The sequence below is a fragment of the Actinoplanes sp. L3-i22 genome (assembly GCF_019704555.1).
GTDB lineage: Bacteria > Actinomycetota > Actinomycetes > Mycobacteriales > Micromonosporaceae > Actinoplanes.
Window position 1 is genome coordinate 4,298,773 of record NZ_AP024745.1, and the last position, 54,181, is coordinate 4,352,953.

Genomic DNA, 54,181 nt, shown 5'->3' on the forward strand with positions numbered 1-54,181 from the left:
ACGATGACCGACGCGGCAGCCGATTCCGCATTCATGGGCGCCCGGGAGATTGCCGTCCGGATGGGCCTTTCGCGCCAGCGCGTCCAGCAACTTGCCGAACGCGCCGACTTTCCGGCCCCCGTGGTGTCGCTGTGCATGGGACGGGTCTGGCGAGCCGCCGAGATTGAATTCTGGTTACACACCTATCGAGACTCGGATGAGGGGAAGTGAGCGCTGATGCCGATCGACCAACCGCTGTGGCGGGCCGCCAGCAACGTCGCCGACCTACTGCTCGCCGACGACTACGCCTCGATCGAGGAACGCGAGGTCGAACCACTCGCCAGGACCATCTGGCAGTTCCTGATCGACCACGGCATACCGGTCCCCGGCGACTCGGAAGCAAACCCGTACACCGACACCTGCGACCCCGTTGAAATCGGCCGATCCAGCTGATCCTGATGGGCCGGAACGCCCCCGTTTCCGCTCCGAAAGCCAACTCGGTGGCTATCGCAGAATCGGGGACCATTCTCGCTGCCGCACTATCGTCACGCCCGGCGTCGCGTAATACGGGTCCGCGCCGACGAGCGCATCGAGCTCGGCGGTGTCAGCCACGTCGAAGACCAGAAGGGCGCCGGAGTCGTCGGCGAACGGCCCGGCCATCACGATTTTACCGGCCGCATGCAGGACCTTCAGGCGCTCCCGGTGGGCGGGCCGAGCCGCGAGCCGATCGGGGGTGTCCTGGAAAGCGAGTTCCACCAGATACATCGGAATCCTCGTCTCGTTCGTCAATGGACGCAGTCTAGAACCAGTTGTGCCAGGCGACGACGATGCCCGACAAAGCAAATTCAAAAACAGAAAGACGATTTGCGTACGCCGTGACAGCCCGTCACCGAGCCCACAGCGAACCATCCGGGCGCCCCCGGTCAGCGCGAAGCGGCTCGGCGATACAGCTGTCGCTGTGGGGATCCCCGGAACAGAAGTTCCATCCGGTCGGGTGTGAAACGTACGCGCATTCCGTCGTTGCCGTCCGCACCGTAGAGACCGTCGGTGGTGAGCGGAACCAGCCGAAAGTCTCGCCGACTCGGCCGGCTGAGCCACAACTCGCCGGCGCGGACGGCGACCTCGGCGGGGTCATACGATCCGGCATACGCCGCGACGGCGGCGGGATCCGGCGACGGTGGTTGCCGGCGCGCATCGACTGCCACCAGCGCCCATTCGTACTCGGCGCGCAGCTCGTCGGTTGTCGCCGCGGCGATCATCCGCTGCAGGGCTGCCGCGTGCGCGACGTCGAGCGCCTGTGCCGGCGCCGCCGCGATGGTGGGCGGGACACCCACGCCCTCCCAGTTCGTGCCGGTGACCGGATGCACCGGGCGACCGTGGGAGATGCTCACCACGAAGTCGGATCCGACAGGCAACAGCTCGTTCAGGTTCGCGGCTCCGGCCGTGTCCGCGCCGACAAGCTCGCCCAAGCCGAAATGCCGTACGTGATAGGCGAACGCCTCGCCGGCGGAGTAGGTGTTGCCGTCGATGAGGACGGACAGGGGAATGCCGGAGAGCCGGCCGGCGGGCAGATGGGCCAGCGCCCGGGACTGCACCGCGGCGGTGCTTCCTTCGCGGAAGGTCATCAGTAGCTTGTCCGGTTCGAGGAAGTGGCTCACCAGGTACTGCACGGCCGGGGGTTCGCCGCCTCGGTTGCCGCGCACGTCGATGAGAATCGCGTCGGCACCACTGAGGAAGCGGGCCGCGGCATCGTAGCTGGCGGCCGTCGCGTCCGGAACCCAGTCGAAATCGGTGATCCGCAGGTAGCGGACGTTGCCTTCCAGGATTCGCTGCTCGACGAGCCCGTAATGGATACGCGCCGCCGCGCGGGCGGCGGATTCCTGGAGACCGTTGTCGCGGTCGTGAGATTTCCGCAGTGCGGCGTTCGCGTCGGGATCAACCCGCAGGCCGAGGTGCTTGTCGGCCGCGGCCTCGCGCATATCCGCGCCGATCAGCTCAGCGAGAACGCTCCGGCTGTCGGTCCGGTAGCGGCCTGCTCGCTCGGACGACTCGAGGCGATCAACGATCGCCGGCACGATGTCGGGGAAGACGTAGTGATCGTGCAGCAGATCACCGACCGCTTTGCGGATTTCTTCGCGCTGGGCGGCATCAACTTGATCAGCTGGCATCGAGCGATCATAGATGTGCATCGCAGCCTGCCGGGCCCTCGCGGCTCAGATAGCGAACCGGCTTGCCGAGCGACTCCGCGTAGGCGATCTCCCGTCGGGTCGACTCACCCAGGTAGCCGCCCGGATCCACGATATACACCTCGTCAGCCATGCGAATCTTCTGGAAGTGCACGCCGCCGAGCCGCCCCTTCAGATTCGAACTGTCGATCGTCCAGTCGTAGCCCGGCAGCTCGGGCAGGCGGAACATGCCGAGGCTGATCACGACGCAGCCTTCCATCGTGAGCCGCTGGTTGACCTGCGCGAACTCCGCCTCGAACCTGGTCGAGCCGCAGAGCGTGACAACCTTCGCCTCGGCCGACCGCTGGTTCTCCATGAGGTTCATGATCGGTGAACGGGCCGGACAAGTCGATCGCTCAGGTCAGCATCCCGGCGATCAGCCGTGCCGCGACCGACGCCGCCGCGGCAACGGTTGAGATGATCACCGCCACGGTCGCGGCGCGCCGGGCCCGGCTACCCAGCCACGCGGCGGCAGCCAGCCCACCGCCACACGGCAACCCGATGGAGAGAAGTCCCTCTCCGGCGCCGGTCAGCATCTCCCCAGGGTTGCCGGCCAGCAGACCCGGTGTGATCGACGCGATCATGAACACCACACCGATGACCAGCAGCCGGGCCCGCCGCGGGCGCCAGGCTTCCCATCCACGCTGCGGTTCCCGCCACAGCAGGGCGACCGCTACGCACGCCGCGACCGTGCCCACCAGCGCAACTACCCCCGCGAACGTGACCCGGCTGGCCATCTCGTACGGCGCCAGCCCGAACAGCCAGGCGCCCTGAGCGTTGAACAGGTCCCGGATGGCGACCGTGCCGTACCCGGCGACCTGAGCGGCGAACACCATGCCGGCCGCGGCGGCCGGCCGGCGCAACTGAGGCCACCATCCCACCGCCACGCCCGCACCGGCCATCCCGGCGATGTACAACCACAACGCTGCGGACCAGTACGGCTCCTCGGTCAGGAGCACCGCGACGGTGGCCGGCACCGCGCAGAGTACGAGCACGAGCCCTGCCACGGTCGTTGTGACGCTTCTCTGCATGTCCTCTCAACGGTCCATGCCATCGTCAGGTATCGCCTGATAGCACGGCCGTCGTAACAGTCGCCCCGTACCTTGGAATGGATCTTAAAACGCTTTCTCTCCTCGGCTGGGATGTGAGACATGAGCACGCCGGACATTCCGCTCTTCGACATCAGCGCTTGGCGGGACGCCGGCATCCAGGAGCGCGCCGCACTCGCCGCCCGCCTCGACCGTGCCATGCAGGACTCCGGGTTCTTCATGGTCAGCGGGCACGGCATCGCCGATTTACTCAAAGAGAACATCCGGGAGTCGTCCCGCGCGTTCTTCGCGCTGCCCGACACCGTCAAGCAGGCGTACGCGACGGGTGTCGGTGGGCGGGGATGGATTGCTTCCGGCCGCGAGGCGAACGCGTTCTACGGGGAGGTCGCCGATGCGGACAAGGCCGACCTGAAGGAGACCTTCACGCTCGGGCGTGACGACCCGGCCGGTGACCCCGCCTGGTGCATGGCGAACATCTGGCCGGCCGAGGTGCCCGCCCTGCGCGAGCCGGTGACCGAGTACGCCGCGCAGATTCAGGACCTGTATCGGGAGTTGCTGGAGGTGCTGGCCACCGCGCTCGGGCTGGAACCCGGCTACTTCGTCGAGCGGACCAGGAACGCGCCGCACACGTTCAACATCAACCGCTATCCGGCGCTGTCGGTCACCGGGGCGCCGCTGGAGGGTCAATTCCGGGTCGCACCGCATACCGACTGGGGGATCCTCACCATTCTCGACCGGCAGCCGGGGTACGGCGGCCTGCAGGTGCAGACCCTCGACGGCGAGTGGGCGGACGCGCCGTACGTCCCGGGTGCCTTCACGGTCAACATCGCCGACCTGCTCGCCCGGTGGACCGGCGACCGGTGGCGGTCCACCCGGCACCGGGTGCTGCCGCCGTCGGAGGCCGACCCGGACGAGGAACTGATCAGCCTCATCGTCTTCTGCGAATCGGACATGGATCGGGTCGTGACGCCTCTCGCGCCGCCGGTCGGTGGCGGCAAGGACTATCCGCCGGTGATCGCCGGCGACTACTACCGGGAGCGGGAGGCCGCGGCGTCGGTCGACTGACGCCAACCGGTCGGGCCTGCGCGGATCTGCTTGATCTCCGCGGCCGGTTCTCTGGCAAGGCCGTCCGCCGGATTTTTCTCCGGACCAGGATCAAGCGTTGCCGGCGGGCGACTCGACGCTGCCGATCCAGACTGTGCCGTAGTTCGGCGGTAGGGCCTGGACCGCGGCGGCGATTGCCGCATCGGGGTCGTCGGTGTCCAGAAGTGCCGGCGGCAGGGGTTCGGCGATATTCCCTTGGAGGCCGGCGGGATGCGGTGCGTAGGTGATGAAGCGGGGCCCGCGGTCGAACCAGATCCAGGGGCAGTCGTGCGTGAACGGATAGTGGGAGCAGCGGCTGAAGTGCAGGGTGTTGTGACTGGTGTAGGGAAACAGGTTTCGTAGCGGGGTGCTCTGCGCCGCCGAAGTCAGTTGACGAACCCGCATCGCGACCCACCCGTCGCCGGCCCGGCCGAGTGTGCCATTCCACGTTGCGTCGCGGACCTCATCGAGGGTGGGCATGAGCCCATTGTGGTTGTTGTTGGTGAAGGACGTCATCCGAGTGCGCGTTGTTCGTCCCCGACCCAACAAACCGCAGGCCAGGCGGGTCAGGGTGTCACCGTTACGCAGGTGCGCGAGAGCGAGCAGGGCTTGCCGGCCGGGGTCGAGACGCCGCCACCGGGACCGGCGCTGGTTGCGGTGGGCTCGGATGAGGTCGGCGAGGTGGTTCAGGCTGCGAGTGGACAACGGAATCGCGGCAGGGTAAGACAGCACAGCGAGGCCCCCGGTTGGGGCATCGGATCTTGGTCGACTGCTGTCTTACCGGGAGCCTCGTCCTATGTCGACTCCGGGGCTCTGCCCCTGCCGTGACCTGCACCGTCACGATGAAAAAGGCTCATATATCTAATCTTCCCCATTGCGTTTACCGACCTGTAGTTAATGTGACATCCTTTGATGCATGGGAACGGACGCATGGCGAAACTGGCGCGCTTTCGATGAAGCGGGTTACAGCCCCGAAGAGTACGATGATGAGCTGCATTCCGATGTTCCGTTTTATGGCGGTAAAGTCACTTTCGGGCCCTACTCTCTAGCGACAATTATCCGCGCATCTGAATTGGTTGGACCTGCAGTTATCGTGCATGGCAGCACGCACACTAATCTGATTCCGGAGGTTATTGTCGATGGCAAGCTCGCGAAGTCTGATTCGAGCGCCTACCACGGCGGCACAATAGCTGACGAGATTGCAGCGTTAGTATCTCTTGAATTAGGCGTACGCCTTCGTTTTGCTGGCACCCTTCGTGTCTCGGGGATTTATAAACATGGGGAGCCTAAAGAGCCGCCGCTTTATTTTGAGGTTCCGCGCTTGGCAAGTCCGGGCCGGCCGAATCGAGAGCTTGTACCGATGTCGAAGGTGCGGCGGGCTGACTTGGGGCAACTGTACCGCCTTGGCTCGTTCCCTAGGATCGAAGAGGTCGCACAGGCTGAGCTTGTTCGCGCAGCACGCTCCTACTCTTCGGCCTTATGGTGGGCAAACGAAGATCCAAATCAATCTTGGCTGCAGCTTGTTACTGCAGCCGAGACTGCGGCGACATGTCGGCAACTACTAACCGCCGAATCAACGGACCTGCTTCAGGAGATCTGGCCTGAAATGTGGTCCGCGATCCAATCAGCGGATTCTGAGGGTAGGGCAGATGTTGCTGAACTGCTGGCGGAGCAGATGAAGGCTACGCGCAAGTTCATCGACTTCTTGACCGACTGCGCCCCTGATGAACCTGAACATCGACCGCAGTTCGATAGACTTGACTGGACTAAAATTCGGAAGCATGCCTCGACCATCTATCGCTATCGCTCCAAGGCTCTGCATGAGGGAAAACCTTTCCCTTTACCAATGCTCGAAGCGCCGCGGATTGACCCTAATGGCGCCCCTCAAGAAGTGCCATCAGGGCTCAATTCTGGCGGCCAAGGTGGAGTATGGAAGGCATCCGAAACTCCGATGCTGCTGTCGACCTTCGAGTACATCGTGCGTGGTGCACTCCTGCGCTGGTGGGACGAGCTCGCGGCGACAGGGCAGAGTGGGCCAGCTGATACCGAATAGCCGAGTTGTTTTGTGACGACAAATGTTCGCTCGGGGCCAAGTAGTGTGCCTCACCTTGCCGGGGAGGTTCCGTCTGCTCCGCGGTGTGTAGACGAAGGTTGACGGGATGACAACGCCAATGCTGTTACGTTTGCGGCGGGGCGACGTTCCCTTACTTGGAGGGGTTCCACAGTCGCCGCCGTCGGATCAACGTGCGGGTTGCAAGGGGCTCGATGACGAGAAATACAAAAGCAATAGCGGTGGCGACGACCACCTTTGCTGCGCCCGAGATAGAGGATGACAATGGTATCGCGGCAATGGAGAAGCCGAGGATTAAAGGCATCCCGAACCACATGAAGCGATCGAATGCAAGCAATTCGCCTTCTGGGCCTGAGCCTGGCGGATATGGAAGGCTCGCTCGTCGCTTCGGAGTGACGTGCTCTATCCTGCCTTCAATCAAAACGGATGACGCGCGCCCTGCTGTCAGAAATTGCAGCTCCATCATGTCTCCAGGGTTCAACAACATGCCCGGGAGAGTGGCCTTGTCACCCTTGACCTGAATCGCTGGGGAGAGGTCACGCGGTTTGGTTGCGGTCGGCCACGCTTGAAGTATCTCGTTCACGTCACAAAGATGCACGGACAAATCAGTTTTGAACTGATCGGCCAAGATGGCTTCATAGCCGGTGTTCGCAATTCGGATCACGGTGATAGCTGCATTATCGACAAGCGCACTCCTGAATGTGACGGCGAGATCCGGATTTTCGGGATTCCGCATAACATGCGAACTGCTCATCACAATGTATTCAAGTCGATACTTCTTGCGTTGGCTCAGGAAAGCAACGACGCTTAATGCTGCGCCGACAAGCGAAACGGCAACTGCCACCCATGAAGACACTGTCCCCATCGCTTATTCCACCTTCTTTCGTAAGACACGATCAAACTTTGGGGGGCAGCGGATAAGCCGACCTGTACCGAAGCTTTTCACCTCGTTGGACTGCTGAATTGATCTCTTCTGGATCAAGGCGCCGCGCAAGCGCGGCGCGGGCTGACGGCGCTCGGCCTGCTGGCGGCGTTCGGCTGGCATCGACCGGCGCTGGAGAGGGAGGAGAGCCCACGCACATAATTGGCGTGCGGCATGGTTACATGCCAAGTCGGAAGTCTTCGATACGTTGCCGGACCAGGTCAGCAGGATCTCCGCCGGCTCGGTGTGTAAGCAACATCTGGCGATAGTCGTCATCGCTGAGCCCAACGATGAGCTTGTTGTAGAGCAACCACTGCTCCCGACTGGTCCAGCGTGCGCTGGATGCCATGCCTGTGCGGGTAAGTAGCAGGCCGACGAGACCAGTGCCGTGATGGCTGAGGTAGTTGGCGATCTGAAGGACCTCTGCCTTGCCGATCTGCGCGCGATAGTTTTTCGCGTCAGCAACGATGAAGTCGCCCCGATAGTGGATCCGCGCAAAGCCCCAGAAGCTATCTGCTGGCGCATAGTTTGGCAGGATGAAGTCACGGCGGTTCACACCGTTTTCGGTACTGCTCTGCGTGACAACCGGGTTCAGCGGTGGCACAAAGAGGAGGTTGAGCAGGTCCTCGATGAACTGCTCAAAGGCCTGCCAGTCCCGTTTTCCTCGTCGGATTCCCGTTAGCCGGGCCAGTAGCTCGTCCGCCGGCCGGCGTCGGATGGGCGGCTCCTCCCCTTCAGGAATAGCGAGGAACATAGGCGCAAACACGTTGTAAAGGCGAGCCATGCGCTGCAACTCGATGCCGTCCCATATCTGGACGTCGGCACCCTGGACCACCGCCCGGCGTTGCTCCGAGAGCACACCCGGAAATGCGATAACGAGTCGTGGCGGGCGATCGAGCTGCCGAGCCTGTTGGTACGCCACCGAGGCCTGCTTGAGCTTCTCGATGACTGCCAGCAGACGAGACGTCGTCTGCGGTGTCTGGAACTGGGCCTCAACCAGCAACGGTCTACCTTCGTACCAGGCCACGAAGTCGACACCGATGTCAGCGGACTCGTTGCCGTCGCGCTCTGCCTCAAGACCGCTGATGGCGGACGAAGCCTTGAGCAGGTCTCGTATGAAGTTGTCGAACAACCAACCGTTGCCCTCCGGCCCTCGCTCGTCCACAGGGCTGCTCCTCCTCGATCGGCCAACGTCCGCGATAATGCTGACAGCAGACGACCAGCGTCGAGTCGCAACTGGACGTCGCTGTAGAAGGCTGCTGGCACCATAGCGCCCCGGAATGATCTCTGGGCCTGCCCCGTTTTGACGGACATCCAAGATCAGGGGACCTGGGGTCTCCGGGAGGATGTCCAGCATCATGGAGAACGTGGAAAAGAAGCGATCGAGGCCGCGGCGGGCGTTCACGCCGGAGTTCAAGGCCGAGATCGTGGAGTTGTGTCAGCGTGGTGACCGTGCGGTCGGGCAGGTGGCCAGGGATTTCGATCTGACCGAGACCGCGGTGCGCGCGTGGGTCAAGCAGGCTGAGCTTGACGCCGCTACCCGCTCGGATGCCCTGACTTCGGATGAGCGCTCCGAGCTGGCCCGGCTGCGGGCGGAGAACCGGCGGCTGCAGCAGGACGTCGATATCCTCAAGCGGGCCACGGCTTTCTTCGCCCGGGAGACCCGCTGAACGTGTATCCGTTCATCGAGGCGGAGCAGGCCGGCAAGCACAACGTCAAGCGTGCGTGTGAGCTACTTCAGGTCTCCCGGTCCGCCTATTACCAGCACGCCGGCGGCGAGCAGTCCGCCCGTGATCGGGTCGACGCTCAGATGCGCGAGCGGGGCAGCAGTAGGCCAATTCGATGGGGGAGCGCAGCCATGGGCGCACTGATCCGATTCCGTCTTGCGTCGCCGTTCATCCTCATCTCAATGCTGTTCCTGCTCTTCACCGGCGCCGGGATCTGGATCAACTGGAACATGCTCAGCCCGATCCATCACGCGCTGTCGGCCGTCATGTGCCTGATGTTCGCCGTCGCGGTGGGGTACAGCATCTCCATCGGTTTCGATCGCAGCGGCCGTATCCCCTGGTGGAGGATGGGTGTCGTAGTGGTGGTCATCGCGATGGCGCTTGGCGTGGCCTGGGTCAGAGACATGGTCTGACTTGAGAAGCCCTGAACGTTCGAGGCTTTCACCAAGTCGGTCCGGGCTGGCTGCCGCGCTGGGAAGGGCAGGCGAGCTGCTGGTCAATCATCATCGGTCGATCTGCATCCGCCAGGGGCGAGGCCATCCGCGCGGCCGAAGACGCTGCCGGAGAAGTGGCCGTTCGCGATGATCGGCTCGGGGCGGTGCAGCAGGTCGGTGCGAACTCTGGACGCGAGCCGGCTGTCGTAGTCGGAGCGAAACCTCCAACCGAAGTTCTCCAACTGGGCCCGGGTATGGATCGCGTCGCCCAGGATGAGTACCTTCTCCTCGGTCGCCGGATCGGTGACGAGAAAACTGGTGTGCCCGGGCGTGTGGCCGGGTGTCGGCAGCGCGCGGATCCCGGGCACGGGCGGCCGGCCGTCGAAGAACTCGATCGCCGGGGCCAGCGGCGCGAGGACCGTCGCCGGATCCGGGCCGGTCGGGTCATCGTGTGCCTGCCAGTAGTTCCACTCCCGCTCGTCGACGATGTGACGGGCGTTGTGGAAGGCCCCGGCCCACCCGACATGGTCGCGATGCATGTGGGTGAACAGGACGACGTCGATGTCGGCGGGAGACAGATGTTCGGCGCTCAAGCTGGTCAGCAACTGCCCACTGTCGGCGGCGGCGGTTCTCCCCAGACCCAGGTCTATCAGGGTCAGACCGGCGTCGTTGCGGATCAGGAACGAACCGACGCTGACCACCAGCCGGCCGTCGCTGTCGAACAGATCCGGATAGGAGTCCCAGTCGGATTGTGTCGTGTCCGGAAATGCGGTGAGCGGATCGGCCCGCACCACGCCGTCCGGCAGGTAGATAACCGTGGTCCCGCCGAGCTGGACCTGGCTGATAGGTGCGGGCTCCACCATGACTTTCTCCGATGTCCGACGTTCACGGCCGTCTCTACCGTCGGCGAGCCCAGCCGCTGGATCAAGTACGTACTTGCAAGTGCGCGCGTTAATCTCACGCCATGTCGTCACAGCCGAGGACCCGGCCGCGGCCGGGCAGTCGCCGGTCGGCCGGTAGCCGCTCCGAGGCCGCGCCGCCCACCCTGAGCTGCCCGACCCGCCAGACGCTCGACCGACTGGCCGACCGCTGGACGGTAGTGCTGATCGGACAGTTGGAGAGCGGCCCGCGACGATTCGGGCAACTGCGCGACGCGGCCGCCGGCATCAGCGAGAAAATGCTCACGCAGACCTTGCGAAGTCTGGAACGAGACGGTTTCGTCACCCGCCGCTCGGACGCGGCAAAAGTGCCGCAGGACGCGGCGAAAGTGCCGCAGGTCTGGTACCTGCTCACCCCGCTGGGCCACTCCGTGCTGGAACCCTTGGCCGCGGTCCGTTCCTGGGCCCACCAGAACATCGAGGGCATCGAAAGATCCCGCCTGACCTTCGACGACCAACAACGCTGACAAAGCAGACGCAGAAGCGACGCACGCGACCTGCCAGCCAACCACGGGGCATAGCCCCTCGCGACCGGCACGGGGCTGAGGGCCGCCCAGCGCCCGCTCAGCCCCGCCGACCCCAGGTCAGACCGCGGTCCGCCCACCGTCAACCGGCACGACCGCGCCGTGCACGAACGACGCCTCGTCCCCGGCAAGGAACGCGATCGCCGCCGCGATCTCCTCCGGCCCGGCCGCCCGCCCGGCCGGAGCCGTCGCGGCAAGCTCCCCGAGACTCGACCCCATCGCGGCGGTCCCCTCGGTACGCGTCGGCCCAGGACTGACCGCGTTCACCCGCACCCCGCTGGGCCCGAACTCGGCCGCCCACGACTTGGTCAGCAACACCATCGCGGCCTTGCTCGACCCGTACAGTCCCATCCCGGCCATCCCGATCTCGGCCACCATCGTGGTCACGTTCACGATCGCCCCGTGCCCGCGCGCCGCCATCCCCGGCGCGAGCTCGGCGACCAGGAAGTACGGCACCTTCACGTTCAGCGCGTACACCTGCTCGAAGGTCTCCTCGTCGGTCTTCTCGGTCGGCCCGAACGGGAACACGCCGGCGCTGTTGACCAGGATGTCGACCGGCCCGGCCAGCTCCGCCGCCCGCACCGCCAGGGCCCGCGCGGACCGCTCGTCGCCCAGGTCCGCCGCGACGAAGAACGCCGTGCCGCCGGCCTGCTCGATCTGCCGCACCGCCTGCGCCCCGCGCTCGGCGTCGCGCCCGGCGATCACCACGGTCGCCCCGCGCGCGGCCAGCGCCGCCGCGGTGGCCCGGCCGATGCCCCCGGTGACCAGGCCGGTCCTGCCGGAAAGTGTTGTCGCCATGTCCGTTCACCTTCTCTGTCCGCGACCCCCGGGCGGGGCTCGCGGAAGGTGTAAGCCGCCGGCCCCGTCCCGGCCATCCCGGCCGCGATAAGCCCTGCTTATCGGCCGCCATCAGGGCGTATGTGGTGCGATACGCACGTGGATCTCCGGGAGTTCAGGGTCTTTCTGGCCATCGCCGAGCAGGGCAGTGTGTCCGGCGCGGCCCGCCGGCTGCGGGTGAGTCAGCCGGCGGTGTCGCAGACGGTCGCCGCGCTGGAGCAGCAGGTCGGCGCGGAGTTGCTGATCCGCACCAGCACCGGCGTGCAGCTGACCGAGGCGGGCGCGGTGCTGGCCGCCGAGGCCCGGGCGGTGCTGGCCCGCTACGAGCAGGCGCTGCTGGCGGTCGGCCGGTTCGCGGTCACCGGCGACGCGCGGTTGCGCATCGGCGTACCCCTGGAATTTCCGCCGGATCTGCTGCCGCCGGCCCTCAAAGCCCTCGCCGAGGCCTTTCCGCAGACCAGGGCGGAGGTCCGCCATCTGACCTCGGCCGCGCAGCTGGCCGCGCTGCGCGACGGCGACCTGGAGCTGGGCCTGCTGCGCGGGCGCCCCCGCGACGGCGATCTCGACGCCACCCTGGTGGTCGAGGAGCAGCTCGGCGTCCTGCTGGCCGCCGAAAACCAAGACCGGCCGGCCGCCGAAAACCAACACCGGCTGGCCGCCGAAAACCAAGATCAAGATCAAACCCGGCTTGGCGTACGGCTGGAAAAGCTCGCCGGCCTGGACTGGCTCGCGTTCGCCCGCGCCGACAGCCCGCAGTGGTTCGACGAGGTCACCGCGGTGCTGCGCAGTCACGGCCTGAGCCCGGGCCCGGCCGCGGTGCCCGGCCGCTTCCTGATCGCCGAGGTGAAGTTCGCGGCGGTCAGTTCCGGTCAGGCGTTCGCGTTCGCCCCGCGCGGCTGGTCCCAGCCCCTGCCGCCCGGCGTGGTGTGGCGCCCGCTGCTCGGCACCCCGCTGATCCGTCGTACCTGGGCGGTCTGGTCTTCTGATTCTCGCCGCCGCGACCTGGCCACTCTGATCGCGCACCTGGAGCCGGCCGATCAGTAGCGGGCAGCGCCGCGGCTCCGGTCAGCCGTCCTGATCGACCATGGCGACGTAGCGGGCCAGGTAGAGCGGCCATCCCTCGGCGTTGTCGACGCCGTCGCGCAGCGACTCCCAGCCGGGGCCGTGCCGGTCGAGGTGGCGGTGCTCGAGCTCGACGCGGGTGCGGTGCGGGGTCTCGGCGATGAACCGGACCTCGACCTCACTGGTGTTGGCCAGGTCGGTCTCGAGCTGCCACCGCGGACCGATGTCCCAGCTGAACACGACCCGGTCCGGCGGTTCGTAGGCCAGCACCCGGGCCCAGTGGCATTCGCTGCCGTCGGTGGCGCGGTCGTAGATGTGCCCGCCGACCTTGCGCTCGAACACGGTCTCGGCGAGCGGCGCGCCGAGCAGGTTGTGCTCCGGCGGCTTGATCTCGCCGAACCGCTCGGTGAACACGGCGAACGCGCGCTCGATCGGCGCCGCGATGATGACCTGCCGCTGCACCGTCAGGTTTGTCGCCTCGGTCATGATCTCTCCTCGCCCGGCGGGCCGCCGGTGTCGGTTTGCTCGACGATGTCCTGGTAGTTGCTCAGCGCGCGGTTCCAGAAGGTGTCCAGCTGGTCGCGCAGCGCGGCCACGGCGGCCGGATCGAGCCGGTAGACCCGGCGGGTGCCGACGGCTTCGTCGGTGACCAGACCGGCATCCTTGAGCACCTTCAGGTGCTGGGACACCGCGGGCCGGCTGATCGGCAACTCGTCGGCGAGATCACCGACGGCCCGCGGCCGCGCGGCCAGCAGCGTGACGATGGACCGCCGCGACGGGTCCGCCAGGACCTCCCAGCCGTCATCGTCTTGGTAAGTTGCCACGAACGGTAAGTTAGAACTTACCGAAGGCTCCGTCAACCCCTGTCACGGCGATGGCATTTTCACGCTTGGCGCACGAGTCCTGAAGCGACGATCCGGCGTTCGTAAGATGTGCCCGACAACGGGAGGCGTCGATGCGTGCTGTGGTGGTCACCGCCCCGGGCGGGCCGGAGGTTCTGCGACTGGTCGAGCTGCCCGATCCGGCGCCGGGCCCCGGCCAGGTGCTGGTCCGGGTCCGGGCCGCCGCCGTGCACCCGGCGGACCTGGCCGCGCGCACCGGGCACCTGCCGGGCGGTCCGGTCCCGCCGCCGTTCGTGCCCGGCTGGGACATCGCCGGCGACGTGCTGGCGGTCGGTGACCGCGTCTCCGGCCTGGCCGTCGGCGACCGCGTCGCCGGGATGATCCCGTGGTTCCTGACCCGCGGCACGCCCGGCGGCTACGCCGAGCTGGTCGCGGCGGACGCCGAGTGGCTGGCGCCGATCCCGGCCGGCCTCGACCCGGTCGTCGCCGCGACCGTGCCGCTCAACGCGCTGACCGCGCACCGCGCGCTGCAGATCATGGCGCTGCCCGGCCCGGCCACCGTGCTGGTGACCGGGGCCAGCGGCGGGGTCGGCGGGTTCGGCGCGCAGCTGGCGGTCCAGGCCGGGCACACCGTTCTCGCCTCGGCCACGCACGGCGACGAGGACTGGGTCGCCGGGCTCGGCGTGCACACCGTGCTGCCCCGGTCGGCCGCTTTCGACCTCGATCCCGTGCCGGCCGTGCTCGACGCCGTACCCCTGGGTGATCTTGCCGGTTTGCAGGCCGCCGCAGGCGGTGTGTCGGTGAGCACCCGGCCGGTGCCGGCACTCGATCCGGCCCGCAAGGTGCGCCAGGAGCTCGTGCTGGTGCGCACCGACCGACTCGCCCTCGGCGACCTGCTCGAAGCGGTCGCCGACGGCCGCCTGCGCACCCGCGTCGCAGCGACGTTACCGCTGGCCGGCGCCGCGGAAGCGCACCGGCGTGTCGAAGCCGGCGGCCTGCTCGGCAAGATCGTCCTGGTGCCGTAGCCCGGCGCGGAAAATCAAGATCAAACCCTTGCTTGGGTACGGCCGGAGCAAGCGCGCCGAAACTGTCGTACCCAAGAAGTAGGTTGTGGCCATGACGGACTCCGCCCTCACCGAAGCCGGTTTCGCTGCCGCTGTCGACCAGGTTCAGGCCGCCGCGAAGTCGTATTACGACACCGGCGACGTGTTGATCACCGACGGCGAGTACGACGTGCTGCTCGACCGCATCGCCGAGGCCAAGAAGCTGCATCCGGACTGGGACGACCGCGGGGTCACCACGCGGGTCGCCGCGGGCGTGTCCGGCGGCGGCGACGTGCGGCACCCGGTGCCGATGATGTCGCTGGACAAGGTCACCGGGGAGGACGAGGTCCGCGCGTTCGTCGCGAGCCTCGGCGGCGAGCCGTGCCTGGTCGAGGTCAAGCTCGACGGGCTGGCGATCCGGGTGGAGTATGCCTCGGGCCGGCTCACCCTGGCCGCGCTGCGCGGCGACGGCAGCACCGGTGAGGACGTCACCGCCCAGGTGCTGCGCGGGGTCGCCGGCCTGCCCGCCCAGCTCGGCGACGCGTGGACGGGGGAGGTGCGCGGCGAGGTGTACATGACCGTCGGTGACTTCGAGACGGCCAGCGCCAACCGGGTCGAGGCCGGTGGCAAGGCGTTCATCAACTCGCGGGGCGCGGTCGCCGGTTCGATCCGCAGCGTGGACCGCACCTATGACACCCCGATGACCTTCGCGGCCTACGACATCTCCGGTGAGTTCGCCGCCCACCAGCAGCGGATGGCGCGCGCCGTCGAGCTGGGCTTCCCGGTGGCCGGGCGGCTGGCCACCGGCGAGATCCAGGTCGCGCTCGACGCGGACGCCGCGCTGGCGGCGATCGCGCGCATCGGCGAGCTGCGCCGCGGGCTGGAGTTCCCGATCGACGGCGCGGTGATCACCGCCGACCTGGAGTCGACGCGCCGGCGGCTCGGCTCCGGCAGCCGCACCCCGCACTGGGCGGCCGCGTTCAAGTATCCGGCCGACACCGGCTCGACGGTGCTGCGCGACATCGAGGTCCGGGTCGGGCGCACCGGCCGGATCTCGCTGCGCGCGGTGCTCGACCCGGTCTTCGTCGACGGCACCACGATCACCTACGCGACGCTGCACAACCCGCGCTTCGTCGAGGAGCAGGGCCTGGCCATCGGGCAGACCGTCGCGGTCTGGCGCGCCGGCGACGTGATCCCGCGGGTCACCGCGCCGATCGGCGAGCAGCCGCACGGGCTGACCCCGTGGACACCGCCGGAGACCTGCCCGCAGTGCGGCGAGCCGTGGGACAAGTCGAGCCTGCTCTGGCGCTGCCACACCGCCTCGTGCAGCGCCACCAACGCCCTCGAATACTGGTGCAGCCGCGAGGCGATGGACGTCGAGGGCGCCGGCGAGGCGCTGTGTGTCGCCCTGGTCAACGCCGGTCTCGCCAACGACGTCGCCGACCTGTACGTGCTCACCGCGGACCAACTGGCCGAGCTGCCGGTGGGCACCACCAAGGCCGGCGGCGTGGTCCTGCTCGGCAAGCTCAACGCCGCCAAGGTGATCGCCTCGCTCGAGCACAGCAAGGCCCAGGCGTTCAACCGGGTCATCACCGGCCTGGGCATCCGGATGACCGGGCGCAGCGTCGGGCGCTGGCTGGCGGCCCGCTTCAAGAACATGGACGCGCTGCGCGCCGCCACGGTCGAGGAGATCGCCGAGATCGACAAGATGGGCCTGATCAAGGCCCAGCACGTGGTCGACGGCCTGACCGCGATGGCCGGGGTGATCGACCGGCTCGCCGCCGCCGGCGTCACCATGAGCGTGCCGGAGACCACCGGCGACAAGCCGCTGGACGGTAAGACGTACGTGGTCAGCGGCAGCGTCCCCGGCTACACCCGCACCACGGTCAGCGAGCGCATCGAGGAGCTCGGCGGCCGGGCCAGCGGCAGCGTCTCGGCGAACACCACCGCCCTGGTCACCGCCGAGACGACCACGGCCAAGGCGGTGAAAGCGGCCAAACTCGGCGTTCCGATCATCGACCCGGCTGAGTTCGCGCAGCTGCTCGCGGACTGACCGCAGGCCGGGTGTCGCTCCTCGTGCTCGCCGCCTAACCTATGGCCATGATGATCAACCTCCTGGAGTGGGTGTCTCGGCGGCGGCTGCCGGTGCTGATCCTGGCGCTGGTGACCGCCGTCGCGCTTCAGGTGCTTTTCCAGGCCACCGGGGATGATCACTCGCTGCTCGTCGACTTCGCGGTCAACGTCCTGCCGTGGTTTGCGCTGCTGGTGTACTCGAACGGCGCCGCCCGCGCCTTTCACCCGGTGCGGCTGGTGGCTCGGCCCGAGGTTCGCGCCCTCGAGACTGCGGCGGACCCGAGCGCCGTGCTCACCGCTGCGGCATTCACCTTCCTCGGCGCCTACCTGGTGGGCTCGTGGGTTCCCGGCATCGAGGCGAGGATGCACCGCGGGTTTGCGGCGACCTTGGCGGTGCTGCTCCTCGGTCAGCTGGTCCTCTACTGGTGGTCGGCGCTGGGCCGGTTCGGGGTGCGGCTGACCCCGGACGGGATCGTCTACCGACAGCTGTTCGGGTCTCTGCACGTGCCCTGGGAGGCTCTGGCGACACCGTATGCGGCCTACCCGCGCGACGCACGGCAGGTGAACCTCTACCTCGCGCGCCCCGAGCTGGTGCGCAAGCGTGTTTTTCGGACGCAACGCCCGCAGCCGCTGCCGGCCACGGGCGTCGACGCGGAGCTGCTGGCCCGCGCGATTCACGAGTACGCCAACCACCCCGATCTTCGTCCGGCGATCGGCTCGGAGCAGGAGCTGGCCCGTTTCATGGCGATCCCGGAGCTCGTCGCCCTCGCGAACCGGAGCTGACCCGCTCTCGTCAGGATTGGCGGACCGGGCCCTCCATGATGTGCAGGGTCTCCACCGGGCGGAAACCGAATCGCCGGTTGGTGGCGATCATCGCGTCGTTGTCGTCGGCGGTCCAGGAGTGCAGGTGCCGTACGCCGGGGAACCGCGCCGCGAGCTGGGCGAGGTTGGCCGACTTCAGCACGGCGCCGAGGCGGCGGCCGCGGTGCGCGCGCAGCACGAACGTGTCGTCCTGCTGGGCGTGCAGGCGGTCGGAGTTGACGAACAGCCGGGTGTAGCCGGCCGGCGTGCCGTCGGGCGCGCGCAGCAGCGTCGTGACCAGCCCCCAGCCCGCGGTGGCCAGCCGCTCGTCGCTGCGCAGCACCTGGGCGGCGGTGACGACGGCCGGCTCGTGGTCGCGTTCGCCGATCGGGACGTCCTGCTCCATCAGCGTGCACATCGCCGCGAAGTCGGCTGCCGACTCGGCCGCCACCGGCCCGATCCAGGCGTGCAGCTGATATCCGGTCGGCACGTCGGTGGCCACCGGCTCGGCGGGTAGCCCGAGCAGGTAGCGGCTCTCCGTCAGCTTGCTGTCGAAGCCGCGGGCCAGGGCGAAGCGGCCGCCGGTGTGCTCGGCCAGCGACTGGGTCAGCGGCACGTGGAGCTCGGTCGAGACGACTCGGCGCCCGTGCGCCCGGGCCAGCGTGAGACCTGCCTCGTACAGCGCGGTGCCGGCGCCGCGGCGGCGATGCTGCGGCGCCACGGCCAGTTCGAACTCGGTGGTGTGTGCGTTCGCGGTCCGGGGCAGGTTCACGATGACACCGCCGAGGCACTCGTCGCCGTCCCATGCGCCGTACGCCTGGCGGTTGAGGTTGGTGTTGCCGGCCGTGGTGCGCAGCGACGTCAGCGTCGACTCGGCACTGGCCACGGTCGGCTCCTCACGGCCGGCGACGCTACCGGCTCGAAAAGCCGCGTACCACCGGTCGGCTTCGGGGGCATGCGGATCGAGCGCGCGCAGCTGCATCCGGCCAGTCTGGACATGATCAAGCAGCCGGGCAACCCGTTCGCCGCGCGGGATCAGGCACCGGATTGGTTGCCGCCGGCCAGGCCGGGGTACCGCAGGCCCTATGACGGAGTACGGAATCCATGCGTCACACGAGCAGATCCCGCCCGCCGATCTTCTTGCCGCGGTGATCGCGGCCGAGCGGAACGGCTTTGAAGCCGCGATGTGTTCCGACCATTTCTCGCCGTGGAGCAGCCGGCAGGGCCAGTCCGCTTTCGCCTGGTCGTGGCTGGGCGCGGCGCTGCAGGCCACGAACCTGTCGTTCGGCGTGGTCAACGCGCCGGGCCAGCGTTATCACCCGGCGATCGTCGCGCAGGCGATCGGGACGCTCGGCGCCATGTTCCCGGGGCGGTTCTGGGCGGCGCTGGGCAGCGGGGAGTACAGCAACGAGCACATCACCGGCGGGCCGTGGCCCCGCAAGGAGGTACGCGAGGCGCGGCTGCTGGAGTCGGTGCAGGTCATGCGGGCCCTGCTGGCCGGCGACGAGGTCACCCGGGACGGACTGGTCACCGTGGACCGGGCCCGGTTGTGGACCCGGCCGGCCGAGGCGCCGCCGCTGATCGGGGCCGCGGTGAGCACGAAGACCGCCGCCTGGTGCGCGGGGTGGGCCGACGGGCTGGTCACCGTCAATGCGCCGACCGAGCACCTGCGCGCGATGATCGCGTCCTACCGGGACGCCGGTGGCCGCGGGCCGGTCTGCCTGCAGGTGCATCTGAGCTGGGCGCCGACCGAGGACGAGGCCGAGGCGATCGCCTACGACCAGTGGCGCAGCAACGTCTTCCGGCCGCCGGTCTGCTGGGATCTGGAGACGGTGGAACAGCTCGACGTGATCAGCGAGCACGTGACGATGGAGCAGGTCCGCCAGGTGGTCAACGTCTCGGCCGACCTCGAGGCGCACACCGCATGGCTGCGCGAGTACGCGTCACTCGGCTTCGACCGCATCTACCTGCATCACGTCGGGCAGGACCTGATGCCGTTCATCGAGACGTTCGGCGCCAAAGTGCTGCCGGCGCTGCGGTAGTCATTGGGCGTAGTAGGTCTCGCTGAGCGTGAGCAGTTTCTGCTGGGTGGCGAGGTCGTGGGAGATCGCCGGCGTGGCCGCGGCCGTGCCCTGGTTGAAGTAGCGGCCGGTGACGCCTTCGATCCGGGGATCGATGGCGATGCGCAACGCGGTTCCGGCACCGTCGGCGGGGGTGAGCATGGTGCGGCGGATGATGCCGCCGAACGGGCGTAGCGGTGCCGGGACGAGGTCGTCGATGATGTCGGTGGCGACGATGCCCGGGTGCACGGCGTTGAGGGTGACGCCGTCGGGGGCGAACGATCGCGCCAGGGCGTAGCCGGCGGTGACGGTCATGAGCTTGGCCCGCGCGTACGCCTCGAAGGCAACGAATCCGTCCCGCGGGTTGAGGTCGGCCAGGCTGTCGACGTGGGTCAGGTCGAGGGTTGCCGGTCGCGGTCTCCCGGCGAGTTTGACCCGGCGGGTGTCGTTGAGGGTGTCGCTGGCGACGTTGACGATGCGGGCCCGGCCGCGCCGCAGCGGGGTGTCCAGGCGGGTCATCAGGCCGTAGGCGGCGAGGTAGTCCAGGGCGATGTGCATCTCGATGCCCTCGGGTGAGACCCGGTGGTCGGGGAAGTGCGCGCCGGCGTTGTTGACCAGGATGTGGATCTGCTCGTAGCGGTCCTCGATGATCTGCGCCGCCGTGCGCAGGTCTTCGCGCCGGGACAGGTCACCGGCGATGATGTCGAGCCGGTGTCGGCGGTCCTGGCCGACACGGGCGCGCAGAGCATCGGCGCGGGCGGGGTTGCGGGCGATGGTCACGACGTGCGCGCCCGCGTCGAGGAGCGCGGCGGCGATGATCTGTCCCATGCCGCCGGTTGCCCCGGTGACGACCGCGGTGTGACGGGTGAGGTCGGTCATCGGGTGATCCTGGGGTAGGCCCGGACAAAGCGCGGGGTCTCGGCTTCGTCGATCAGGAAGGCGGCCAGGTCGGCGCGGCCGATCGAGCTCCACACGTGGATCGGCAGGTCGGTGCCGATCCGGCTGTTCGCGGTGGCCGGCCGGTCTGACAGCTTCGGCGGCCGCGCGATCGTCCAGTCGAGATCGGAGCGGGTGATCAGCGGTTCCATCGTCTCCTTGTCGCGCATCCGGTCGGCCACGCCGGCCCACACCGCGAGCGAGTAGAGCGACCTGTCGTGCGTCTCCAGGACCCCGTGTGCGCTGACGGCGATCAAGCGGGTCAGCCCGGTCGCCGTCATCGCCGCCAGCGTCGTGCGGATGCCGTCGGTGCACACCGTCGTGGGGCCACTGTCGGCGCCGCCCAGGGTGCTGATCACGACGTCCGCACCGATCAGGGCGCCGGTCAGGGCCGGGATGTCGTTGACGTCCGGCCAGATCGCCTCGGTCAGACGCTCGCGCTCGGCGAACGTGGCGTTGCGGCGCACGCAAGCCGTCACGGAGTGCCCGCGATCGAGCGCCGCGTGCACCACGTGCCGTCCGGTCGCACCGGAGGCGCCGAGCACGGCGACCCGCAACCTCTGTGATACATCCTGTCTCATAGTCGAAGTATGCGCGGCGGCTATCTATGAGTCAAGCTGTCTCGTAAGCTGGGCTGGTGAACACCGAGACGGATCCGCGCTACCAGCGCAGCCGGCAGGCCATCCTCACCGCCGCTCGCGAGCTGCTGCTCGAGAAGGGCCCGGTCGCGGTGACTCACGCGCAGGTCGCCGAGCGCTCCGGGGTGGGGCGGGCGACCGTCTACCGGCATTGGCCGCGGGCCGATCAGCTGCTCGCCGAGGCGATGGCCACCGTCCCGATGCCGTTGCTCGACAACCCGACCATCCCGACCCGGACGTGGCTGACCCGTGAGTTGACCGCGCTCGCCCGGCAGCTCGACCTGGTCGATGTGCGCGCCGTGGCAGCCACGCTGGCCAGCACCGCGCTCTGGGACGAGCAGATGGACGCTCGGCGCGCGCAGTTCGCCACGATCCTGGCCGAGCGCCTCGCCGGCGCGCTCGATGCGGCCCAGGCCCGCGGCGAGGTCAGTCTCGCCATGCCCAGCCGCGACGCCGCGGCGCTGGTCATCGGCCCGCTCTACTACCGCAGCACGATCGAACACCGTCCCGCCGAGTCAACGCTCATCGAAACCGCGATCACCGCCATCGGAACCTGGACCACGCCGGCAACCCCGCTCCTCGATCAGATCCACTGATCTCGGCTACCTGTCCGGACCTCAATGAGGCAACGTCCGGCGTTCACGCTGTGCCACCGGATGAGAGGCGCTGACGACGCGGATCGCGGCAGCTCAGTGCATTGTTCCGTTGGCAAGGCTGGATGTCGTCCAGCTGGAGTTGCGCTCCGGAGATCCCAGGACTTCGATGGTGAACGGCGCGAAGTTGGTCACCACCTCGATCATGGCCATGTTCATACCAGGTCACACCAGGCAAAATGCGTCATTCGTCAGCGTGGAGTCCGCGCCGCGTCATCCCTCGTTGCGGCCCAAATAGGCTGATCTCGTGGAACAGCCCGGCCCCAGATTCGTTGCTGCTTTCGTCCGTTGTGTCGCCGTGCTTGCCTTGGAGGCCGACGCGCAGATCGCATGGCTCCGAGAAAGGGGTCTCCCGCTGGTGGATGAGCTGGCGCTGGAGTTCGACGACGGTTTCCGGCTGGTACCGACCTTCATCGAGCGTGGCTGGTTGGACGCTGTGGCGCTACCCGTGCTGGCCGAGATCGATCAATACCTCAGTTCGATGAGCGGGGAGCACAACACCGACCTGTGGCAAGTCGAGGCCTTGGCCAGGAGAGCGGAATGGGGTCAGATCAGGACGTTGGCAAGGGCGGCATTGATGCTTTTGGCCTGACCGACGCACTGCTTTCGGTGCGATCGGTAGCCGATGTCGACTGGAGTGCCGATCAAGCGGGTGCGAAATTCCATTGGGCCGGCAGCGCGCTGTCGCACAGGGCGCAGGTGAAGTCCGCGTCACGGACGATGTTGCGCTCGCCGCAGGAAAGGCATCTACGGAAGACGATCTTGACGGCGAAGTCACCTGGGTGGTCCAGGCCGAGGCCGTCGAGGGCTTCACCCACTGCCGGCCAGCAGTCAGGGTCGGGGCAGTAGCCGGTCGATTGATTGGTCACCTCAAGTACGCCGCGAACACCGGCATTGTGCAAGAACGTCATCTCGCCCGCGGCGAGCACTTCCCGGCCGGCGGCGAGTGCGACGTGTTCGCTACGGCGCGGAGCGAGCCCGAGGCGACCATCGAGCGTCACGACGAAGGTGAACGGCTCGTCCAACTCGGCGGGTATACGCCCGGCGAGCCAGCGGTCGAGGGCCTCGCGGGATTGGACGATGATCGCATCCGGTGCCGGGAGCTCGTCGTGAAGTTCCGCCGGCCCGACGTAGCGGTACCGACGCAGGTGGTTCATCGCGCGACGATAACCAGCCGTAGCGTAACTTGTCGATCCGTTTCCGCTCGCCACCGCCGACGGCATCCATGTCCCGGTCAATCAAGGACGTCAGTTGGTGATGCGGCCTTCGGAGGTGTCGACCACGAAACAGGCGCACTGCAGAATTTCCAGGAGTGCGGCTCGAAGCAGGCGGATTGCATCGTCGCTCACGTCGAGCTGCAGGCGGCAGTCACGCGGGAAGTCGAGGGCCGCGGCGCTTCGTGGACCGAATTCAAGGGACAGTTCGTGGCCGATGAGGGTCCAGGCACCCGGACCGGGCGCGACCGATCCAGCACCGTTGATCACCTCATCCACCCACCCGTCGAAGCGCAACCGGATCAACATGATGTGAACGCCTGCGGCACCGAGGGCTACCGTGAGCTCGTCGTCGGTCTGCCAGACGTCGACCCGGTCGACGCGCAGTTGCGTGCTGTTCACGTGCGGACCGTACAGCGAGGCCGCCCACAACGCGCCGGTAAAACGCGGGAGCATGCACGCTCTCCGGCACGACCGCGGCCCGGAGGGCGTAACGATTTGCACGCAGTGTGACGACTGGTGCTACGACCGCGTGCGACCGGCGGCAAATTCAAATCGCCTCAGGTCCGGAGTCCGGACCGATATAGATCTCGCTTCCGTCGGACCGCCATGCGGAACCTCCGCTGGGCACGTGTACGACCATGTCACCAGCTTCCAGGCTGACTGCGCCATCATCCGCGCCATCGGTCCATTCCACGGCGATCTCTCCGCGCGCTCAGCGGATAGACCTCCGTGGTTGGCTCGAACGCTACTGCGATCGCGACATCCGATGTGCAGTCCGTTCGTACCGACGAAATTTGTTGTTGGATTCGTGCAACAGTTCGGGCCCGGCGAGCGTGTTGGTACGTCGGGGGAGGTGGGAGTGGTCGAGGACTTCGGGTCGTTCGTCCGTGACCGTACGTCTGCGCTGCTGCGTTATGGCTTCGTCCTGTCGGGCAATCCCCATGACGCCGCCGATCTGGCGCAGGAGGCGCTGGTCCGGTTGGGCGAGCGGTGGTTGAAGGTCAGCGCGCAGGGCGATCCGGAGGGCTACGTTCGCACGACGATGGCGCGGCTGCACATCAGTTGGTGGCGTCGTCGCCGGCGGGAGCATCCGGTGCTGGTCCTGCCGGAGCAGAGCTACGTCGACGCCGGCATCGCCGAGGCCGAGGGCGATCTCGGTCTGTGGCATGCGGTGACCGCCCTGCCGCCCCGCCAGCGGGCGGTTCTCATGCTGCGCTACCACGAGCAGCTCAGCGACGAGGAGATCGCCCGGTTGCTGGGGGTTTCCCGGGGAACGGTGCGCAGCCAGGCCGCTCGGGGCCTGGACAAGCTGCGCGAGGTTGCCGAGTCGCGGGTGGACGGGGCAGCGGTGCGCGGTCCGGCCGCTCGGGGCCGGGACCAGGTGCGCGAGGTCGCCGAGTCGCCGGTTGCCAGACAAGTCAGTGGGAGGTAGCCGCGCATGCGCGACTTGGAGGACGATCTGACCCGTACGTTCCGGGCGGCCGGCGTGGCCGCTCCGGACTCCGGGCCGGGTTTTTCGGCGGCGCTGAGCGCCCGCCGGCGCCGGCGTACCCGGACCAGGACGGCCACGATGGTCGGCGCCTTCGCGGCGGTGGTCGCGGTTGCGGCCGGGGTGGCGGTCTTCGCCGCACCCGTCGCCCGGCAGCCGGACCTGGCGCAGTCACTCGATCCGGCGCCGCTGCCGACCGGATCATTGCCCACCGTTGCCCTGTCCGCGGCCAAGCCGTTTCGCGACCTGTGGCCGGACGCGCTGGTCGAGCTGCCGCTGCGGTTGCCGGGCGGGCGGCGGTACTCCGTCGTGGCGCCATTGGACGGCGACGAGTACCTGGTAGCGCCGCGGGACGACCTGACGAGGCCCCTGCCGGTGGTGCTCAACGCCCGGACCGGTGCGGCACGGAAGCTGGGAACGGTTCCGAGTTCCGGCTACGCCGCCTACGACCAGGCCGGCACCTACCTGACCGAGCACTACATCGTGTGGGTGGTGGCGGCTCAGCAGAAGGGCGGCGCCATGTATCACGAGGTGTGGAGCGCGCCCAGGGACGGCGGCACGGCCGTGCGCCGGGCCAGGTTCGGCCCGGGCGACATGACGGTGTCGGTCGCCGAGGCCGGCGGGGTCTTCTACGCCAGTACCGAGCCCGCTGCGGGGGGCGGGGCGGTCTACCGGATTCCGGATGGCGGCGAGCCGCAGAAGGTGGCCGGTAGTGAGGGGTACGTTCTGCGATACGGGTCGTGGGCCGTGCGAAACCCGGTGCGGTCGACGGAAGATTCGGCACCGGCGGCGGTGGAGGCTCCCCGGTTCTGGAACGTGGCCACCGGTGAGCGCCGCACACCGCGCACCCTGACCGGGGTCACCCTGATCGACTGCAATCCGAGCATCTGCGTCGGGCGGGCCGCGGGGAGCCTGGTGAGCTATGGCATCGACGGCAGTCGACCGCTGCGGACGTCCGGCGACGCGGTGGACCCGACCGGCGCTGACACGTGCGGCTCGTGCCTGCCAGGAATCAATGTGTTCTACGACGACAGCTACGGCCGATTCCTCCAGCTCCGGCTCAAGTCCGGCGTCTACCTGTGGGACCGGAACACCAACACCCTCGGTACGCAGCAGGACGGGTCCTCCGGGGACGGAGATGTGATCGACGTGGGTCAGCCCGGCGGCAAGCAACACCTGCTCCTTCTCAGCAGGATCCGCTGAGCCCGGCACGCCGAGCGTGAGTACCGGATAGCTCCGCGACGCCGCCCGGCCTGACGCGACCCGGGCTCTACACCAACCTCACACCCCCGACGGGCTGGCCGCAGGCCATGCCCGTGACTGGCGCGTGCCCGAAGACAGGAGCAGATCTTGAGTGCCGCCGCTGCCCTCGCGCCGCGCGTCGACCACCGGATTCCCGGGCTGGACGGGCTGCGCGGTCTGGCCGCCGGCTACGTCGTGCTGCATCACTGCTGGCTGCTGGCCTTCCCCGGCTATCCGGCCAACACCGGCCCGGGCTGGCTCGGATGGCTGGTCCACGGCCGGCTCGCGGTCGTCGTGTTCATCACCCTGTCGGGCTTCTCCCTGGCGATCTCGCCGGCCCGCAACGCCTGGCGCCTCGGCGGCGCGCTGCAATACGCCCGGCGCCGCGCCCGCCGAATTTTGCCGGCCTATTGGGCGGCCCTCGCCGCCAGCGCGCTGATCGCGACCATCGTGCCGGCCCTGCCGCTCAGCGCCCCGCCGACGCTACGGTCGGCCATCGTCTACGGCCTGCTGCTGCAAGACGTCGTCGCCGCGCCCGCCCCCAACGGCGCCTTCTGGTCGATCGCGGTGGAAGCCGGCCTGTACCTGGCCTTCCCGCTCGTGTTGCTGACCCGCCGGCGGTTCGGGGCGACAGCCACGCTCGCCGCCGTCACGGTGCCGGTGGTGACCGCCGGACTGCTCGTGCCCGAGCTGTCCCTCGGGCCCCGAGCGACCGGTTACACGCTGGAACTGGCGCCGCTGTTCACCGTGGGTGTGCTGGCGGCCGGCATCGTCTCCGCCGGCGCCCGGATCCGACGCCTGCCCTGGCTCGCCCTGGCCACGATGGCCGGCGCACCGGTCCTGATGCTGATCGCGTTTCGCGGCTCAGCGTGGACGGCCGGTCACTACTACTGGCTGGACCTTGCCGTCGGGCCGGCCATCGGCCTGTTCCTCGCGGCCCTGGCCACCCACCGACCGGTCCGGCTGATAAGCCTGCTGAGCTGCGCGCCGTTGCAGAAGCTCGGCGGGTTCTCCTACAGCCTCTACCTGATCCACATGCCGATCGTCGCCCTGATCAGCACCCTGATCGTGAAGCCCCGCACCAGTTCACACCTGACAACCTTCGCAGTCACCGCAGTCCTGGTGATTCCCGTCTGCTTGGCAACGGCACGGTTGTTCGCAGCCGTCTTCGAAATCCCGTTCCAACGCCGCGACGCCCGTCTCCGGGGCAGCCCCATCACGGCAGCAACGCTGCGTGGTGTCTCCATGCGGGGACGAGACTCGCCACCCGTTCCAATTGCTGGTGTTGCGAGCGTAGGCCGAGCCCGCCGAGCCGGACGACGATGTGGCGGGCCCCGGCGTCGATGTACTGGTTGACGGCGGCGCGAACCCGATCGGGCGAGCCGGCGACGACGGCCTGGATCTTGTTGAGTTCGGTGAGCGGCATGCCGTAGGTAGTGGTGGCGTACTGCTCGATCTGCCTGCCGGCGCGGTCCTCGTCCTCGTCGATCAGCGCGGTCACGAACAGCGCGGGCGTGATCGCCCCGGTCGCGCGGCCGGCGTCGGTCGCCGCCTTGTGGATCTCGAGCAGGCCGGCGGCGTAGTCGGCCGGGTCGGGCGGATACGGCAACCATCCGTCGTAGCCTCGCCCGGTGCGCACCAGCGCGGCAGGTGTGGCACCACCGAGCCAGATCGGCGGTCCCCCGGCGCGGAACGGCTGGGTCGCCGGCGGGATGTCGTCGTACCGGAAGAACTCGCCGTGGAATTCGGTGGCCCCGGCCCACAGCGCGCGCCACAGCGCGACGGTCTCGTCCAGCCGGGCGAAGCGCCGCTGCCACGGAACCTCGGACAGGGTGTAGAACGGTCGCCCGAAGCGGCCGGGGAAACCGGCACCGACCGCCACGGCCAGCCGGCCACCGGAGAGAAGATCGATCGATGCCAGCGCCTGTGCGGCCTGTATCGGCCGGCGCAGGAACGGAAGTAGCGCACCGGTGCCCAGCGTCGCGGTGGCCGTGGTCGCGGCCAGCGCGGCCAGCATCGTCAGGGCCTCGATGCGCGGGCTGATCAGGGAGTCGTTGACGAACAGCGAGGAAAGTCCGAACCCCTCGGCCGTACGACCGAAGGCGATCAGCTCACGCGGGTCGTCGCCGGCGCCCGCTGCAATACCGGTCGGAAGTAGTACACCTATGTCCACGGCGATGATGCTCACCGGTGGCCGTACCACTCGGCAATTCCCTGCAGGGTATGGCCGGCAGGCCCCGGTTGCGACTAAATACAGGCCTATGGACTTTCCCCGGGTGCTGCGGGAACGGCGTACCGAGCGGCGCATCAGCCAGCTCGAGATGGCCTCCCGGGCCGGTACCACCCAGCGGCACCTGAGCTTCATCGAGTCGGGCCGGTCGGTTCCGGGCCGCGCCATGGTGGTGCGTCTCGCGGAAACGCTGAATCTGTCGCTGCGGGAGCGTAACGAGTTGTTGCTGGCCGCGGGCTACGCGCCGGCCTACCCGCAGACGCCGCTCGACGATGCCGCGCTGGCGCCGGTGCGGGCCGCGCTCGGGCACATCCTTGCCGGGCACCAGCCGTACCCGGCGCTGATCGTCGACCGTAGCGGGGCCATGGTCGCGGCGAACGACGCGTTCGGCCTGATCGTCGCGGGTGCCTCAGCCGATCTGGTCGGCCCGGGTCGCAACGTGTACCGCTTGGCGCTGCACCCGGACGGTATCGCGCCGCGCATCCGCAACCTCGCCGAATGGGGGCGCCACATTCTGGACCGCCTCGGGCATGCGACGGAGCTTCGCGACGAGCTGTCGAAGTATGTGCCCGAGCTGGAACCGTCCTCCGGGCAGCTGGGGTTCGCGGTACCGCTGCAACTGGACTCGCCCTACGGCCTGCTGCATCTGATCACCACCGTGATGACATTCGCGACGGCGACCGACATCACGCTCGCGGAACTCAAGATCGAAGCGTTCCTGCCGGCTGACGCCGCCACCGCGAAGGCGTTGCATGAGGCGTCGCTCGCCCTCGTCAAGGGTCACGAGGGGCGCGGTGACCCTTGACGGGGTGAACGAAGCCAGGGTGGATCAAGGGTCAGACCCGGGACAGGGCGCGGTCGCTGACCGCGCAGTGCATGCCGAACTGGCGGGCCCGGCGCACCGCCCAGTCCGTCAGCCCGGGACTGTCGGCGTAGTCGAGCGCGTACAGATCCACCTGCAACTGCAGCAGCTGCTCGGCGATCTGCGCGTGGAACTCCAGCACGTCCGGCGGCCACGGCGCGTACCCGTCGTCGGTCCAGCGCGCCGAGAACGACTCGAACAGCACCCCGTCGACCAGCTCGCCCAGCTGTGGCAGCATGCCGAAACCGCGGTTGGCCAGCAGGTACCCGGGTTTGGCCTCGTTGCGGATCGCGGCGATCAGGGTGAGCAGGTGCGGCACGTCCTCCGGGAAGGTCAGCTCGACGTTGAGCTGGTCCAGGAACAGCCCGTCGAAGCCGGCGTCGATCGCGGCCCGGGCCTTGCCGACCACCTGTTCGACCCACTGCGGGTGCCCGACGTGCACGTAGGCCCCACCCCAGTCCGGGTTGCGTTCCGCGCGGTGCCACGGCGCGGGCGGCCCGTGGTCCTCCGACAGCGACAGGTAGCCCAGGGTCCGCACGCCCTGCCCGGCCAGGTAGGCCAGCTCGGCCGGGTTGTAGAACTCCGGCTGTAGCACCACTTTCGAGTAGCCGGCCAGGTCGACCAGCCGGCCCTCGCCGTAGTAGAACCAGATCGGCGGCCGCTCGGTCATGACGGGGCCCCGTTCGCGCGGTACCAGGCGAACGTCGAGCGGACACCCTCCTCGAGGGTGACGGCCGGCTCGTAGCCGGTCAGCCGGCGCAGCTTGCTCAGGTCGGGGCAGCGCCGGTGCACCGAGCCGGGCGGCGCCGGGCTGGTCTCGATCGCCGGGCCGGCCTGGGCCACCCGCAGCACCAGTTTGGCCAGGTCGCCGATGTTGGTCTCCTCGCGGTCGTTGCCGATGTGCACGATCTGCCCGGCCGCCTCGGGGGTGGCCATCAGCCGCAGCATCGCCTCGACCGCGTCGTCGACGTGGCAGAACGCCCGGTACTGGTCGGCGCCGGGCACCCGGAACGGGTCCTCGCCGCCGGCCGCGCGCAGCGACATCTCCGGTACGACGTGGTCGGCGCCCATCCGTGGCCCGTACACGTTGTGGAAGCGCCCGACCACCGCGTCGAAGCCGCGGGCCCGGGCGGTGTGCAGGAACGCGGCTTCGCCGAGCAGCTTGCTGACCGCGTACGCGAATCGGGGCGCCGTGATGTCGGAGATCATCGCCGGGACGTCCTCGGCGGTGGGCACGCCGACCACGCCGGCGTCCACGCCACCGGCGTAGACCTCGCTGGTGGAGGCGAAGAAGACCCGTTCGCCGGGGGCCACCCAGTCGAGCAGGTGCATCGCCACCAGCGTGTTGACCCGGACCACCCGGGCCGGGTCCTGTTCCACGTTGCGGACCCCGACCACGGCCGCGAGCAGGTAGATCTGGTCCCAGCCGTGCGGCAGGGCGGCGTACGTGCCGGGGTCGGTCAGGTCCGCCGAGATCACCCGCAGGTTCGGGTGGGCGCGCGCCGCGTCCAGGTCGCTGTCGCGCCGGCCGCGGGAGAAGTCGTCGACGATGGTGACCTGGTGGCCGTCGGCGAGCAGCCGGCGGGCCAGGTGCAGGCCGATGAACCCGGCGCCGCCGAGCAGCAGGGCGCTCACGCGGCCGCCTCCTCGAACCGCGGCAGGTAGCCCAGGGCGGCGTAGCGGATGCCGGCCGCGCGGATCGCCGCGGCGTCGAGGATCCGCCACGAGTCGAAGATCAGCGCCGGGCGGGCGTCGCCGAGCATCCGGGTCACGTCGATGGCCCGGTAGTCGGGGTGGTCGTTGATCACCAGGATCGCGTCGCTGTCGGTGAACGCCTTGTCGAGGCTGACCGGCTCACCGCCGTACAGTCGAATGGTTTTGGGGTTGACCATGGGGTCATGGCCGGTGACCGTGATGCCGGCGGCGGTCAGGATCGGCATCATCGCGGCGATCGGGGTGCCGCGCATGTCGTCGGTGGGCGGCCAGCCCTTGTACGCCCAGCCGAGCACCGCCAGCCGCGTGCCGCGGGTGTCCCCGCGGGCCTCGCGCAGCAGCCGCACGACGGTGCCGGCCACGTGCACCGGCAGGAACTCGTTGAGCTCGCGCGCCCGGCCGATCAGGAACGGCTGGTAGTCGCCGGCGCTCTCCAGCATGATGTACGGATCCTTGGACAGGCAGCCGCCGCCGACGTATCCGGGTTTGGCCAGGTCGGGCCGCGGATAGTCGAGGTTGGTGGCGCGCAGCACCTCCAGCGGGTCCAGGCCGTGCTGTTCGGCGATCAGCGCGACCTCGTTGCCGTACGAATAGATCAGGTCGGTGTGGCAGTTGTTGCTGAGCTTGACCAGTTCGGCGGCCTCCAGGCTGGACACCTCGACGATGCTTTGGGCGAGCCCGGCGAAGAACTCGACGCCGGCCCGCAGCGACGCCGCGTCCAGCCCGCCGATCACCTGCGGCAGCTCGACCAGCTCCCGCAGCGCCTGGCCCTGGATGGTGCGCTCGGGCGCCATCACCAGCCTGACGTCCTCGCCCCAGGCGGCGCGCAGCTCGGGCAGCACGATCCGGCGGCTGGTGCCGACCGGCACGGTGCTGCGGACCACGACCAGGGTGCCGGGCCGGCAGCTGGCCGCGACGGCGCGCGCCGCGGCGGCCAGGTTGGTCAGGTCGGGGCGGCGGGTCGCGTCGTCGACGGGGGTGGACACGCTGATCACGGCGACGTCCACGACTCCGCGGGGAAGTTCCGCGGCGACGTGGATCCGACGGCCCACCTCGGAGGCGAAAATTTCCTCCACACCGGGTTCGAAGATGTGCGAGCGGCCCTGGGACAGGGTGTCGATCACCTGCGGTGACGCGTCCGCGCCGTACACGGTGAAATCTTTTGCCGCGAGAGCGGCGGTGAGCGTGAGGCCGACGTAGCCGAGGCCGACGACCCCGATCGTCATGGGCATGTGAGTTTCCTCCAGAGTGGCGTTTACGTGCACGGCGGGGCGGTGCGGTCGAGGTCGACGACGGTGACCGTCCCGGTGAAGTGCTCGGCCCGGTAGTGGGCGCAGGCGGCGCGCACGTCGGCGGGCCGGGTGGCGTAGTCGACGCTGAGCACGAACTTGCCGTCGTCGCGCAGGGCGCGGGTCTCGGCGAGGTTCTCGGCGCAGTAGTCCTCGGTGCAGCGTTCGTCGGTGGCTTCGAAGAAAAGTTCCTCCATGCCGATGCCGTCGACCGCCGCGGTGTATCCGGGCTGGTGGCGCAGCTCGGGGGAGTTCTGCGGGACGATCAGGAATCCGGGCCGAAGGTTTTTTGCGTACCGGCTGATGTGTTCCACCAGGTCGGCCATCGCCCGCGCCAGCTCGTCGCGATCACGCCCTTGCGCGGCGGAGAGCGCCAGCTGCTCGTAGGCCAGCGGAGTGTCCAGGTAGACCCCGTCGAAACCGGCCCGCAGCGCCCGGTCCACCCGCGGCCGCACCACCCGGTCCCACCAGCGCTGATCCCAGTAGCGGACGAAATATTCCCCCGGCCACTCGGCCCACTCGTTGGCGATCAGGTCGCCGGCCTGGCGCCGCAGCAGCGGATATTCCGGCCGGAAGTCCTCGATGCTGCCGATCTCGAAATACGCCAGGACCCGTTTGCCGGTGGCGCGCACCCGGGCGATCTCGGCGGCGCTGAACCAGTCGCTGCCCGCGTCCCGGGCCAGGTCGACCACGACGATCTGGAACGGCCCCGCGGCGAGCTGGTCGAGCCGGCCATCCGGGTAACCCTGCAGCTGATAGGCCCAGGAGCCCACCTTCAAAGGCAAAGAAAAAGACAAAGACGATTGCGACGGTACGGCCGTGGGAGCCCCGCCGCGCCCGGCCGCCCGCGGTGACGGCCGGACGGCGAGCGCCACCACGGCCACCACCAACGTGACGGCCGAGGCGATCAGCAGGGCGACCCGGGCCCGGCTCACCCCGGTGCCCCCGCGGCCCAGATGTCCTTGATCGTGGTGGCCAGGCCGACGGCCGGTGCCCAGCCCAGCTCGCCGGCGGCCCGGCTGATGTCGGCCTGGATCCAGTCCACCGCCGCCGAGCGCTGCGGCCCGCTGCCGTGCTCGCGGATCTCCCCGGTGAACCCGGCCTGCTCGGCCAGCAACTGCACGGCCGTGCGGACCTGGGCCGCCTCCCCGCTGCCGGCGTTGTAGACCCGGCTCGGCAGGCTCGGCGCCAGCACCACCGAGCACAGCAGGGCGGCCAGGTCGCGCACGTCGACGAAGTCGCGGTAGGCGCCCAGCGGCCCGAGCACGATCTCCGACGCGCCCAGCTGCGCCGCCTCGCGCAGCCGCAGCTGGGCGCGGCCCAGCACGTTCTCCGCGGACTGACCGGGACCGATCGGGTTGAACACGCGCACCGAGACCGCGTCGACCCGGCCGGTGCGCGCGGCCAGCTCGAACAGCCGGGTGCCGGCCAGGTGGCTGATCCCGTACGCGCCGATCGGCTCGGTGGGATCGTTCTCGGTCACCGCGTGGCCGTGCGCGACCACGCCGTACTCGCCGGCCGAGCCGAGCCGCACCAGCCGGGTGCCCGGCGCGGCGGCCTCGACCGCGTCCAGCAACTTCGCCGCGACCAGCGTGTTCGCGCGGGTCAACTCCTCGTTGGTGCCGCCGAGGCGGCCCACGCAGCAGATCACCGCGTCCGGCGCGGTCTCGCGCAGCAGCCCGGTCAACCCGTCGCGGTCGCCCTCGACCAGGTCGTAGCGGTCGCGGCCCGGGCTGATCAGCTCACCCACCCCGGGATCGGCGGCCAGCGCGGCGCGCACGTGCGCGCCGATGAAACCCGATGATCCGAACAGCAATACTCGCGACATCACACCGGCTCCTCCTGGCGCTGACGGAACAAGACTGGTCTGAGCTCGGCCAGGCGGCGATTGGCCTCGTCGTAGTCCTCGGGCCGGCCGATGTCGAGCCAGAACCCGGTGAACGGGTAGGTGTCCGGGTGCTCCCCGCGGGCCAGCAGGTCCAGCACCAGCTGGTCGAAGCCGAACGGGCGCCCGGGCGGATACGGCGCGAGGGTGCGCCGGGACATCCCGTACACGCCCATGCTGACCTGATAGCGCAGGTGCGGCTTCTCCCGGAAGCCGACGATCCGGGCCGACTCCACGTCCAGCACCCCGAAGTCGATCTTGTGGGTGCGCTCGGCGACCGCCACGGTCAGCCCGGTGCGGGCCAGCTCGTGCTGGTGCAGCAGATCCCCGTAGTCGAGATCGGTGAGCACGTCGCCGTTCATCACCAGGAAGTGCTCGGGCAGGCTGTCGCGGATGTTGAACAGCGGACCCACCGTGGACAGCGGGCGGTCCTCCTCGACGTAGTCGACGCGCAGCCCCCAGCGGGCGCCGTCGCCGACGTACGCCCGGATCAGCGGGCCGAGGTGGTTGATCGCCAGCGTGACCGAGCGGAACCCGCAGTCGGCCAGCTGGTTGAGCACGATCTCGAGGATCGCGTGGTGGTCGCCGATCGGCATCAGCGGCTTCGGCAGCGTGGTCGTGTACGGCCGCAGCCGTACCCCCTTGCCGCCCGCGAGAATGACCGCGTGCATCGCAGATCTACCTCCCAGTCGAAGAGCTAGCGGTAGTGCCGGGCCTGGCTCACCAGGGGCGCCAGGCCGATCAGGAACAGGGCCTGCAGCCCGAGGACGCTGCCCAGGAACAGCGCCGTGTCGACGGTGGCCGCGCCGGAACCCGGGCCGGCGCCGAGCAGCAGGCCGCCGCCCACGTGCACCGCGATCGCGGCCAGCAGGCTCAGGCACAGCCACAGGTGCCGCTCGAAGCCGGCCAGCAGGAACGCGGCCAGATAGGCGCCGCCGAGCACGACGTGCGCCGCGGTCATCAGCACGCCGGCGGTGGTGAGCCGGCCGATCGCGGCCAGCCAGGCGAGCAGCCCGGCCGCCGGGACCGTGGTCACCGCCAGGCAGGCGAGGGTGTCGGCGAGGATGCGCCGCCAGACCGCCGCCCGGAAGTGCGCCGGCCGCCCGATGCGGTGGGTCAGCCCGACGACCGTGCCGCGGAAGTGCTCGGCGCGCCATTCGACGAAGCCCATCACCAGGATCAGCGGCGCGGCCGCGGCCGCCACGTCGAAGCGGGTCAGCAGGTACGGCGCCTGCGCGTGCAGCAGCAGTGCCGCCGAGCACAGCCCGTAGCAGCTCACCCCGGCCAGGCCGGTCCGCCAGGCGCGCAGCACCGGGGCGCCGGGCAGCTCGTCGCGCGGTCCGCGGCCGCGGGTCGTCCACAGGGCCACCGCGAACGCCGCCAGCACCCCGGCGGTCGCCGTCGCGATCGCCGCCGGTCGCGCCGCCGGCCCGACGATCAGGTAGAGGCCACCGGCGGCGGCCGCGGGCAGCATGGTCGCGGCCAGCCGGCCCTCCCGGCGGTAGAAGACCAGCACGGTGCCGGCCATCTGGTAGGCGAGCTGACCGGCGGTGAGCAGGATCAGCTCGGCCCCGCCGCCGGTGACGGCGACGACCGTGGCGCCGGCGCCCGCGCCGATCAGCGGCCCGGCCAGGATGGTCAGCGCCAGCAGGACGGCCGCCGCGCGGGGCCGGTCCGCGCCCAGCAGCTTGTAGGCCGCGTACGCCGCGGTGCCCGAGTACATCCAGCCCAGCCCGCCGGCGAGCGCCAGCGCGAGCACCAGCGAGCGCTGCCCGAGCACCGCGAGCACCGCCGGGAACACCACGCTGGGCAGGGCGTAGAGCGGCCCGTGCGCGAGCACCCGCGGGGTCTGCCAGCGGGTGCGGGCCGCGACCGGCGGCACGGTGTCCTCGTGCGCCTGCGGGCCCAGACCCCGGAACACCGCGTCGGCCAGCACGAACACGTCGGTGAAGCCGTACTCGACCCGGGCGATCCGGTCGGTGCAGCCGTCGGCCTCCAGCGCGGCGGCCACCTGCAGCCCGTCGACGGCCCGGCGCAACCTGGGCCGCAGCCGGTCGACCAGCTCGTCGAGCGGGTCGGTGGAGATCTGTGGCAGCACCACCGGGTGCAGCACCGGCGCCGGGTGCTCGCCGGCGGCGAACCGGCGCCCGGCCGGATGCTGCTTCGGTGGCTTCTTCCCGGCCGTGACCTGTGGAGTCTTGATCTCTCCGGTGCTCATCGCGTCACCTCGGCTTCGCTCCGGCGTCGCGATGAGCTGAACACTGTGCCGATTGATTCGCTCGCAAGCTCGCTCATCGGGAAACCTCGCCGATGTCGCGCAGGTGCCGCGGCTCCGGCTTGGCGGTCAGCGGGGCGACCAGTCCCTCGTAGACGTTGCGGTACATCTGCAGCGACTGGCTGAGCGTGAAGTGGTCGAGGACCCGCTGGCGGGCCGCCGCGCCGAGCCGGCGGCGCCGCTCGTCGTCGCGCAGCAGGGCCAGGCAGGCCTGGGCGACCGCGGCGTGATCGCGCGGCGCGACCACGATGCCGGTGTCGCCGACCGCCTCGGCCACCCCGCCGACGTTGGTGCACACGGTCGGGCGCCCGCACGCCATGGCCTCCACCACGGTGTACGGGAAGCCCTCGGAGATGCTGGTCAGCGCCACGATGCTGCCGGCGTGGTAGGCGTCGACGGCATTGCCGATCCGCCCCTCCAGCACCGCCGCGCCGGTGAGCCCGAGCTCGTCGATCAGCTGCGCGCACGACTCGTGGTAGAACCGGTTGACCGCCGGGGTGCCGCCGAAGATCCGCAGCCGCGCCGCCGGCATCTCCGCCCGGACCAGGGCGAACGCGCGGATCAGGGTGTGCAGGTCCTTGAGCGGGTCGATCCGGCCCATGAACGCGATCGTCGGCGTCGCCGGCTCGCCGATGGCCGCCGGGAACTCGGCCGGTTCGACCCCGTTGTACATGGTCCACATGCGTTCCGGCTCGGCGCCGTTCTGCAACTGCCAGCGCCGGTTGTACGCCGAGTGCGGGGCCAGCACGTCGGAGGTCAGGTACGCCGCCCCGGCCAGCGACCGGAAGAAGCTGAGCACCAGCACCCGCACCGCGTGCGAGGCGTCGCCCTCCAGGTACGACATCTAGCGTTCGCGCAGGTAGATGCCGTGCTCGCTCATCACCGACGGGGTCTCGTAGCGCCACTTGGCGGTCATCGCGACAAGCGTGGACAGCCCGTTCATCGAGCAGTGCACGATGTCCGCCTCGACCACCGGCGCGCTCAGCGGCCGCAGCATGTGCTCGATGAGCCAGGTGGCCCGCAGCGCGTCGGCCAGCGTCGGCGCCGGCCCGGTCTCGGCCACCCGCAGCTCCCGCCAGGCGTCGATCATCATGCCGAGCGCCTGGTTGGACATCAACGCCGCGCCCAGGTCACCACCGGCGGCGGCGTACTCGTAGAAGCCGCGCAGGGCGAGCAGGAACAGCCCGCGGTTGGCCGCGCCCTGCTCGGGGGAGGTGGTCTCCAGCGGGGTGACCAGCGCGCGCAGGAACACCTCGTAGGAGTCGGTGAAGGCGGCGCCGGGCCGTCCCCGGCCGGCCCGCCGGGGGCGGTGCTCGTCGAGAGCACCGCCCCACAGCGGGATGGACTGCACCCGGTCGAGGTTGGCCGGAACCGGGAAGACCGGCTCCTCGCTGCCGTCCACGGTCAGCGCCACGACCTGCCAGCGGTAGTCCGGCATGCCGCGGATGAGCTGCTCACACCAGATGCTGACGCCACCCATGGCGAACGGGTAGGTGCCCTCCGACACCAGTGCGATGCGCACGTGCGGCCCCCGTTCCCGCGCCGGCGCCCGATCAGGCCCGCGGCGCCGCGGGCAGCGTCACGGCGGTGCCGGCGGTGAGCGTCACCTCGGTGGTGCGGTCACTGCCGTACGTCGTCGTGCCGGTGGTCTGCACGCCGCCGGCCTGCAGCGTCCCGCTCAGCGGCGAGCTGAGCGTGACCGTGCCGGCCACCCGGTCGTAGACCGCGTCGGCGCCGGCCGCAAGCTGCGCGAAGTGCGCGGTCCGCACGCTGGTGTACGCCCCGATCTGCGACCAGTTCCAGTTGAGCAGCGGCACCGAGTAGTACGCGCTGTACTTGGCGGCCACGGCCGTCACCCAGTCGTTGAGCAGGCTCTGCCCGCTGCCGTAGTCGTGCACGTTGGCGATGTGGAACGTGTGGGTGTTGAGCCCGCCCGCTGCCACGTGCTGCAGACCGATGCCGGCCTCGTAGTCGACGATCTGCGCGTACGTGCGGTTGGTCGGCCAGTACGGGAACCGGCCGCCGGGGCCGTAGAAGGAGTTGTAGAACGCGGTCTCCTCCTCCGGTGTGGTGACGAAGTAGGCGATGTTGGTCGGCCAGTCCGGCACCACCGACAGGCTCGGCTCCAGCGGGTGCACGATGCCGGCGTTCAGGTGCGCCGGCTGGTGGCTGGCGAACGACATGTTGCCGTGCAGGTACTTCACGCCCAGGTCCTTGGCGGCCTGCAGCAGGTTCGGGTTCGACCCGGCCAGGCCGTGATCCACCGGGACGCCGGTGTCGTCGTTGGGGTCCACCGTGTAGACGCCCAGCCCCGAGTACTCCGGTGTCTTGAGCACGTCGTCGGGCGCGGTCAGGCCGATTGCCGCGCCGGCGTTGCGATTGTCAAGAATTTCGGCGTACGTCGTGGCGTAGTCGGTCTGGTTCAGCTCGGGATGATTGAGCGTGTGGTTGATCCAGCGGAAGTCGCCGGCCAGGCATTTGGTCGTCGCGGTCAGCTCGGCGATCCCGCCGTCCGGGCTGCACGTGTTGCCGGCGAACGGGTCGATGTCGGCGCCGTTGAACGCCACGTTGTAGGTGAAGCCGGCGGCCAGCGGGTAGTTCGTGCGCAGCGCGCTCTGCTGGGTGTCGAGGTTGACCGCCTCGTGCGCGGAGACCTGGTAGCCGGGGGTGTACTCGATGTGCCCGTCCGGGTAGTAGTGGTCCGCGGTGTTGAACCAGTCGTCGACGTCGACGTTGAGGTGATGGCGCTGCTCGCCGAGGAACAGGCCCTTGCTCGTCCACCGGAACAGCCCGTACACCAGCAGGTCGGACTGCAGCAGGTACTGGTTGGAGGTGAACGTGAGCGCGATGCGCTCGCGGCCGTCGGTCGAGGTGCTGCGCACGCCCAGCACGTCACTGCCGCTGGTGGCGATCGCGTCGGCGGCGCACCCGGTGGCGATCGAGGTGCGGTACACGTACGACTGGGTCACCGGGACGGTGACGTCGCTGCGCAGGTAGTCGAAGACGCCGGCGCCGGCCGCGCTCAGGTTGAGGTTCAGCGGGGTGTCGCCGACCGAGGTCTCGCCGGCCGAGCGCAGGCAGTAGTCCTCCGGCCAGGTGCCGTAGCTGGTGTAGAGCGCGGCCTGGCGTACGCCGAAGTTGCGCTCGTAGGCCCACAGCAGGTTCCACTCCGTGCTGTCCAGGCCGTTGAGGTAGGCGCCGCCGGAGGAGTACAGCAGCATGCTGTTGGTCAGCAGGATCGCGTTGTACCGGCCGGTCCCGTCGGCGCGCACCAGGGTGTCGGCGGTCACCGCGGTGTCGGCGCTGTAGAGCACGTCGTAGGCGGCGCCGACCCGATCGAGGGTGGTCTTCCAGGTGGGCACGCCGAAGTCGTCGGCGTTGGTGGCCACCACCAGCGCCCGCAGCGCCACCCGGTCGGTGCCGGCCGCCGCGGCGGCGGTGCGCGCGCTCAGCGTGCTCGCGGCCTGCACGGCCACCTTGCCGGAGCGTCGTGGCAGCGGGGCCGGGCGAGACGCCGGCGGGCGGGCGACCTCGCCGAAGCCGGGCACGTGCGGGGCGGCCTTGCGCGGTGGGGCGGCGGGCTGCGCGGCGGCCGGCGTGGGCAGCGCGGCCACCAGAAGGCCGGCGCAGAGCGCGGCGAGCAGCGTGCGCAACGGCCTGCGAGGCGTGCGAAGGGCAGGAGTCATCGGGCGTCCTCCAGGACGGGTCAGACGAGTGAGCGGGGCCCCGGCGAGGGCGTGCGGGGGCGGGCTCAGACGTCCGGAGGGATGGGCCGACGGCGAGTCTAAGCAAGAATTAAGGACTTTCTGTCGGCTGCTCGACCGCATTTTGTTGCCCGTAGGAAACCGTTGACGACAGGTGCCGGGCGGTGCTAGCGGATCCCCTGAAGATCGTCGAAGATCGATTTGTTAACAGTTTTGTGACCGCCGGGTAGCGCACTGACGTGCCATTTCCGTGTTTGATCCGTAACGGACCGCAAGCAGACTCGTGACAAGCGCTGCAGCGCTGAAGGGTGCGGTGATTTACCCGTATTAATGCGGCTTTTGGTCGAGACGCCATGGCTCGCGAGCTTTCCCGTAAAGCGAACAAAAGTCCCTTAGCGGAACCTTAACGCCACCGCAGGTGAATGCCTTTCGAATGCGCCGCCGAACTCGTACTAATGGGCCACCATTGTGGATAGATGCCCTATTGAAATAGCCTGCGCATTGATGTATGGCAATTGCAGAGGGCTGTTAGCTCAACAGCAGGTCGCCTGATCTCCGGCAGGTCCGGAAAGTCCGGTCGGCAGATCTGATCACCGGCCTGGTCGCCGATCGCCGGCCCGGCGAGGAACGCGAACTCGACTTCACACCGCGGGGCGGCGCCTACTACGCACGGCCGGTCCAAGCCGGGGCTACTGGAGCCGGTCGGGGCGGATGACGACGGTGCTTACGGTGGCGTCGCCCCAGACGGTCGTGTTCAGGATCATTTTCTGGTCAGTGGACAGCATGGCGAACTCCAGGACGAAACGTTCGATGGGGGCGTCCATGTACACGCAGCCCAGGGCGGTCGAGCCGCTGCCGGCCAGGTTCCACGTCTCGGTCAGGCGCACGCGAACCCAGCGGTGGTCGGACTCGTCGGCCTCCGGCCCGGCGTAGTCGACGGAGAGCAGGAATTCCTGCCGGTCGTCGAGGAGATCGAACTCCTGCGCCATGCGCCACCAGCCCGCGTTGACCTTGGCCGGCATGTCCGGATCCTCGATCTTGACGGCCTCGGAGTCGAAGCGCCCGTCCTCGGTCCGGCAGGACGCGGGCCATCGCCCGGGAGCCGGCAGCGGGAGGGAGACGTCCGTCGTGATCGGCTCGATGAACTCGATACCGGCCGAGGCCAGGTCAGCGGCGATCTCGGCATCGGTCCGTGCCACGCGCGCACGACGCTCCTGGTAACCGCGGTCGTGGACCGGCGTGAACTGCCGGACCGTGTCGCGGATCCATCGGTCGATGGCGTCCGGTGACTGCCTGATCGCGACGACGAGATCTGACACGGCTTCCCGCGTGGCGGGGCCCACGTGCCGGTCCAGGTCTGCCTCGGTCACTTCCTGGTAGGACATGCTGAGCTGCCACCAGAAATTCATCAGAACTCGGCATTCCTCCTGATCACGATCGTCGGCCAGGTAGTCCATGACAATTTCCCGGACCGTCGAGAGCTGCTCCTCGTCACGGAAGCCACGATGCAAATCCGTCAGGGACACGCAGGGATTCTAGGCGCCGGAGAAAGGGGAACCTGGCCGCCGGAGGGCCGGCCTGGTCGAAGCGAGCCAAGCACGTAGTCAACGGTTCTGGACGTGACCTGCTCGGTTCGAGGGACTGCGAATGCCCTGGACAGGTCCGAGATCATGGCCGGGTGGAGTATCTGGATCTGACGGAATACGCGTATGCGGAGTCGGTACTGCCGATGAAGGCGGTCGGCTGGCTGGGCACCGAACATGGCATTCAGGGCGGCACCGCAGCGCCGCTGGCAAGCGCTGAGCTGCGACTGCTCAACGCGGCCTCGACTCGTGGTCGCAGATTGATGCTGGGGCGGCACCGGTGTGAGTTCTGCCAGTTGGATGAGAGCAGTGGAGAGTTCAGCTATTACCTACCCTCGGGTGACATCCACGCTGCGCCGACGATGATCCTGCATTACGCCGAGAAGCACAGCTATCGGCCCCCGGCAGAGCTGCTCGACAACCTGGCCGAGTCGATGCGGCCGCAGTGGGACTGGCGTGCGGAGTATCTGTGCGCCCTCCTGCTCGACGAGTCCGCGGACTTCGGGGCCAGGGCCGAGGCAGTCATTGATCTTTCGCTCTGGCGGGATCGCCGTGCTTTTGACGCCTTGTGGAGCGCCATGGACGACGAGGAAATGGTGGATCTCGCGGGCGACGAGCTCGGACATTCCCTGGCGACTTCCGCCGGCGAGCCCTACGCCGGTGGCCTGACCGACAGCCGCCTGCATCACCGGGTGCGACTCGGCATCGGGTACGGCCTCAAATAGCGCCCAGGACGACTGCTGTCTGCTCGGGCCAATACTCCAGCAGGAGATCCGTTTCAGGGTTCCGTGCGGGCCTGCTGGGCCGTTGTCGCTGCGGGCCTTCCGGCTCTGAGATCTGCTCTGGGCTGGACCATCCTGGTGTCATCCGGCGAGCAGCAGGCCGGCATCTCGACGGAGCGCATTCGGGATGGCATGCTCGCCCGCGTGTCGATCAACGATGAACAGTTGCAGGTGAGCCGCTCACAACCGTCGTACCGAGCCGGCGTATGGGCCCTCCGTGCGATGGTCGCGATCCTGGTTCTCTACGTCGCTTGCGGGCTTGCGCGCGTCGACGGGACCGGCTGGCTGCTGCTGGCGTATTTGGTGGCGATGACCAGCGGGTTCGTGCTGCTTGAGCGTGCGGGTGTCCGCATCTTCGGGTTTTCGCAAGGAATCTGGAGCCGCCGCAAGATGGTCTACCGCGATGTTTTCGCTCTCGGCCGATCGCACACCTAGCCCTGGAACGGGTGCGGCAGATTGCCGGGACGATCCTGCATCCGGAACGGTGAATCGGTTGGTCAGCGGTCCTGGCATGATCGCTGGGGTGAGGGACTGGGCGCGTTTCGTCGACGAGGTCTCCTGGTTCGTTGAGCCGGGACAGGCCGTCGTGGTGGGGGAGGCGCTGCCCTGGAGCCGCCCGCCGATCGCGGCGTTGCCGGTGTTGTCCGGGCTGCTCCGGTCGGCGACCCTGACGCCGGTCTCGGTCGCGGATACACCGTACGAACTGCTGGCGTGGGGTCCGCCGGATGACCGGCGAGGCTGGCTGTGCCGCGCGCCGCACCCCGTCGACGGCGGCCCGGTCGCCGAGGTCCACCAGCTTTTCTGGCAGGTGTGCGGCGGCATCGTGGAGACGTTCGGCGCGCCCGACACGTGGTGGAGCAATCAGAACGAGGTGCTCACCGCCGAGGCGCAGCGGGTCCGGGTCGCCGACGTTCTCCGCGACTATGCGTGGCTCTGGGCCGACGACGGCCTGACGATTCCGATCGACGCCGACGAGTATTACGCCGCTGCCGTCGAGGCCAACGGCAATCTCACGCTGGTGCGCCGCGAGGACGGCCGGCTGCTGCTCTTCGCGCCCGATCACGCGTTCTCCGGGGTCACCCCGTTGCCCGGATGCCCGCCGTACTCGCTGCTCACCATCGACGAGATACCTGACCTCGCGACCTGGATCGAGGTCTGCGCCGCAGCCTTCCAGCAGCCCTGAGCCGGGCCTCAGGCGTCGCGGCGGTGCAGGACGGCGGTGGCGGCGGCCAGCAGCAGCACCGTCCAGGCGACCATGACCAGCGCTCCCGGCACCGCGCCGAGGCCGCCGTCGACGGTGTGGGCACCGTCCAGCAGCCGGCGCCCGGCCATGTCCGGCAGCCAGAAGCCGACCGGGCTGACCTTGCTCAGCAGCAGGGAGAACGACACCAGGGACCCGTTCACGATCAGCACCACCAGCGGGACGACGCCGTTGCGCGCGAAGACCGTGATCGCCAGCGCGATCAGACCGCTGAGCAGCCAGTAGAGGGCCGCGCCGAGGCACTGGATCACCGCCGTGGGAACGCTGACGGCCCCGCCGACCAGCAGGCGGGCGGCACCGATCGTGACCGGCATGGTGACCGCGGCGACCACGACGACGAACAGCACCACGACGATCGCCTTGGCCGCCAGCAGCAGGACCCGGTTGGGCACCGCCGCGAGCGTCGTCGTGATCTGACGCTCGCCGGTGTACTCGCTGCTGAACACGATCACCCCGAGCACGCTCGCCCCGACCGTGCCCAGCGGCGCCGCGGCGAACGCGATGTCCAGCGGTGCGATGAACGCCGATCCGGCCGGGTCGGCGTGCACCGCGTACCCGTTGAGCAGGGTGATCAGCAGCGAGCCGAGCAGCGTCACGGCGGCGGCCACCCATGAGGCGGGCAGCGTGATCGTCTTGCGCACCTCGGCCGAGAGGACCCGGGACAGGCTCATCACCGGCCCCCGGTCGCGGTCAGGGCGAAGAACGCGTCCTCGAGCGTGGCGTAGCCGGCGGTGACCCGGGCCAGCGGCCCGGCCGCCACGATCCGGCCCGCGGCGATCACGACCAGGTCGTCGGCGACCGCGGCGACCTCGGTCATCAGGTGACTCGACAGCAGCACCGTGCCACCGGCGGCGGCCTGCTCGCGCACCACGGTGCGCATCCAGCGGATGCCGTCGGGATCCAGGCCGTTGGTGGGTTCGTCGAGCACCAGGGCGGCCGGTTCGCCGAGCAGCGCGGTCGCCAGCGCGAGGCGCTGCCGCAAACCCAACGACAAACGACCGATTAAGGTACGGCCGTTGGCCGCCAGCCCGACCTGATCCAGCACCTCGCGCACCCGCCGGGCCGGGATGCCGTGCGAGGCGGCCACCCAGCCCAGGTGCGCCCGGGCGGTGTGCGAACGGTGCGCGCCGCAGCCGTCGAGCATCGAGCCCACCGTGCGCAACGGGTCGCGAAGGCTGCGGTAGGCACGCGCGCCGACCAGTGCGATGCCCGCGGTGGGCCGGTCCAGGCCGAGCAGGATCCGCAGCGTGGAGGACTTGCCGGCCGCGTTCGGACCGAGGAAGCCGGTCACCCGGCCCGGCTCGGTGCGGAAACTGACATCGCGAAGAACGGTGCGATCGCCGTACGTCTTAATCAGGTTTTTGATCTCGAACATGCCGCCATTGCAGCCGGACGTCGCCCGCCGCGCATCGGACCTGGGTCTGTCAGACCGTGGTCCGATGTGCGCCGCGACGCGCGACCCTAAAATCCGAGCATGAATTCACCGCGGCCGTCGTGGCGCTCGCGCGTGTGGGCCATCGCCTGCACCGTGCTGGGCGTGTTCGCGCTGCTGCTCGCCGCGACCGGGGTCCAGGGGCCGGGCCAGGCCCGCGCGGTGTTCGCGGTGGCCGTCACCGTGACCGTGTCGACGCTGCTCTGGGCGCTGCTGCGCACGCGGGCCCAACGCCGAAGACATGAGCACGAGCTGGCGGCCTGGGCGGCGGAACGAGCGACCCAGGCCGAGCGGCTGCGGATCGCCGCCGACCTGCACGACCTGGTCTCGCACGGGCTCGGGCTGATCACCGTGCGCGCCGCCGCCGCGCGCAGCCTGCGCGGCCCGGCCGGCGAGGCCGAACGGGCGAGCGCCCTGACCGATATTGAGCGCACCAGCCGCGAGACCACCACCGAGCTGCGCCGGATGCTCACCGTCCTGCGGGCGCCCGGCGCGGCACCGCTGCGCCCGGCCGAGACCCTGGCGGACCTGCCCGCGGTCGTGGCCGCCTCGCGGGCCGCCGGCCTGACCGTGTCCCTGCGCCTGGGCGAGGTCGGCGCGGTGTCCGCCGGCACCCAGCTGACCGTCTGCGCCGTGGTTCGCGAGGCGCTGACCAACACCGCCCGGCACGCCGGCCCGGTCAGCTCGCAGGTCAGTGTCGACCGCGAGGGCGAGGCGATCGTCGTGCAGGTCGAGGACGGCGGGCCCCGCGAGGGCTGGCGCTCCCAGCCGGGCGCCGGTCACGGGCTCGGCAGCCTGCGCGAACGCGTGAGCGCCGTCGGCGGGATCCTGCACGCCGGCCCGGAGCAGGGCCGGTTCCGCGTGAGCGCCCGCATTCCGGACCGGGCAGGCCGGTGAGCGCCGCATTCCGGACCGGGCGGGCCGGTGCGCGCCCGCATTCCGGACCGGACGAGCCGGTGAGCGCCCGCATCTCGGGCCGGGCGTGCCGGTGAGTGCCCGCATCCCGGGCCGGGCGTGCCGGTGAGTGCCGCGATCCGCGTCCTGATCGCTGACGATCAGCCGCTGATGCGGCACAGTCTGGCCATTCTGGTCGACGGCGACCCGGCGCTGACCACCGTGGCGCAGGCCGCCACCGGCGGGGAGGCGGTGAGCCTGGCCCGGCAGGTCATCCCCGACGTGATCCTGATGGACATCCGGATGCCCGGCGGTGACGGCATCGAGGCCACCCGCGAGATCACCGCCGATCCCCGGCTGAGCACCTGCCGCATCCTGGTGCTGAGCATGTACGAGCTGGACGAGTACGTTTACGGCGCGCTGCGGGCCGGCGCCAGCGGCTTCCTGCTCAAGGACGCCCACCCCGGCGAACTGGTGGACGCGGTGCGTCGCACGCACGCCGGCGAGTCGCTGTTCGCGCCGGCCATCCTGACCCGCCTGGTCGACCACTACGTGCGCGGCCCGGCCGGCCGCCCCGGCACCGACCTGCGGATGCTCACCGACCGCGAGACGCAGGTGCTGGTCCTGATCGCCCGGGGCCTGTCCAACCAGGAGATCGTCGCCAACCTCGCCATCTCGATCAAGACGGTCAAGACCCACGTCGGCAGCCTGCTGGCCAAGCTGCAGGCCCGCGACCGCGCCCAACTCGTGATCGCCGCCTACGAGAGCGGCCTGGTCGGTCCCGGCGACCGTTGAGCGCACCCTCTGGTCGACGCCGTTGTGGTAACAGTCAGACATGGTTCGACTCGAGGCTCCGACGACCCTGGTGCACGCGTCCTTTCTCGCGGCCATGGCCGAGTTCCGTGACGAGGGGCGCGGGGCGCCCGGCGACCCGACCGAAATCGGGCGGGAGATCCGCACCCTCGCAACGTCCTGGACCTCGCCCGAGGGCTTCGACGCGTACGTGCGATGGCTGGTCGAGCAGGCCCGCGAGGACTCGCCGCGGCCCGCCGGCTACGTTCCGGCGACGAACCTGTGGCTGGTCGACGACACCGCGTACCTGGGTCGCATCGCGATCCGGCATCGCCTGACCGACCGCCTGCGGGAGGCCGGCGGGCACATCGGCTACGACGTGCGGCCGTCGGCCCGCGGCAGGGGACACGCCACCTGGATGTTGCGGGAGGCGCTGAGCGTCGCGCGTGGTCTGGGCATCACCTCGGCGCTGCTGACCTGCGACCTGGACAACGCGGCGTCCCGGACGGTGATCGAACGCAACGGCGGCGTGCTGCAGGACCGGTACCGCGACAAATGGCGGTACTGGGTGCCGACAGCTGCTACTCCGACTGCACCACGGTGAACGGTGCCCGCACGCCCTCGGTGAGCTCGGCCGCCGCCTCCAGCGCCATCACCGCGCGTTGCCGGCTGCTGATCGGCGACCTGGCCGTGGAGTGCAGCGAGCCCAGGGCCACCAGGTAGCCGGAGCCCACCGCGGCATAGCCGGAGATCGTGTGGCCGATCTGATAGTCGTCGCCGACGACGTAGAGGCGGCCGTGAATGCCGACCAGGAACTGTCCGCCCTGTTCCTGGCCGTCCTCGGTCTTCGCATAGCCGCCGGTGGACAGGCACGCGCGGACCGCGTCGATGAACGTGGTCACCATGAACCGGTCGACGTCCCAGGTGTCGGGCTCGCCGACCTCCAGCGAGTAGCGCAGCAGCTGACCCATCCGGTAGCTGGTGGTGAAGCCCATCAGGTAGGGCCCGACCTGGAACACCTTGGAATCCGAGCGCACCGCGACGTGCCATCCGTCGCTGCCCGCCGAGTCGCCACCGATGGTGACGACCTTTCCATCCGTAATCCCGACGATGCACGTCATGCAGGCCACTCTTCCGGGCCGGCGATCTCATGCCAACCGATCACTTTTGGTGATCGGCGACATCCAGGTCGACGAGGAAGCCTCGGGCCTGCCACTGCTCTGTCGGCAGCTGGTCGCCGGCCAGCCGGAAGTACTTCTCGGGGCTGAGGATCTGCATCGTGCCGGGCTCAGGTTCCCAGTCGTCCGGGACCGTCTCCTCGAATGACGGATCGTCGCGCAGGTGGGTGGGGCCGGCGTCGGGGACGTCGGTCAAGCGCACCGCCCCGGGCCGGCGGATCCACTCGCTGGTGCCGCGATCGTGCAGGTCATGGATGACCCGGACGCGCCGGACGATGCCCACCGCGGCAGGCAGCTCACCGATGATCCGCAGGAACGCGTCGAAGCCCAGGCATCCGTCGAGCGTGACCGCACCTGTCCGGTGATCGTCTTCCCGCACCGCGCGCAGGTCGCCGGCCTCGATGAGTTGCGCCCAGGGCTGCCCGTCGGCGGCGAGCAACGTGCTGGCCCGCACGGCGACCTGGCGCAGCACCAGCTCGTCGGGAAGATCCGGGTCGTCGAGCCATCTCAGACGGGTCGAGACGCGTTCGCCCACGGACCATGCGGTGTCGCGGGGAGTGGAGTCGAGCAGAACCGGCCAGAGCATCCCCGCATCGTGTCACTCACCGTGATTGTCCTGGTGGCGAAGGGCCGGAATCGCGGGCGCAGGTTGCTGCGACCGGATGATCAAGGTCAGCCGATCGGCTCTTCGGGGCACACTTTCGGTACCACGCGTTCGAGGCGGGCTCAACTAGGGTGAAGCGCATCATGCGAGGCAATGAGTCAACCACCGTCAACCGAATCGACCTGCTCGTTCCCGCGCATCTGGTGGCCGGCCTGCGGATTCCCGCGCTGGCCATCACCGACGGCACGGCGGATCCGGACTGGGTCGAGGTGTCGTTGAGCCGATTGCGATACCGGCGGCAGCCGTCGCAGTTGGTTCCCATGGATTCGCGGTCGGCCGGCAGGGTTCGCCGGTACGCGCGGCTCGAGCCGTGGGCACTGGTGGCGCAGCTGGTGGGCCTGTCCGCGTGGTCGATCGTGGCTTTCGGTGACCTGTCCGGGGCCGCCCGTACGGTGACGCCCGCGCTGGCATGTGGCACCTGGCTGTTGTCGATGCTGGCGCTGCGGGGGCTACCTCGGGATCTGCCGTTTCGCACCCGCGACGGTGACCTGCGCATTCCCCAGGTGCCGATCGAGGTCGCCCACCAATGGGTCGGGCAGAACCCGGGCGTGATCGCCACCGCCGAACCGGCGCCGCGCCGGCATTCCCGGCGCTTCTACGCCCGCTGGGCCATCGGATTGCCGGTGGCGGCAGCCGTGCTGGCCGTGGTGCTGGCCAACGATCGGCGAGAAGACCCCATCCTGCTCTGGATGCTGCTGCCCGCGTTCCTGCTCACCGGCATCGTCATGCTGGTCAAGACGCTGCCGCTCGCCCGGCCCGGCGCCGTGCGGACGTGGCCACCCGGAGCCCTGTAAGCGCCTGGCCACGCTTGCGCGCGGACGGATTTGTCGCTCCACTCTGGAGCTGGTCGACCTCGGCATGGAGGGAGGGTGCTGTTACCGTCACTGCACCTTTCTCCCGACACCTTGGAATGTCATGGAATTCCACCGCGATACCGGCAAAGTGCTCCGCGTTGTCCTCCTGATCACCCTGCTCGGTGTTGCGCTGTTCGCTTCGCCGATGTTGCTGGATCTCATCGGCTTCGAGTTCACCCTCGGGCCGTGGATTGCCTACGCGATGGGCGCGATCTGCATCTTCTTCGGCGTGGCCCGGACCTATCAACTCGTCCGCTACCCGTTCCGGCTGGCGGTCGGTGAGGCCGGCCTGTCCATCCGCTGCGACGGCCTCAGCGCGGACATTCCGTGGGCAGCGTTGGAGGAGGTCACCGTCGAACGAGTCCACTTCGTCGGCCCATCGTCGGCCCCGCACCTGATCGTCTGGCCCGCGCCGGGCTCCGACCTCGGTTTCAAGGCCGGCTACCGCCGTAAGGGGGACGAGCGTCCCGGCAGATTGGTGATCCAGCTCAGTGAGCTCCGCGAGCCGCTTGCTCAGGTGGCCGCCGTGCTGCAGGCGTACGCAGGAGGTAGGTTCAGCGTCCGCGACCTGCCCGCGTCAGCCGCATGACCGGCCAGGGTGGACGAGGCGGCATCGGTGAAGAAGCCGCCGAGTAGGCGTTGAACGTGAGCCGGTCGGCGATCGCCTTGCAGAGGCGGGTATCGGTGCGAGTGCGATGCCATTCCGATGACCGCATAGAGCCAGAAGAAGTTCGGCTGCTCGGGCCGGAAATACCTCTTCACCTCAAGCGACATTCATGCCGGTCGTCGTCGGCAGCCCATATCTTTCAGGTGCAGCTACAGATCTTCGGGGAATCTGAGAGGAGCGAGAGTTTCGTTGTCGCGCAATGCGGGCGAGTGAGAGACCAGTACCCGGTACGCCTCAGTTGCGAACAAGCGCAGCGCCGCGATCACTTCGTCCTTGTCGGCGGTGGCCGATAGTGGCAAAACCGATGACGAGACGCTCACCTGGTCGCCGGCCGGGCGAAATTCGATAACCTCTGGGTTCTCCGTGAAGCCGAGACCGCCAGGCAGGCCGCTCTCAAGACGTCGCGCGGTACCTGCCGCCCCCAGCGCCATGTTGACAAAGGTCGCCGATCCTTCGGGGGTCATGAAGGCCACGCCGGAAACGATCAGTTCGACGTGAACCAGAAATAGCTTGTAGTGCAAATCGATATCGCTGGCGGGCGCGACATCGAATTGGCGAGCCGACGGCCAGCTCTCCACCAGCGGCGGGTCAGACTGCGGGACAGTGAACCTGAAGATCACCAACTTGACGATCACATCCATTTCGGAAACGCGGTGGTGAGCTTGCCGTATTTGACGATGGCAGTCCGGGTAATCGCCTCATCGCCACCGCCGACATCGTGATGGTGGCCAAGATCCTGCCGCCCGCGCGAGCCGGCACCGTGCGGACGTGGCCACCCGGAGCACTGTAGGCGCCTGGCCGCACTTGCTGCCGGCCGGTCTTGTCGTACGGCCCTGCTAGGTTCCGTCGATGCCGATCATTGCGATCTCGGATGAGACGACGACAGGGCCGAAGACGCCGGCCTGGGCTATGGAGATCCTTGAGGAGAGGGTTCGGCTCGATGAGCTGATTCGGCGGCGGATATTTCAGGAGGTCGCTGAGTCCGGCACCGGGGCTGATCCGCAGGAGCGGACCAGGACGACGCTTGCCGCGTTCGGTCGTAATGCCTTTGTGGTGCTGGTTGACGACCGGCAGGTGACCGAACTGGACGAGGAGGTTCACCTGCGTGCGGGGTCGCGGGTCACCTTTCTCAAGCTTGTGCCGCTGGTGGGTGGCTGATGGCGGTCTTCGACCCGGAGGCGATGATGCGGCTGGTCGCCGGCAGCATCGCCGTCATGCAGGAACGGCGCCGCTGGGAGTATCACGCCTCCGACAGTGAGCTGCGGCAGTTCGCCGAGCACGTGGCCATGGTGTGCGGCTGGGCGCCGACCGGCGTGGGCGAGCGGCTGCTGGACGAGCTGGGCGAGACCGAGCCGGACGTGACCGAGCCGGGCGAGACCGGGCTGGACCAGGGCGGGGCGTATCCGCTGATGCCGGTGCAGCGTGAGGTGCTGCCCGAGGCGCAGCGGCTGGCGCGTCAGCTGCTGGACGCGGTGGCGGTGCTGGAGGGCGACGACGCCGACCATGACCAGCGGGTGGCCGCGGCGCAGACCGCGGTCGGGCACCTGAGCACCGGGCTGCTCGGCAGCGCCTACTATCCGGAGGACCGGCAGTGGTGGGCCGCCGCGGACGGCATGCACGTGCGGGCCCGGCAGATTCTGCGGGCGCAGCCTGCCGACGTACGGCAAACGCTTTTTGATCTTTGGACGGCGACCGACGGGCCCGGCTATCCCGGTGGTGGTTCGCTGGCCCGGCTGGTCGGCGGGCTGCTGGAGGCCGGTGGGGTGGACGGCCGGGGCTGGTTGGATCGGCTCGGTGACTTCTTCTATCTCAACTGTGGTGACTGGACCGGTGACCTGCTCAGGGCCGAGGATGCCGCCGGGCGGCCGCATCCGTGGGCGCTGGCCACCTGGCGCCGGGTGCAGATCGAGAGTTGGAACGCCGACACCGGTGCGACGCTGTGGCCGGTGCCGAGCCCGGGGGAGCCGTGGGCGGACCGGGCGATCGCGCAGATCGAGGCGATGCCGGGGGAGCGGCGGGCCGCCTGGCACGCGCTGCTGACCCACTGCGTGCCCGACAAGGATCAGGCGCGGCCGTCGGCGGCCTGGCGCAAGCAGGCCGGGCCGCTGCTGGCCGCGGTCGGCGCCGTCGAGTTCGCCGAGCGGCTCGACGGCTGGCTGGAGCTGGTCGGCGCGCCGCGCAGCCGGCCGGCGCAGGTGGTCACGGACTATTCGAGCTTCAGGTTCGCCGCGGGGGAGCCGCGGATGCCGGATCGCTACAACGTGCGGCTGGTGTCCGGGCTGCTGTGGGTGCGCGGCATGTGCCCGCCGTCGGAGCAGGCCGTGCGGCAGCTGGGGCAGATCGCCGAGCGGGCCACCCGCAAGATCTCCGGGCACGGTCCGGCCAGTCCGAAACTGGCCAATGCGGCGGTGGCCGCGCTGGCCGATACCGATCATCCGGCCGCGGTGGCGCAGCTGGCCCGGCTGGCGTCGCGGCTGACGTACAAGAGCACGTTGCGGCTGGTGGAGAAGGGGCTCGACGCGCGGGCTGGCGCGCTGGGCATCGCCCGCGAGGACGTCGAGGAGATGGCGCTGCCCGGGTTCGGGCTGCCGCTGGCCGACAAGCTCGGCGACTGCGCGTTCGAGGTCGAGATTCACGGTACGGATGCGGTCGTGAGCTGGCGTAATGCGGTTGGTAAGCCGGTCAAGGCCGTACCGTCGCAGGTTCGTGCCGATCATCGCGAGGAGTTCAAGGAGCTCACGGCGGCGGTCAAGGACATCGGCGCCACGCTGATCGCCACCCGCGACCGGCTCGACGGGCTGCTGCGCCGCGACCGGCAGTGGCCGGCCGATCAGTGGCGCGAGCGGTTGCTGGATCATCCGTTGGCGCGCACCCTGGCGCGCCGGCTGATCTGGACGGTCGACGGTGTCGCCTGCTGCTGGGCCGCGGACACCCTGCGTACCGTCAATGATCAGATTTTAAAGATCAACGACGATGCGACGGTACGTCTTTGGCACCCGGCCGGCGAGGACCCGGAGACGGTTGCCGCCTGGCGGGCCTTCCTGGTCCGGCACCAGATCACGCAGCCGTTCAAGCAGGCGCACCGCGAGCAGTACCTGCTCACCGACGCGGAGCGGGCCACCGGCACGTATTCGAACCGGTTCGCCGCGCACGTGGTCCAGCAGCACCGGCTCAACGCGCTGCTGTCGCGGCGCGGCTGGTCGCATCAGCAGTGGCGCAACGACGCGTACTCGCGGGAACCACCGCGGCTGGCCCTGCCCGAGCACGGGTTGCGGGCCGAGCTGAGCATCGCTGGGATCGACGAGCGTGACGACATGGTGTTCGACACGATGGCCACCGACCAGCTGCGGTTTCTTTCCCAGGACGGCACACCGCTCGCGTTGGAGCAGGTCCCGGCGGTCGTGCTCAGCGAGGTGATGCGCGACGTGGACCTGTTCGTCGCGGTCGCCGGGGTCGGCAGCGATCCGAACTGGTTCGACGGCGGGCCGCACGGGCGTTACCGCGAGTACTGGGCGCGGACCAGTTTCGGCGAGCTCACCCCGCCCGGCGAGACCCGGCGGGAGGTGCTGGCCGGGCTGATCCCGCGGCTGGCGATCGCCGGGCGGTGCACGCTCACCGACCGGTTCCTCGAGGTCCGCGGTGACCTGCACACCTATCGGATCCACTACGGGTCGGGCAACATCCTGATCGCGCCCGAAGGCCGGTATCTGTGCATCATCCCGGCGTCGGCGAAGCGGGCGGCCGAGCCGGAGCTGTTCCTGCCGTTCGAGGGCGACAGCCGGCTCTCCGAGATCATCAGCAAGGCGTTGCTGCTGGCCGCGGACCAGAAGATCAAGGATCCGGTGATCCTGCACCAACTCTGAGGCGGCGTCCGATAGATTGGCGTCAGTCGATCTATGGAGGACAGTGTGGTCCCGTTTCGCCGAGCTCTGACGGTTGTCGTCGCCGCCGTGGTCGCGCTGGTCGTTGTCAGCGCGCCCGCGGCCGCGCACGGCCCGACCGCCGGGCCCTGTTCGTACACGCCGACGCCGGACGAGCCCGCCGCCCGTCCGGTGCCGTTGCCGCGCGACCCGCGGCACACCCCCGATCGGGGCACCGTGACCGTGCTGCTGCGCACCAACCTGGGGGACATCCCGCTGGTGCTGGACCGGGCGGCGGCGCCGTGCACGGTGCAGAGCTTCGTGCACCTGACGCGGCACCGGTTCTACGACCGGACGATCTGTCACCGGCTCACGGCGTACCCGACCTTGAAGGTCTTGCAGTGCGGCGAC

Annotated in this window: 61 protein-coding genes and 2 pseudogenes (1 of these 63 cut by a window edge); 29 read left to right on the plus strand and 34 right to left on the minus strand. The window is 69.2% G+C overall.

The features are described from left to right. The first annotated feature begins 3 nt into the window (after nucleotides 1-3). Both L3i22_RS18880 and L3i22_RS18885 read left to right on the plus strand, forming a co-directional pair. Nucleotides 4-210 (plus strand): AlpA family transcriptional regulator, encoded by a 207-nt coding sequence (locus tag L3i22_RS18880; protein ID WP_255658386.1) that lies wholly within the window; start codon nucleotides 4-6, stop codon nucleotides 208-210. 6 nt (nucleotides 211-216) lie between these two features. Continuing rightward, nucleotides 217-432, plus strand: a complete 216-nt coding sequence (locus tag L3i22_RS18885; protein ID WP_221328270.1) for a hypothetical protein — start codon at nucleotides 217-219, stop codon at nucleotides 430-432. A 51-nt stretch (nucleotides 433-483) separates the two neighbouring features. Here the strand turns inward: L3i22_RS18885 and L3i22_RS18890 are convergent, their stop codons facing one another. From L3i22_RS18890 to L3i22_RS18905, 4 genes are all read right to left on the minus strand, one after another. Beyond that, nucleotides 484-768, minus strand: coding sequence for a YciI family protein (locus L3i22_RS18890; protein WP_221328271.1), 285 nt, complete (start codon nucleotides 766-768; stop codon nucleotides 484-486). A 134-nt stretch (nucleotides 769-902) separates the two neighbouring features. Next, the gene (locus L3i22_RS18895; RefSeq protein WP_221328272.1) at nucleotides 903-2,168 is read right to left on the minus strand and encodes a S41 family peptidase; all 1,266 of its coding nucleotides are present in this window, start codon (nucleotides 2,166-2,168) and stop codon (nucleotides 903-905) included. Beyond that, nucleotides 2,155-2,520 (minus strand): hypothetical protein, encoded by a 366-nt coding sequence (locus L3i22_RS18900; RefSeq protein ID WP_221328273.1) that lies wholly within the window; start codon nucleotides 2,518-2,520, stop codon nucleotides 2,155-2,157. The genes L3i22_RS18895 and L3i22_RS18900 overlap by 14 nt, the downstream gene beginning before the upstream one ends. Before the next feature lie 40 nt (nucleotides 2,521-2,560). Next, nucleotides 2,561-3,199: a hypothetical protein gene (locus L3i22_RS18905; protein ID WP_221328274.1), complete on the minus strand. Its 639-nt coding sequence runs from the start codon at nucleotides 3,197-3,199 to the stop codon at nucleotides 2,561-2,563. Between the two features lie 156 nt (nucleotides 3,200-3,355). On the opposite strand from L3i22_RS18905, the gene L3i22_RS18910 reads away from it, so the two are divergent. Beyond that, nucleotides 3,356-4,318, plus strand: a complete 963-nt coding sequence (locus tag L3i22_RS18910; protein ID WP_221328275.1) for an isopenicillin N synthase family oxygenase — start codon at nucleotides 3,356-3,358, stop codon at nucleotides 4,316-4,318. Between the two features lie 90 nt (nucleotides 4,319-4,408). Here the strand turns inward: L3i22_RS18910 and L3i22_RS53545 are convergent, their stop codons facing one another. After that, nucleotides 4,409-4,816, minus strand: coding sequence for a DUF6193 family natural product biosynthesis protein (locus tag L3i22_RS53545; protein ID WP_255658688.1), 408 nt, complete (start codon nucleotides 4,814-4,816; stop codon nucleotides 4,409-4,411). Between the two features lie 69 nt (nucleotides 4,817-4,885). Continuing rightward, nucleotides 4,886-5,068 (minus strand): annotated as a pseudogene (locus tag L3i22_RS53550) (IS5/IS1182 family transposase); the annotation flags it as partial. Nucleotides 5,069-5,252: 184 nt separating this feature from the next. On the opposite strand from L3i22_RS53550, the gene L3i22_RS18920 reads away from it, so the two are divergent. Further along, nucleotides 5,253-6,389, plus strand: coding sequence for a hypothetical protein (locus L3i22_RS18920; RefSeq protein ID WP_221328277.1), 1,137 nt, complete (start codon nucleotides 5,253-5,255; stop codon nucleotides 6,387-6,389). Nucleotides 6,390-6,540: 151 nt separating this feature from the next. Here L3i22_RS18920 and L3i22_RS18925 read toward each other — a convergent pair whose 3' ends face one another. Together L3i22_RS18925 and L3i22_RS18930 are read right to left on the minus strand one after the other, a co-directional pair. Beyond that, nucleotides 6,541-7,251 carry a hypothetical protein gene (locus L3i22_RS18925; protein WP_221328278.1) on the minus strand — a complete coding sequence of 237 codons (711 nt, stop codon included), beginning with the start codon at nucleotides 7,249-7,251 and terminating at the stop codon, nucleotides 6,541-6,543. 256 nt (nucleotides 7,252-7,507) lie between these two features. Beyond that, nucleotides 7,508-8,494 carry a hypothetical protein gene (locus L3i22_RS18930; RefSeq protein ID WP_221328279.1) on the minus strand — a complete coding sequence of 329 codons (987 nt, stop codon included), beginning with the start codon at nucleotides 8,492-8,494 and terminating at the stop codon, nucleotides 7,508-7,510. A 193-nt stretch (nucleotides 8,495-8,687) separates the two neighbouring features. Between L3i22_RS18930 and L3i22_RS18935 the strand changes: the two genes are divergently transcribed. Both L3i22_RS18935 and L3i22_RS18940 read left to right on the plus strand, forming a co-directional pair. Then, nucleotides 8,688-8,999 carry a transposase gene (locus L3i22_RS18935; RefSeq protein ID WP_221328280.1) on the plus strand — a complete coding sequence of 104 codons (312 nt, stop codon included), beginning with the start codon at nucleotides 8,688-8,690 and terminating at the stop codon, nucleotides 8,997-8,999. Nucleotides 9,000-9,001: 2 nt separating this feature from the next. After that, entirely contained in the window at nucleotides 9,002-9,469 is a 468-nt protein-coding gene (locus tag L3i22_RS18940; protein ID WP_221328281.1) for a hypothetical protein, read from the plus strand. Between the two features lie 83 nt (nucleotides 9,470-9,552). On the opposite strand, the gene L3i22_RS18945 is transcribed toward L3i22_RS18940, so the two are convergent. Further along, nucleotides 9,553-10,353 (minus strand): MBL fold metallo-hydrolase, encoded by an 801-nt coding sequence (locus L3i22_RS18945; protein ID WP_221328282.1) that lies wholly within the window; start codon nucleotides 10,351-10,353, stop codon nucleotides 9,553-9,555. A 101-nt stretch (nucleotides 10,354-10,454) separates the two neighbouring features. Here L3i22_RS18945 and L3i22_RS18950 point away from each other — a divergent pair, with 101 nt between their 5' ends. Continuing rightward, entirely contained in the window at nucleotides 10,455-10,895 is a 441-nt protein-coding gene (locus L3i22_RS18950; protein WP_221328283.1) for a helix-turn-helix domain-containing protein, read from the plus strand. A gap of 117 nt (nucleotides 10,896-11,012) precedes the next feature. Here L3i22_RS18950 and L3i22_RS18955 read toward each other — a convergent pair whose 3' ends face one another. Further along, nucleotides 11,013-11,750 (minus strand): SDR family NAD(P)-dependent oxidoreductase, encoded by a 738-nt coding sequence (locus tag L3i22_RS18955; protein WP_221328284.1) that lies wholly within the window; start codon nucleotides 11,748-11,750, stop codon nucleotides 11,013-11,015. Between the two features lie 138 nt (nucleotides 11,751-11,888). On the opposite strand from L3i22_RS18955, the gene L3i22_RS18960 reads away from it, so the two are divergent. After that, on the plus strand, nucleotides 11,889-12,833 hold the full coding sequence (locus L3i22_RS18960; protein ID WP_221328285.1) for a LysR family transcriptional regulator: 945 nt from the start codon (nucleotides 11,889-11,891) through the stop codon (nucleotides 12,831-12,833). Between the two features lie 21 nt (nucleotides 12,834-12,854). On the opposite strand, the gene L3i22_RS18965 is transcribed toward L3i22_RS18960, so the two are convergent. After that, entirely contained in the window at nucleotides 12,855-13,337 is a 483-nt protein-coding gene (locus L3i22_RS18965) for an SRPBCC family protein (protein ID WP_221328286.1), read from the minus strand. Next, entirely contained in the window at nucleotides 13,334-13,675 is a 342-nt protein-coding gene (locus tag L3i22_RS18970; RefSeq protein WP_221328287.1) for a helix-turn-helix transcriptional regulator, read from the minus strand. Before L3i22_RS18970 ends, L3i22_RS18965 begins: the two co-directional genes overlap by 4 nt. 131 nt (nucleotides 13,676-13,806) lie before the next feature. On the opposite strand from L3i22_RS18970, the gene L3i22_RS18975 reads away from it, so the two are divergent. The 3 genes from L3i22_RS18975 to L3i22_RS18985 all read left to right on the plus strand — a co-directional run bounded on the left by L3i22_RS18975 (nucleotide 13,807) and on the right by L3i22_RS18985 (nucleotide 17,592). Then, nucleotides 13,807-14,718: an NADP-dependent oxidoreductase gene (locus tag L3i22_RS18975; protein ID WP_221328288.1), complete on the plus strand. Its 912-nt coding sequence runs from the start codon at nucleotides 13,807-13,809 to the stop codon at nucleotides 14,716-14,718. A 91-nt stretch (nucleotides 14,719-14,809) separates the two neighbouring features. Then, nucleotides 14,810-16,789 (plus strand): NAD-dependent DNA ligase LigA, encoded by a 1,980-nt coding sequence (gene ligA, locus L3i22_RS18980; protein ID WP_221328289.1) that lies wholly within the window; start codon nucleotides 14,810-14,812, stop codon nucleotides 16,787-16,789. A gap of 50 nt (nucleotides 16,790-16,839) precedes the next feature. Further along, nucleotides 16,840-17,592, plus strand: coding sequence for a hypothetical protein (locus L3i22_RS18985; protein ID WP_221328290.1), 753 nt, complete (start codon nucleotides 16,840-16,842; stop codon nucleotides 17,590-17,592). A 10-nt stretch (nucleotides 17,593-17,602) separates the two neighbouring features. Here L3i22_RS18985 and L3i22_RS18990 read toward each other — a convergent pair whose 3' ends face one another. Continuing rightward, nucleotides 17,603-18,592: a GNAT family N-acetyltransferase gene (locus L3i22_RS18990; RefSeq protein ID WP_221328291.1), complete on the minus strand. Its 990-nt coding sequence runs from the start codon at nucleotides 18,590-18,592 to the stop codon at nucleotides 17,603-17,605. 103 nt (nucleotides 18,593-18,695) lie between these two features. On the opposite strand from L3i22_RS18990, the gene L3i22_RS18995 reads away from it, so the two are divergent. Further along, nucleotides 18,696-19,652, plus strand: coding sequence for a TIGR03885 family FMN-dependent LLM class oxidoreductase (locus tag L3i22_RS18995; RefSeq protein ID WP_221328292.1), 957 nt, complete (start codon nucleotides 18,696-18,698; stop codon nucleotides 19,650-19,652). Here the strand turns inward: L3i22_RS18995 and L3i22_RS19000 are convergent, their stop codons facing one another. Beyond that, nucleotides 19,653-20,549 carry an SDR family NAD(P)-dependent oxidoreductase gene (locus tag L3i22_RS19000; RefSeq protein WP_221328293.1) on the minus strand — a complete coding sequence of 299 codons (897 nt, stop codon included), beginning with the start codon at nucleotides 20,547-20,549 and terminating at the stop codon, nucleotides 19,653-19,655. It lies immediately after the preceding gene. Continuing rightward, on the minus strand, nucleotides 20,546-21,187 hold the full coding sequence (locus L3i22_RS19005) for an NAD(P)-dependent oxidoreductase (protein ID WP_221328294.1): 642 nt from the start codon (nucleotides 21,185-21,187) through the stop codon (nucleotides 20,546-20,548). The genes L3i22_RS19000 and L3i22_RS19005 overlap by 4 nt, the downstream gene beginning before the upstream one ends. 56 nt (nucleotides 21,188-21,243) lie before the next feature. Here L3i22_RS19005 and L3i22_RS19010 point away from each other — a divergent pair, with 56 nt between their 5' ends. Beyond that, nucleotides 21,244-21,840 carry a TetR/AcrR family transcriptional regulator gene (locus L3i22_RS19010; protein ID WP_221328295.1) on the plus strand — a complete coding sequence of 199 codons (597 nt, stop codon included), beginning with the start codon at nucleotides 21,244-21,246 and terminating at the stop codon, nucleotides 21,838-21,840. Between the two features lie 304 nt (nucleotides 21,841-22,144). Then, entirely contained in the window at nucleotides 22,145-22,489 is a 345-nt protein-coding gene (locus tag L3i22_RS19015; protein ID WP_221328296.1) for a hypothetical protein, read from the plus strand. A 52-nt stretch (nucleotides 22,490-22,541) separates the two neighbouring features. Here L3i22_RS19015 and L3i22_RS19020 read toward each other — a convergent pair whose 3' ends face one another. Beyond that, on the minus strand, nucleotides 22,542-23,054 hold the full coding sequence (locus L3i22_RS19020; protein ID WP_221328297.1) for a hypothetical protein: 513 nt from the start codon (nucleotides 23,052-23,054) through the stop codon (nucleotides 22,542-22,544). A gap of 90 nt (nucleotides 23,055-23,144) precedes the next feature. After that, nucleotides 23,145-23,513: a hypothetical protein gene (locus L3i22_RS19025; RefSeq protein WP_221328298.1), complete on the minus strand. Its 369-nt coding sequence runs from the start codon at nucleotides 23,511-23,513 to the stop codon at nucleotides 23,145-23,147. Nucleotides 23,514-23,973: 460 nt separating this feature from the next. Between L3i22_RS19025 and L3i22_RS19030 the strand changes: the two genes are divergently transcribed. From L3i22_RS19030 to L3i22_RS19040, 3 genes and pseudogenes are all read left to right on the plus strand, one after another. Then, nucleotides 23,974-24,546, plus strand: a complete 573-nt coding sequence (locus L3i22_RS19030; RefSeq protein WP_255658387.1) for a SigE family RNA polymerase sigma factor — start codon at nucleotides 23,974-23,976, stop codon at nucleotides 24,544-24,546. Between the two features lie 6 nt (nucleotides 24,547-24,552). Next, nucleotides 24,553-25,806 (plus strand): hypothetical protein, encoded by a 1,254-nt coding sequence (locus L3i22_RS19035; protein WP_221328299.1) that lies wholly within the window; start codon nucleotides 24,553-24,555, stop codon nucleotides 25,804-25,806. A 147-nt stretch (nucleotides 25,807-25,953) separates the two neighbouring features. Next, nucleotides 25,954-26,979, plus strand: a pseudogene (locus L3i22_RS19040) (acyltransferase family protein); the annotation flags it as partial. Nucleotides 26,980-27,061: 82 nt separating this feature from the next. Here L3i22_RS19040 and L3i22_RS53555 read toward each other — a convergent pair. Further along, complete coding sequence (locus tag L3i22_RS53555; RefSeq protein ID WP_304523468.1) at nucleotides 27,062-28,018, minus strand: LLM class flavin-dependent oxidoreductase; 957 nt, start codon at nucleotides 28,016-28,018, stop codon at nucleotides 27,062-27,064. An 88-nt stretch (nucleotides 28,019-28,106) separates the two neighbouring features. Between L3i22_RS53555 and L3i22_RS19045 the strand changes: the two genes are divergently transcribed. Continuing rightward, a complete protein-coding gene (locus tag L3i22_RS19045) occupies nucleotides 28,107-28,880 on the plus strand; it encodes a helix-turn-helix domain-containing protein (RefSeq protein WP_221328301.1) in 774 nt (257 codons plus the stop codon). 31 nt (nucleotides 28,881-28,911) lie between these two features. On the opposite strand, the gene L3i22_RS19050 is transcribed toward L3i22_RS19045, so the two are convergent. The 11 genes from L3i22_RS19050 to L3i22_RS53560 form a co-directional block, all read right to left on the minus strand. After that, nucleotides 28,912-29,607, minus strand: a complete 696-nt coding sequence (locus tag L3i22_RS19050; RefSeq protein ID WP_221328302.1) for a hypothetical protein — start codon at nucleotides 29,605-29,607, stop codon at nucleotides 28,912-28,914. Next, entirely contained in the window at nucleotides 29,604-30,572 is a 969-nt protein-coding gene (locus L3i22_RS19055) for an NAD(P)-dependent oxidoreductase (protein ID WP_221328303.1), read from the minus strand. The genes L3i22_RS19050 and L3i22_RS19055 overlap by 4 nt, the downstream gene beginning before the upstream one ends. Continuing rightward, nucleotides 30,569-31,882 carry a nucleotide sugar dehydrogenase gene (locus L3i22_RS19060; RefSeq protein WP_255658388.1) on the minus strand — a complete coding sequence of 438 codons (1,314 nt, stop codon included), beginning with the start codon at nucleotides 31,880-31,882 and terminating at the stop codon, nucleotides 30,569-30,571. Before L3i22_RS19060 ends, L3i22_RS19055 begins: the two co-directional genes overlap by 4 nt. A gap of 23 nt (nucleotides 31,883-31,905) precedes the next feature. Continuing rightward, nucleotides 31,906-32,874, minus strand: coding sequence for an endo alpha-1,4 polygalactosaminidase (locus L3i22_RS19065; protein WP_255658390.1), 969 nt, complete (start codon nucleotides 32,872-32,874; stop codon nucleotides 31,906-31,908). Next, nucleotides 32,871-33,767, minus strand: coding sequence for an NAD(P)-dependent oxidoreductase (locus tag L3i22_RS19070; RefSeq protein WP_221328304.1), 897 nt, complete (start codon nucleotides 33,765-33,767; stop codon nucleotides 32,871-32,873). Before L3i22_RS19070 ends, L3i22_RS19065 begins: the two co-directional genes overlap by 4 nt. Then, nucleotides 33,767-34,495 carry a sugar phosphate nucleotidyltransferase gene (locus tag L3i22_RS19075; RefSeq protein ID WP_221328305.1) on the minus strand — a complete coding sequence of 243 codons (729 nt, stop codon included), beginning with the start codon at nucleotides 34,493-34,495 and terminating at the stop codon, nucleotides 33,767-33,769. The genes L3i22_RS19070 and L3i22_RS19075 overlap by 1 nt, the downstream gene beginning before the upstream one ends. A gap of 26 nt (nucleotides 34,496-34,521) precedes the next feature. Further along, entirely contained in the window at nucleotides 34,522-36,042 is a 1,521-nt protein-coding gene (locus tag L3i22_RS19080) for a hypothetical protein (RefSeq protein WP_221328306.1), read from the minus strand. Between the two features lie 73 nt (nucleotides 36,043-36,115). Then, entirely contained in the window at nucleotides 36,116-36,943 is an 828-nt protein-coding gene (gene pelF, locus L3i22_RS19085) for a GT4 family glycosyltransferase PelF (RefSeq protein ID WP_221328307.1), read from the minus strand. Further along, entirely contained in the window at nucleotides 36,944-37,621 is a 678-nt protein-coding gene (locus L3i22_RS19090) for a DUF3492 domain-containing protein (protein WP_221328308.1), read from the minus strand. Nucleotides 37,622-37,652: 31 nt separating this feature from the next. Next, nucleotides 37,653-39,785, minus strand: a complete 2,133-nt coding sequence (locus L3i22_RS19095; protein WP_221328309.1) for a hypothetical protein — start codon at nucleotides 39,783-39,785, stop codon at nucleotides 37,653-37,655. Between the two features lie 707 nt (nucleotides 39,786-40,492). Further along, the gene (locus L3i22_RS53560) at nucleotides 40,493-41,260 is read right to left on the minus strand and encodes a hypothetical protein (RefSeq protein ID WP_255658391.1); all 768 of its coding nucleotides are present in this window, start codon (nucleotides 41,258-41,260) and stop codon (nucleotides 40,493-40,495) included. Between the two features lie 221 nt (nucleotides 41,261-41,481). On the opposite strand from L3i22_RS53560, the gene L3i22_RS19105 reads away from it, so the two are divergent. The 3 genes from L3i22_RS19105 (at nucleotide 41,482) to L3i22_RS19115 (ending at nucleotide 43,351) form a co-directional block, all read left to right on the plus strand. Beyond that, the gene (locus L3i22_RS19105) at nucleotides 41,482-42,111 is read left to right on the plus strand and encodes a hypothetical protein (RefSeq protein ID WP_221328310.1); all 630 of its coding nucleotides are present in this window, start codon (nucleotides 41,482-41,484) and stop codon (nucleotides 42,109-42,111) included. Nucleotides 42,112-42,246: 135 nt separating this feature from the next. Beyond that, a complete protein-coding gene (locus L3i22_RS19110; RefSeq protein ID WP_221328311.1) occupies nucleotides 42,247-42,603 on the plus strand; it encodes a hypothetical protein in 357 nt (118 codons plus the stop codon). A gap of 88 nt (nucleotides 42,604-42,691) precedes the next feature. Further along, entirely contained in the window at nucleotides 42,692-43,351 is a 660-nt protein-coding gene (locus L3i22_RS19115) for a hypothetical protein (RefSeq protein WP_255658392.1), read from the plus strand. Between the two features lie 8 nt (nucleotides 43,352-43,359). Here the strand turns inward: L3i22_RS19115 and L3i22_RS19120 are convergent, their stop codons facing one another. Then, entirely contained in the window at nucleotides 43,360-44,100 is a 741-nt protein-coding gene (locus L3i22_RS19120) for a hypothetical protein (protein WP_221328312.1), read from the minus strand. After that, on the minus strand, nucleotides 44,100-44,804 hold the full coding sequence (locus L3i22_RS19125) for an ABC transporter ATP-binding protein (protein ID WP_221328313.1): 705 nt from the start codon (nucleotides 44,802-44,804) through the stop codon (nucleotides 44,100-44,102). The genes L3i22_RS19120 and L3i22_RS19125 overlap by 1 nt, the downstream gene beginning before the upstream one ends. Before the next feature lie 99 nt (nucleotides 44,805-44,903). On the opposite strand from L3i22_RS19125, the gene L3i22_RS19130 reads away from it, so the two are divergent. From L3i22_RS19130 to L3i22_RS19140, 3 genes are all read left to right on the plus strand, one after another. Beyond that, complete coding sequence (locus tag L3i22_RS19130; protein ID WP_221328314.1) at nucleotides 44,904-45,758, plus strand: sensor histidine kinase; 855 nt, start codon at nucleotides 44,904-44,906, stop codon at nucleotides 45,756-45,758. A gap of 135 nt (nucleotides 45,759-45,893) precedes the next feature. Beyond that, a complete protein-coding gene (locus tag L3i22_RS19135) occupies nucleotides 45,894-46,550 on the plus strand; it encodes a response regulator transcription factor (RefSeq protein ID WP_255658689.1) in 657 nt (218 codons plus the stop codon). Nucleotides 46,551-46,590: 40 nt separating this feature from the next. Then, a complete protein-coding gene (locus tag L3i22_RS19140) occupies nucleotides 46,591-47,151 on the plus strand; it encodes a GNAT family N-acetyltransferase (RefSeq protein WP_221328316.1) in 561 nt (186 codons plus the stop codon). On the opposite strand, the gene L3i22_RS19145 is transcribed toward L3i22_RS19140, so the two are convergent. Together L3i22_RS19145 and L3i22_RS19150 are read right to left on the minus strand one after the other, a co-directional pair. After that, nucleotides 47,129-47,668 (minus strand): hypothetical protein, encoded by a 540-nt coding sequence (locus tag L3i22_RS19145; RefSeq protein ID WP_221328317.1) that lies wholly within the window; start codon nucleotides 47,666-47,668, stop codon nucleotides 47,129-47,131. The two genes, L3i22_RS19140 and L3i22_RS19145, sit on opposite strands and share 23 nt — an antisense overlap. 40 nt (nucleotides 47,669-47,708) lie before the next feature. Next, entirely contained in the window at nucleotides 47,709-48,311 is a 603-nt protein-coding gene (locus L3i22_RS19150) for a hypothetical protein (RefSeq protein WP_221328318.1), read from the minus strand. A gap of 149 nt (nucleotides 48,312-48,460) precedes the next feature. On the opposite strand from L3i22_RS19150, the gene L3i22_RS19155 reads away from it, so the two are divergent. Together L3i22_RS19155 and L3i22_RS19160 are read left to right on the plus strand one after the other, a co-directional pair. Continuing rightward, a complete protein-coding gene (locus L3i22_RS19155; RefSeq protein WP_221328319.1) occupies nucleotides 48,461-49,183 on the plus strand; it encodes a hypothetical protein in 723 nt (240 codons plus the stop codon). A 121-nt stretch (nucleotides 49,184-49,304) separates the two neighbouring features. Then, nucleotides 49,305-49,832 carry a hypothetical protein gene (locus L3i22_RS19160; protein WP_221328320.1) on the plus strand — a complete coding sequence of 176 codons (528 nt, stop codon included), beginning with the start codon at nucleotides 49,305-49,307 and terminating at the stop codon, nucleotides 49,830-49,832. A 227-nt stretch (nucleotides 49,833-50,059) separates the two neighbouring features. Here the strand turns inward: L3i22_RS19160 and L3i22_RS19165 are convergent, their stop codons facing one another. Then, complete coding sequence (locus L3i22_RS19165; protein WP_221328321.1) at nucleotides 50,060-50,551, minus strand: hypothetical protein; 492 nt, start codon at nucleotides 50,549-50,551, stop codon at nucleotides 50,060-50,062. A gap of 208 nt (nucleotides 50,552-50,759) precedes the next feature. On the opposite strand from L3i22_RS19165, the gene L3i22_RS19170 reads away from it, so the two are divergent. The 3 genes in view from L3i22_RS19170 to L3i22_RS19180 are tightly spaced (at most 33 nt apart) and all read left to right on the plus strand, a layout consistent with a single transcriptional unit that may run on beyond the window. Beyond that, entirely contained in the window at nucleotides 50,760-51,068 is a 309-nt protein-coding gene (locus L3i22_RS19170; protein ID WP_221328322.1) for a hypothetical protein, read from the plus strand. Then, nucleotides 51,068-53,773, plus strand: coding sequence for a DUF4132 domain-containing protein (locus tag L3i22_RS19175; protein WP_255658393.1), 2,706 nt, complete (start codon nucleotides 51,068-51,070; stop codon nucleotides 53,771-53,773). Before L3i22_RS19170 ends, L3i22_RS19175 begins: the two co-directional genes overlap by 1 nt. A gap of 33 nt (nucleotides 53,774-53,806) precedes the next feature. Further along, nucleotides 53,807-54,181, plus strand: partial view of a peptidylprolyl isomerase gene (locus L3i22_RS19180; RefSeq protein ID WP_221328323.1) — the 5' portion only. 351 nt of this gene lie beyond the right edge of the window; only the first 375 of its 726 coding nucleotides appear in the window; the start codon lies at nucleotides 53,807-53,809; its stop codon lies off the right edge, out of view.

Excerpts from the sequence above, each read along its gene's own strand:
- L3i22_RS18975 (WP_221328288.1), top strand. The coding sequence starts at position 13,807 with ATGCGTGCTGTGGTGGTCACCGCCCCGGGCGGGCCGGAGGTTCTGCGA.
- L3i22_RS19075 (WP_221328305.1), bottom strand. The coding sequence starts at position 34,495 with ATGCACGCGGTCATTCTCGCGGGCGGCAAGGGGGTACGGCTGCGGCCG.
- L3i22_RS19020 (WP_221328297.1), bottom strand. The coding sequence starts at position 23,054 with ATGAACCACCTGCGTCGGTACCGCTACGTCGGGCCGGCGGAACTTCAC.
- L3i22_RS19130 (WP_221328314.1), top strand. The coding sequence starts at position 44,904 with ATGAATTCACCGCGGCCGTCGTGGCGCTCGCGCGTGTGGGCCATCGCC.
- L3i22_RS18995 (WP_221328292.1), top strand. The coding sequence starts at position 18,696 with ATGACGGAGTACGGAATCCATGCGTCACACGAGCAGATCCCGCCCGCC.
- ligA (WP_221328289.1), top strand. The coding sequence starts at position 14,810 with ATGACGGACTCCGCCCTCACCGAAGCCGGTTTCGCTGCCGCTGTCGAC.
- L3i22_RS18935 (WP_221328280.1), top strand. The coding sequence starts at position 8,688 with ATGGAGAACGTGGAAAAGAAGCGATCGAGGCCGCGGCGGGCGTTCACG.
- L3i22_RS18900 (WP_221328273.1), bottom strand. The coding sequence starts at position 2,520 with ATGGAGAACCAGCGGTCGGCCGAGGCGAAGGTTGTCACGCTCTGCGGC.
- L3i22_RS53560 (WP_255658391.1), bottom strand. The coding sequence starts at position 41,260 with ATGGACTACCTGGCCGACGATCGTGATCAGGAGGAATGCCGAGTTCTG.
- L3i22_RS18965 (WP_221328286.1), bottom strand. The coding sequence starts at position 13,337 with ATGACCGAGGCGACAAACCTGACGGTGCAGCGGCAGGTCATCATCGCG.
- L3i22_RS18885 (WP_221328270.1), top strand. The coding sequence starts at position 217 with ATGCCGATCGACCAACCGCTGTGGCGGGCCGCCAGCAACGTCGCCGAC.
- L3i22_RS18910 (WP_221328275.1), top strand. The coding sequence starts at position 3,356 with ATGAGCACGCCGGACATTCCGCTCTTCGACATCAGCGCTTGGCGGGAC.
- L3i22_RS53545 (WP_255658688.1), bottom strand. The coding sequence starts at position 4,816 with ATGCCCACCCTCGATGAGGTCCGCGACGCAACGTGGAATGGCACACTC.
- L3i22_RS18920 (WP_221328277.1), top strand. The coding sequence starts at position 5,253 with ATGGGAACGGACGCATGGCGAAACTGGCGCGCTTTCGATGAAGCGGGT.
- L3i22_RS19005 (WP_221328294.1), bottom strand. The coding sequence starts at position 21,187 with ATGAGACAGGATGTATCACAGAGGTTGCGGGTCGCCGTGCTCGGCGCC.
- L3i22_RS19145 (WP_221328317.1), bottom strand. The coding sequence starts at position 47,668 with ATGACGTGCATCGTCGGGATTACGGATGGAAAGGTCGTCACCATCGGT.
- L3i22_RS19160 (WP_221328320.1), top strand. The coding sequence starts at position 49,305 with ATGGAATTCCACCGCGATACCGGCAAAGTGCTCCGCGTTGTCCTCCTG.
- L3i22_RS19070 (WP_221328304.1), bottom strand. The coding sequence starts at position 33,767 with ATGTCGCGAGTATTGCTGTTCGGATCATCGGGTTTCATCGGCGCGCAC.
- L3i22_RS18950 (WP_221328283.1), top strand. The coding sequence starts at position 10,455 with ATGTCGTCACAGCCGAGGACCCGGCCGCGGCCGGGCAGTCGCCGGTCG.
- L3i22_RS19140 (WP_221328316.1), top strand. The coding sequence starts at position 46,591 with ATGGTTCGACTCGAGGCTCCGACGACCCTGGTGCACGCGTCCTTTCTC.
- L3i22_RS19060 (WP_255658388.1), bottom strand. The coding sequence starts at position 31,882 with ATGCCCATGACGATCGGGGTCGTCGGCCTCGGCTACGTCGGCCTCACG.
- L3i22_RS19175 (WP_255658393.1), top strand. The coding sequence starts at position 51,068 with ATGGCGGTCTTCGACCCGGAGGCGATGATGCGGCTGGTCGCCGGCAGC.
- L3i22_RS19050 (WP_221328302.1), bottom strand. The coding sequence starts at position 29,607 with ATGACCGAGCGGCCGCCGATCTGGTTCTACTACGGCGAGGGCCGGCTG.
- L3i22_RS19095 (WP_221328309.1), bottom strand. The coding sequence starts at position 39,785 with ATGACTCCTGCCCTTCGCACGCCTCGCAGGCCGTTGCGCACGCTGCTC.
- L3i22_RS18880 (WP_255658386.1), top strand. The coding sequence starts at position 4 with ATGACCGACGCGGCAGCCGATTCCGCATTCATGGGCGCCCGGGAGATT.
- L3i22_RS18990 (WP_221328291.1), bottom strand. The coding sequence starts at position 18,592 with ATGCAGCTGCGCGCGCTCGATCCGCATGCCCCCGAAGCCGACCGGTGG.
- L3i22_RS19125 (WP_221328313.1), bottom strand. The coding sequence starts at position 44,804 with ATGTTCGAGATCAAAAACCTGATTAAGACGTACGGCGATCGCACCGTT.
- pelF (WP_221328307.1), bottom strand. The coding sequence starts at position 36,943 with ATGTCGTACCTGGAGGGCGACGCCTCGCACGCGGTGCGGGTGCTGGTG.
- L3i22_RS19150 (WP_221328318.1), bottom strand. The coding sequence starts at position 48,311 with ATGCTCTGGCCGGTTCTGCTCGACTCCACTCCCCGCGACACCGCATGG.
- L3i22_RS19080 (WP_221328306.1), bottom strand. The coding sequence starts at position 36,042 with ATGAGCACCGGAGAGATCAAGACTCCACAGGTCACGGCCGGGAAGAAG.
- L3i22_RS19035 (WP_221328299.1), top strand. The coding sequence starts at position 24,553 with ATGCGCGACTTGGAGGACGATCTGACCCGTACGTTCCGGGCGGCCGGC.
- L3i22_RS19165 (WP_221328321.1), bottom strand. The coding sequence starts at position 50,551 with ATGGATGTGATCGTCAAGTTGGTGATCTTCAGGTTCACTGTCCCGCAG.
- L3i22_RS19170 (WP_221328322.1), top strand. The coding sequence starts at position 50,760 with ATGCCGATCATTGCGATCTCGGATGAGACGACGACAGGGCCGAAGACG.
- L3i22_RS18955 (WP_221328284.1), bottom strand. The coding sequence starts at position 11,750 with ATGGCGACAACACTTTCCGGCAGGACCGGCCTGGTCACCGGGGGCATC.
- L3i22_RS18985 (WP_221328290.1), top strand. The coding sequence starts at position 16,840 with ATGATCAACCTCCTGGAGTGGGTGTCTCGGCGGCGGCTGCCGGTGCTG.
- L3i22_RS19045 (WP_221328301.1), top strand. The coding sequence starts at position 28,107 with ATGGACTTTCCCCGGGTGCTGCGGGAACGGCGTACCGAGCGGCGCATC.
- L3i22_RS19120 (WP_221328312.1), bottom strand. The coding sequence starts at position 44,100 with ATGAGCCTGTCCCGGGTCCTCTCGGCCGAGGTGCGCAAGACGATCACG.
- L3i22_RS18895 (WP_221328272.1), bottom strand. The coding sequence starts at position 2,168 with ATGCACATCTATGATCGCTCGATGCCAGCTGATCAAGTTGATGCCGCC.
- L3i22_RS19000 (WP_221328293.1), bottom strand. The coding sequence starts at position 20,549 with ATGACCGACCTCACCCGTCACACCGCGGTCGTCACCGGGGCAACCGGC.
- L3i22_RS18945 (WP_221328282.1), bottom strand. The coding sequence starts at position 10,353 with ATGGTGGAGCCCGCACCTATCAGCCAGGTCCAGCTCGGCGGGACCACG.